32 protein-coding genes are annotated in these 43,970 nt (G+C 39.5%); 20 read left to right on the top strand and 12 right to left on the bottom strand.

Annotated elements, in window-relative coordinates:
* From VGA95_03670 to VGA95_03645, 6 genes are all read left to right on the top strand, one after another.
* Positions 1 to 1,100: HD domain-containing phosphohydrolase (locus tag VGA95_03670; protein HEX9665637.1), on the top strand; the 1,100-nt coding region annotated here is incomplete at its 5' end.
* 386 nt (positions 1,101 to 1,486) lie between these two features.
* A complete protein-coding gene (locus tag VGA95_03665; GenBank protein ID HEX9665636.1) occupies positions 1,487 to 3,355 on the top strand; it encodes a hypothetical protein in 1,869 nt (622 codons plus the stop codon).
* Between the two features lie 292 nt (positions 3,356 to 3,647).
* Positions 3,648 to 5,282, top strand: a complete 1,635-nt coding sequence (locus tag VGA95_03660; protein ID HEX9665635.1) for an aminotransferase class I/II-fold pyridoxal phosphate-dependent enzyme — start codon at positions 3,648 to 3,650, stop codon at positions 5,280 to 5,282.
* Between the two features lie 516 nt (positions 5,283 to 5,798).
* Positions 5,799 to 6,818: an NAD-dependent epimerase/dehydratase family protein gene (locus tag VGA95_03655; GenBank protein ID HEX9665634.1), complete on the top strand. Its 1,020-nt coding sequence runs from the start codon at positions 5,799 to 5,801 to the stop codon at positions 6,816 to 6,818.
* 194 nt (positions 6,819 to 7,012) lie between these two features.
* Entirely contained in the window at positions 7,013 to 9,349 is a 2,337-nt protein-coding gene (locus tag VGA95_03650; GenBank protein HEX9665633.1) for an ATP-binding protein, read from the top strand.
* The gene (locus VGA95_03645; GenBank protein HEX9665632.1) at positions 9,318 to 11,210 is read left to right on the top strand and encodes a response regulator; all 1,893 of its coding nucleotides are present in this window, start codon (positions 9,318 to 9,320) and stop codon (positions 11,208 to 11,210) included. The genes VGA95_03650 and VGA95_03645 overlap by 32 nt, the downstream gene beginning before the upstream one ends.
* 208 nt (positions 11,211 to 11,418) lie before the next feature.
* Here VGA95_03645 and VGA95_03640 read toward each other — a convergent pair whose 3' ends face one another.
* Entirely contained in the window at positions 11,419 to 14,352 is a 2,934-nt protein-coding gene (locus tag VGA95_03640) for an EAL domain-containing protein (protein ID HEX9665631.1), read from the bottom strand.
* 597 nt (positions 14,353 to 14,949) lie between these two features.
* On the opposite strand from VGA95_03640, the gene VGA95_03635 reads away from it, so the two are divergent.
* The 9 genes from VGA95_03635 to mepA all read left to right on the top strand — a co-directional run bounded on the left by VGA95_03635 (position 14,950) and on the right by mepA (position 24,657).
* The gene (locus VGA95_03635; protein ID HEX9665630.1) at positions 14,950 to 15,099 is read left to right on the top strand and encodes a hypothetical protein; all 150 of its coding nucleotides are present in this window, start codon (positions 14,950 to 14,952) and stop codon (positions 15,097 to 15,099) included.
* Between the two features lie 209 nt (positions 15,100 to 15,308).
* A complete protein-coding gene (locus tag VGA95_03630; GenBank protein ID HEX9665629.1) occupies positions 15,309 to 16,013 on the top strand; it encodes a response regulator transcription factor in 705 nt (234 codons plus the stop codon).
* Positions 16,014 to 16,330: 317 nt separating this feature from the next.
* Complete coding sequence (locus VGA95_03625; GenBank protein HEX9665628.1) at positions 16,331 to 16,870, top strand: UpxY family transcription antiterminator; 540 nt, start codon at positions 16,331 to 16,333, stop codon at positions 16,868 to 16,870.
* Positions 16,871 to 16,901: 31 nt separating this feature from the next.
* Positions 16,902 to 17,594 (top strand): response regulator transcription factor, encoded by a 693-nt coding sequence (locus tag VGA95_03620; protein ID HEX9665627.1) that lies wholly within the window; start codon positions 16,902 to 16,904, stop codon positions 17,592 to 17,594.
* A 722-nt stretch (positions 17,595 to 18,316) separates the two neighbouring features.
* Positions 18,317 to 18,979, top strand: a complete 663-nt coding sequence (locus VGA95_03615) for a response regulator transcription factor (GenBank protein ID HEX9665626.1) — start codon at positions 18,317 to 18,319, stop codon at positions 18,977 to 18,979.
* A 342-nt stretch (positions 18,980 to 19,321) separates the two neighbouring features.
* On the top strand, positions 19,322 to 19,783 hold the full coding sequence (locus VGA95_03610) for a response regulator transcription factor (GenBank protein ID HEX9665625.1): 462 nt from the start codon (positions 19,322 to 19,324) through the stop codon (positions 19,781 to 19,783).
* Positions 19,784 to 19,838: 55 nt separating this feature from the next.
* A complete protein-coding gene (gene glmS / locus VGA95_03605) occupies positions 19,839 to 21,677 on the top strand; it encodes a glutamine--fructose-6-phosphate transaminase (isomerizing) (GenBank protein ID HEX9665624.1) in 1,839 nt (612 codons plus the stop codon).
* A gap of 744 nt (positions 21,678 to 22,421) precedes the next feature.
* A complete protein-coding gene (locus VGA95_03600) occupies positions 22,422 to 23,114 on the top strand; it encodes a hypothetical protein (protein HEX9665623.1) in 693 nt (230 codons plus the stop codon).
* A 715-nt stretch (positions 23,115 to 23,829) separates the two neighbouring features.
* Positions 23,830 to 24,657: a penicillin-insensitive murein endopeptidase gene (mepA, locus tag VGA95_03595; protein HEX9665622.1), complete on the top strand. Its 828-nt coding sequence runs from the start codon at positions 23,830 to 23,832 to the stop codon at positions 24,655 to 24,657.
* Between the two features lie 57 nt (positions 24,658 to 24,714).
* Here mepA and VGA95_03590 read toward each other — a convergent pair whose 3' ends face one another.
* Positions 24,715 to 26,592, bottom strand: coding sequence for a glycosyltransferase (locus VGA95_03590; GenBank protein HEX9665621.1), 1,878 nt, complete (start codon positions 26,590 to 26,592; stop codon positions 24,715 to 24,717).
* A gap of 499 nt (positions 26,593 to 27,091) precedes the next feature.
* Here VGA95_03590 and ggt point away from each other — a divergent pair, with 499 nt between their 5' ends.
* Together ggt and VGA95_03580 are read left to right on the top strand one after the other, a co-directional pair.
* Positions 27,092 to 28,846: a gamma-glutamyltransferase gene (gene ggt, locus VGA95_03585; protein ID HEX9665620.1), complete on the top strand. Its 1,755-nt coding sequence runs from the start codon at positions 27,092 to 27,094 to the stop codon at positions 28,844 to 28,846.
* An 8-nt stretch (positions 28,847 to 28,854) separates the two neighbouring features.
* On the top strand, positions 28,855 to 29,472 hold the full coding sequence (locus VGA95_03580; protein HEX9665619.1) for a transposase: 618 nt from the start codon (positions 28,855 to 28,857) through the stop codon (positions 29,470 to 29,472).
* Here the strand turns inward: VGA95_03580 and nadA are convergent.
* The 8 genes from nadA to VGA95_03540 form a co-directional block, all read right to left on the bottom strand.
* Positions 29,469 to 30,419, bottom strand: coding sequence for a quinolinate synthase NadA (nadA, locus tag VGA95_03575; protein ID HEX9665618.1), 951 nt, complete (start codon positions 30,417 to 30,419; stop codon positions 29,469 to 29,471). The two genes, VGA95_03580 and nadA, sit on opposite strands and share 4 nt — an antisense overlap.
* 41 nt (positions 30,420 to 30,460) lie before the next feature.
* Complete coding sequence (gene nadC / locus VGA95_03570; protein HEX9665617.1) at positions 30,461 to 31,315, bottom strand: carboxylating nicotinate-nucleotide diphosphorylase; 855 nt, start codon at positions 31,313 to 31,315, stop codon at positions 30,461 to 30,463.
* A 99-nt stretch (positions 31,316 to 31,414) separates the two neighbouring features.
* Complete coding sequence (locus tag VGA95_03565; protein ID HEX9665616.1) at positions 31,415 to 32,437, bottom strand: 2-oxoacid:ferredoxin oxidoreductase subunit beta; 1,023 nt, start codon at positions 32,435 to 32,437, stop codon at positions 31,415 to 31,417.
* 35 nt (positions 32,438 to 32,472) lie between these two features.
* A complete protein-coding gene (locus VGA95_03560; protein ID HEX9665615.1) occupies positions 32,473 to 34,317 on the bottom strand; it encodes a 2-oxoacid:acceptor oxidoreductase subunit alpha in 1,845 nt (614 codons plus the stop codon).
* A gap of 120 nt (positions 34,318 to 34,437) precedes the next feature.
* Positions 34,438 to 36,048 carry an L-aspartate oxidase gene (gene nadB / locus VGA95_03555; protein ID HEX9665614.1) on the bottom strand — a complete coding sequence of 537 codons (1,611 nt, stop codon included), beginning with the start codon at positions 36,046 to 36,048 and terminating at the stop codon, positions 34,438 to 34,440.
* Between the two features lie 50 nt (positions 36,049 to 36,098).
* The gene (gene glnD, locus VGA95_03550; protein ID HEX9665613.1) at positions 36,099 to 38,711 is read right to left on the bottom strand and encodes a [protein-PII] uridylyltransferase; all 2,613 of its coding nucleotides are present in this window, start codon (positions 38,709 to 38,711) and stop codon (positions 36,099 to 36,101) included.
* 75 nt (positions 38,712 to 38,786) lie between these two features.
* Positions 38,787 to 39,437, bottom strand: coding sequence for an O-methyltransferase (locus VGA95_03545; GenBank protein ID HEX9665612.1), 651 nt, complete (start codon positions 39,435 to 39,437; stop codon positions 38,787 to 38,789).
* Positions 39,438 to 39,995 carry a cob(I)yrinic acid a,c-diamide adenosyltransferase gene (locus VGA95_03540; protein ID HEX9665611.1) on the bottom strand — a complete coding sequence of 186 codons (558 nt, stop codon included), beginning with the start codon at positions 39,993 to 39,995 and terminating at the stop codon, positions 39,438 to 39,440.
* Between the two features lie 488 nt (positions 39,996 to 40,483).
* Between VGA95_03540 and VGA95_03535 the strand changes: the two genes are divergently transcribed.
* The 3 genes from VGA95_03535 to VGA95_03525 all read left to right on the top strand — a co-directional run bounded on the left by VGA95_03535 (position 40,484) and on the right by VGA95_03525 (position 42,750).
* Entirely contained in the window at positions 40,484 to 40,756 is a 273-nt protein-coding gene (locus VGA95_03535; GenBank protein ID HEX9665610.1) for a transcriptional regulator, read from the top strand.
* A gap of 77 nt (positions 40,757 to 40,833) precedes the next feature.
* The gene (locus VGA95_03530; GenBank protein ID HEX9665609.1) at positions 40,834 to 41,559 is read left to right on the top strand and encodes a hypothetical protein; all 726 of its coding nucleotides are present in this window, start codon (positions 40,834 to 40,836) and stop codon (positions 41,557 to 41,559) included.
* A gap of 246 nt (positions 41,560 to 41,805) precedes the next feature.
* Positions 41,806 to 42,750: a hypothetical protein gene (locus tag VGA95_03525; GenBank protein HEX9665608.1), complete on the top strand. Its 945-nt coding sequence runs from the start codon at positions 41,806 to 41,808 to the stop codon at positions 42,748 to 42,750.
* A 411-nt stretch (positions 42,751 to 43,161) separates the two neighbouring features.
* Here the strand turns inward: VGA95_03525 and VGA95_03520 are convergent, their stop codons facing one another.
* Together VGA95_03520 and VGA95_03515 are read right to left on the bottom strand one after the other, a co-directional pair.
* Positions 43,162 to 43,692 carry a GNAT family N-acetyltransferase gene (locus tag VGA95_03520; protein HEX9665607.1) on the bottom strand — a complete coding sequence of 177 codons (531 nt, stop codon included), beginning with the start codon at positions 43,690 to 43,692 and terminating at the stop codon, positions 43,162 to 43,164.
* On the bottom strand, positions 43,689 to 43,970 hold a 282-nt coding region (locus tag VGA95_03515; GenBank protein ID HEX9665606.1), incomplete at its 5' end, for a DUF1778 domain-containing protein. The genes VGA95_03515 and VGA95_03520, both read right to left, overlap by 4 nt.

The following is a 43,970-nucleotide window of genomic DNA, read 5'->3' as shown; positions in this document are numbered from 1 at the left end:
ATCATACAAACGAAAAAAATAAGAATAGAGAGAAAATACTTATAGTTGATGATGAAAAGGTCTTAGCAGATTTGCTGAAGGAAATTGCAGCGGAGGAGGGTTTTGCAAGTGAAAGTGTGTCGAATGGAATTGAGTGTCTAGAAAAGTTTAGAGATGGAGACTTTTACGACATAGTTCTTTTGGACATTCATATGCCAAAACTCAGTGGAATTGAGACACTGAGGAGACTTAAAAAACTCTATCCCGATATTTCGATAATAATTGTAACAGCATCGAAAGAATTCGAATACGCAAGGTTGGCACTTAAGGAAGGGGCATATGATTATATTGTCAAGCCTTTTAATAGTAGTAGTGTAAAGTCGGTAATAAATCGTGCGGTTGAGAGATCGAGGCTGATTAACGATATCAAGGATTATCAGGAAAATCTTGAGAGAAAGGTGATAACACAGGCAAATCAGTTAATTAGTGTTTATGCGGATACACTTGAAGCAATGATTTCCGCTCTCGATATGAGAGAATGTGAAACCGGCCGCCATTCGTATCGAGTGACTGAATATACGATAATCCTCGCTAAGAATTTTGGCGTACCGTATTCGGATTTGGAAAGTATAGCCAAGGGCGCTCTCCTCCATGATATCGGTAAAATAGGAGTTCCAGACCATATTCTTTTAAAGCCCGAAAAGCTCACGGACGATGAAATGGAGATAATGAGGAAACATCCTGTTTACGGTTATAATCTTCTAAAAAGATTAAAGTTTTTGGAGCAAGCGGCTGAAATTGTCTTGAGTCATCATGAAAATTTTGATGGAACCGGTTATCCCGACAAAATATCCGGGAAGGGAATTTCATTAGGCGCTAGAATATTTTCAGTTGTTGATACATTTGATGCTATGACTACCAGTCGTTCTTATCGCCAGGCAATTTCGCACGAAGAGGCGATAGATTTGATAAAGCAATCTTCTGGCAGGCAATTTGATCCAGAGATAATCAATATTTTCATCAATATCCCCGATGAGGTATGGACAACGGCTCGAACTAATATTGAACGAGCCGGCTCGAATTATCTTAAAAATCTTTTGTTTAACCTTACCAATTCATAATTTAAACTTATTTCCGTGCACATTTAGGATCAACGGAAATCCTGACGGGAAAGAAGCCCGTTTTATAAAAACTTACTTTGCCGGCATTTAAAACTTTAGGCTTATAGTAACAATGGGAGCGAAGGAATCAATGTTAAAACTATTATTGATTTTGTACTAGGGTGTTTCTAACCTTTGCTTTCATGAATTATATAATATATAAAGACTATTACGATCAACGCGAGGCCAATACATAGGAGGCTTCTCAACGCATGATGTCCTTTGCACTTAAACAAAAATTGTTGTGTATTTAAGCTGATTTAAAACAGAAATTAAAGTATTACTTGAAATCATATAGCAAATATATTATATTGGCTCATATTTATACAAGATTAGAACACTTAAGAATGAAGGTAATTTTAATATTAGCCGTCGGTTTATTGTTAATAATCACGATATGTGACCGAAGCTCAGAGGCACAAACTCCGAAACAAGAAATAGAAGCTCTTAAAGAGCAGGTTCAAGAAATTCAGAAGCAGAATCAGAAGATGATCGAAGAAATACAGAAACGGAGTCAGACGCAGATTGAAGAGCTTCGTAGAAAGATTGAGGGACTCGAAGCCAGTAGAGAAGCCGACAAAGAAAAGATTAAAGATCTGGAAACCGAAAAGGGAGTTGATGAGAAAACACTCGAAGATTTTGTGACAAGAAAATTAGATTCATTGAGCCCATTGTTGAGAAAAATAAAATTTAACACTGATTTTCCCAGTTATTATCGAACTAGAGGATTTGTATTTAAAGATGCTACATTTGCGGGTGCCGTTCCCGGTCAAGACGATGACATTTTTTTTGTCGATTCGAGATTGCTTCTTTCTCCCATGATTGAAATTAGTGATAATTTGTCACTTCGTAGTCAGTTTGATATTGCAAAAAATATAATTTGGGGTGGTTTAGGCGACGCTAGCGTGTCCGGAAAATTCTTTGAAGCCCCGAGCCCGGGAGATTCATTCCGCGGTTCAATTCTTAGGGAGGTAACAGATACGTTCACGGGAGAGATACTTTCACCAGTCAATACAGATATAGATTTGGTTGATATCAGGTCGCTTTATATGGTGGCCGGAATTCCGATAGGGGGGATAAAAGTTGGTGAACTATGGGTGGGGAGACAGCCATTTGACTGGGGGCTGGGAATCTTAAACAATGCAGGGAGCATGCCTGATCAGGATTTTGGGAGTATTGTGGATAGGTTTGAGTTTGACACTACACCCTTTGCTCTTATGGATAAGCGCTGGGAAAATCTACTTTTTTCCGTCGTAATTGACAGACTCAGTCAAGGGAGAACAATAGCTAATGGAGCGGATGGAAAAGGATGGGAGGTAGGATTCGGTTCTTTATATCAAGGTGAAAGCCTGGAACTCGGAGGGTATGTATTTCTTGTAAATCAGAACGGCTTTGATGTTAGTAGTGGTCTTACCGGAGATCTTGATAACACTGTAAATTGGTCATTATATACAAAGTATAAGTTTGATCGCTTTTTTGCTACTTTCGAATTCCAGGACCTTTTTGGAAAAGTAAATAACTTAGAAGAACCCTTACCAGTCATCGTAGGAAGTGACGCTATCGATATATCGCCTGAAAATTTTCTTCTTGCCGCTAGGGTCGGTTATGAACCAACCCCAAGCTTTATAGATCTAATTCTCGCTGAATTTGGTTGGGCTAGTGGTGATGATGCAAAAACCCCTGATAGATTAGAAGGTAGCGCAATTTTTTTCAATAACGCTTATACAGTCGATAACCTTTTATTTAAACATATGATACCGAATATATATGCAGTTGAGGGTAGTGTAATAAACTCGGGCTATATCAGGACTTGGACTACAATGAAATTACTTGATCCCCTTTATTTTACGCCTCAAGTCTTATTCGCATGGGTGGATGAAAGTGATGCTTTAAGTCTCGATCCCGTAACACCCTTGCCTAAAGTTAATAGATTTCTTGGCACAGAGTTAGAGGGTACTCTTACCTGGAAGATATTAGATCACCTCTGGTTTGATCTAATCGGCAGCGTCGTGATAGCGGGTGATGGTCTGGATGATCTTCTTAGTCAAAGAGCCTTTATTGAAGGGGTAGTTCCATCAATAGGAGCGGCTGATCCTCCAAAAGCTCCATTTGCTATCCAAGGTAGATTTGTGTTTACATTGGATTCAATCATTAGGACATGGACTGGCTCTAGTAGCCTAAAGCAAAGAGCATGGTTCCACGAAGAGCAACTTTAGTCTTATATAATGTAAAATGTAACTTTTTGTCATTAATATAAATAATGTGTTTTTTTTATTTGTTTAATATCCCTACAAGTTTAAATTATTACTTTTCCGATAGTTAAAAGAAAGTTATAATTAAAACGGATTTTCTAAGCTTCTTAATTTAAAACCTTTGTCTTTTATGACAGAGTGTTGTAGGAAGGTGTAGCAGGCGAAATTATTTGGAGTTCTTAGATGCGATAGTAATGACTTTCAAAATCCATTTTTATTATGTTTGAGAATATAAAGGTAAGAGGGGATATCTAAAATGACATTGAGTTTAGAACGCAGGAGGTGCTCGAGAACCACATTTTCGGACATTAAAGTTGTGTCAAGAACCAATGGCCAATTAATTGGACATGCAAGGGATATTTCCCCCTATGGAATGTTTGTTGAATCCAAACAACTACTACAGCCTGGAACAAAAATACTTCTTGAATTTAGGTTTCCCAAAGATGTTACAGCCCTAAAAGCATATAGCGAGATTAAATGGATTAAAGAAGCCCAGAAAGTAAGATTAGGTGACCATTTGGGGATGGGAGTGGAATTTAAGACTATGTTTGAAGCAGATAAGAGGAGATTACAGGAATCCATAGAGGAATGTTCTACAAAAATAAATTCTGATAACCTCTCGTTAGCAGATTTTGTTGATAATTCAGACAAAGACTTATTTTACAAGACTAAACCATTCAGCCAATTTATGGAAGATATTATCCAGAAAGGCTTTGATAAATATAGAATACCTCTCATAACAGCTTGTAAAAATAGAGTTGAGGTCTTTGATAAAAACTTTGGTGAAGTAAGAGAAATGGTCATGATGGGAAGTTGCAACTATCTGGGTCTTTCAACACATCCAAAAGTAGTAAAAGCTGCTTTAGAATCAACCAGGGTATACGGAACAGGCTCGGAGGGTGCTGCACTTCTTTCAGGGACATATGATATACATAGAGAACTGGAAATTAGATTAGCCCGGATGAAAGGCTGTGAGGACGCGGCAGTCTTTCCCACAGGATATGCAACTAACGTAGGGTGCATATCTGCTTTAGTAAAGAAAGGAGACGCAGTAATTATAGATAGGCTTGCACATGCGAGCATTATAGATGGTTGTATGCTTAGTGGTGGTTTTTTCAGAAGTTTTAAACATTCCAATATTGATAGTCTGAAGGATGTCTTGGAAAGAACAGAGAAGAAATACAACGGTATATTAGTAGTAGTTGATGGTGTATACAGTATGGATGGTGATATTGCGCCTCTTGACCAAATAACTGAAGTTGCTCACCAGTACGGTGCAAAAGTCATGGTTGATGAGGCTCATGCAACCGGAGTCATAGGAGAGAGAGGTAAAGGTACCCCCAGTCATTTTAAAATAGAGGGTAAAGTAGATATAGTTATGGGCACTTTGAGTAAAGCTTTAGGCGCCTTAGGTGGCTTTGTTGCTTCTTCAAGTGAAGTTGTAAATTACTTGAGGTACTATGCAAGATCAGGATTTTTCTCCATTAACCTGCCGCCGGCTGTAGCAGCAGCGGCACTAGCAGCGATTGAAGTTATGGAGAATGAGACAGAAATGCATGATCACTTATGGAGAAATATAAAATATATGAAAGGAAATCTTCAATCCATCGGCTTTAATGTTGGAAACACCGAATCGGCTATAATTCCAATCATTATTGGAGATAGTTTGACGCTCAGAAAAATGAGTAAAAGGATATATGAGGAAGGGATTTTTTTAAACGCTGTTCCTTATCCCGCTGTGCCAAAAGGAGAAGAACGTTTCAGATTAAGCATTATGGCGACCCATACTAAACAAGATTTGGATAAGACTCTAGAGGTTTTAGAAAAAGTTGGAAGAGAATTCAATATTCTAGATTTGGATCATTGTCGTTTTTCATCATTTGCTGCATGAATAAGAATATTTTTTACCGTCTTTTTGAAGAAATATTTTAGGTTTATTCATAAGTTTATGGATGTTTCTGTAGAACAATTAATAGTTAAAAGGATTCTGTATAAGTCCAGCTTGTCTTATTTAATTCACAAAAAATTGAATTATTATTTAGTCTTTAAACAATAGTTTTTCAGGTACATGTTCTACTACCGAAACGGGTAGTCAGTCGAAAGGATGGGGGACCAATTCCCAACACCTCAGGGATCAAATAATCTAGGTTAATCGGGTTGCCGAAATAACAAGCATAATAATTCATTAGAAAACTAAGCCAATGGTAATAATGGAATTTCTTACGATGTTTCCGTATATGGCTGTTGGAATTTTCGCTATTTTCCTACCTTTGCTACGTTAAATATGGTTTAGATATGATACTAGGGGTTTTAAAAAAAAATTTAAAAGGGAGTTTGATCCTCAAAAAAAAAGGATGCGAATTTTCAGGATGTAAGGCCTAGCGCAAAGTTTTAAGACTATGCAGAAATGAAAGTAATGTTAACTGGGGGGACTGGGTTTGTAGGCGAAAATCTAGCAGGCAAGCTGGCAGCAAGGGGGGATTATGTTAAATGCTTGGTCAGGAAAACTAGCGACGTTGAAAGGCTCGAGAGTTTGGGAGTAGAACTTCATTACGGGGATTTATTGGATTTCGACTCTCTTTTAGAAATTAGTAAGGGAGTTGACTTAGCATTTCACTGTGCGGCTTTGGTCAGAGACTGGGGAAGCAAAGAAGAATTCTATAGAGTAAATGTTGAGGGAACGAGGAACGTGCTTAAGGCATGTGAAGAAAGCGGTGTACAACGAGTTGTCTTTATAAGTAGCAATGATGTTGTTTGGAAATTTGATAATCATATTGAGATAGATGAACGTTATCCTTATCCCAAAAAATATAAGCATCCCTACTGTGAGACAAAGGCCATTTCAGAACAATTAGCCTTGAAATATAATCATGAAGGAAGGCTAGAGACGGTCATCATACGTCCGTGCATAGTATGGGGACCCCGCGACAAAGTGATTCTTCCAAGAATTTTACGATTAGCGATCTGCGGAGATCTATTCTTAATAGGTGATGGAAATAATCTAATTTCTTTGTGTTATATCGAGAACTTAACCGATGCTATAATATTAGCGAGTGAGACCAAGGATGCTCGAGGAGAAGTTTTCTTTATAAATGATGATATCAAAATTACCTTTTCGGAATTTATTTCGCGCCTTCTTTCCTGTCTAGGTATAAAATGGTCACCTGTAAGATCCCTTCCCTATTTCTTTGCTTATGGACTAGCCTCCGTAATGGAAGTTTGGGCGATGTTATTAAAGTCGAGAAATCCACCTGCTTTGACGAGATATGCTGTTGCTCTGATGGGTCGAAATTTAAATTATAGCGTTGAAAAGGCAATCAGAGAATTAAATTACCGGCCTAAAGTTAGCATAGATGATGGACTCAGACAATTGAAACTTTGGGTCGATGATATCGGGGGGATTAATGCTCTTCTCGAATTAAAATGAGTTATTTATTTTATAAAGATAAATTTAAAGTTATAGCGTATATAATAATTGGCTTGTCCCTTGTTCTAAGTTTAAATAGCCTAATTCAGGGACTTAGATCGATGGGGAGACCTTTCCCCGGTTTTTTAATTTATAATAACTTATTGGTTAGTCAGGTTACCCTTCCTAGTTGGTCGGAGCGTGGAAAATCTGGATTGAAATCTTACGATCAAATTATTAAGGTAGATGGAAGAGAAGTATCAAGATCGTACGAGGTTTATGATATCGTCGCGGCGAAGCCCATAGGTACTCCTATAACTTATCTACTCTCAAGAGATAATAATTTTATCGAAGCCGCGTTTCCTTCCATGAAATTTACCGTTAGCGATTATTTGCAGGTATTTGGAATAGAATTTGTCACTGGTTTGATTTTTCTAACAATAGGAGCTTTAGTTTATCTTTTAAAACCGAATTTACTTTCTAGTAAGGTCTTCTTAATGCTTTGTTCTTCAATCGGGATTTGGTTTATAGAAGACTTTGATTATCAGACCAACTATTCACTCATATATTCAGTAAATGTGTCCTATCTAGCTCAGATTTTTAGCCCGTCTTTTTTGATTTATCTATCTTTAGTTTTTCCTAATGAGAAGATATTATTTAAAAAGTATCCACGTATAATATTGCTTCCTTTTTTATTTTCATCCGTATTATTCATTTTACAACTGATCTATCTTCATAACCCTGGTATGTGGAAAACGGTAGATACAGTGATGTGGTTTTACTTAATTTTCGCGGCGCTAACAATGCTGGCTTCTGTAACAGTAAGTTATTTAAGACCTGATTCTGAGTTAAATAAACAAAGGGCCCAAGTGGTGTTGATAGGTGCAGTATTAGGTTATTTTCTTCCTGCTGTAGCTGCTTTGACAGTTGTTTTTTATGGAGCTAGTAATATTAACTACATAGCTATACTCGTTTTATTTTTCCCTCTTTCAATAGGCTATGCTATCGCAAAGCATAAACTCTTCGATATAGATGTAATTATTCAAAAGACACTAGTCTATGGTTCCCTAACAGGGTTGGTGGTAGGAATTTTTGCTCTTATGGTTCTTGGTTTCAATATAGCTTTTGCTGAACATGGCGGTTGGAAAAATCCCGCTTTCTTTTTAATCTTAAGTGCCTTTCTTGTGTTAGCACTTAATCCGCTCAGAAATCGAATTCAGAGCATTTTAGATAATGCTTTCTTTAGAAAAAGGTATGACTACAATAAAACAATCTCTGATCTTAGCGACGCCATGACATCAATTCTTAATATTGACGAAATAGCCAATAAAATTATTAAAACTATTACAGAAACCATGTTCATCAACTCAGCCTCTCTTCTACTTTTTGATCGAAGCACAAATGGTTACAGGATTCATTCTACGACGATTGATGATTTGGAGAAAAATGGTTTAAGCATCGAGAGCGATAACAAGTTAATCCTCTTATTAAATAGCTCAAAGAAAGAAATGTTTAAAGAAGATTTGATTGCGGAAGAGAAATATTATATATATGGCGAAAAATTGAAAAAAACCTTCTCTGTTTTGAGAGCTTCACTGATTATTCCGCTTTTCTTCAAGGACGAGTTGGTAGGTGTTGTTTCATTGGGAGAGAAGAAATCTGGACTGATGTACACAAGCTATGATTTGAAGCTACTGAAGACACTGGCAAACCAGACTGCAATTGCTATTGAAAACGCATTTGCTTTTAAATTGGTTGAGGATTACGTAAACAAGTTAGAAGAAAAAAATAGAGAGCTTCGAGAAACGCAAGCGCAGCTTATCCAGGCGGAGAAGATGTCTGCTGTAGGACAACTTGCAGCAGGAATTGCGCATGAAATACGAAACCCTTTAAATATCATAGAAGGTGCAAGATATTATTTATCACAAAATTTGAACCGAGAAGAATCTCCGTTAATTCGACAGTACCTTGATTACATTAAGCACGAGGTTGATCGTACAAACAGATTGATAGATAGCTTGCTTGCGTTTTCAAAGCCCGGATCAACGAATTTTGGACTTGTTGATGTTAACAGCTTAATCGATGATGTTTTGACTTTAACCAGAAAACAGATTGTTGATAATAAGATCGAGGTCATTAAAAATCTAGATTACCGGATTCCCAAAATCATGGCTGATCTAAATAACATATGGCATGTATTCATTAATGTAATAATGAATTCTATTCAAGCAATGCCCTGTGGCGGTGAACTCAGGATTAATACAGGGTTTCAAAAAGAAAGCCCAAATAATGTATTTATAAGTTTCGAAGATAATGGGCCTGGCATCAAAAAAGAAGACCTCCCCAAGATTTTCGACCCCTTCTTTACGACAAAAGACACAGGGTCCGGGCTTGGTCTCTCAGTTAGCTATAAAATAATTGAAGCTCACAATGGGAACATTATAATATACAGTGATACCGAGAGGGGAACGAACTTCATAATAGAACTGCCAATAATTCAGGAGATTTCAGGAAAAGATAGTGAAGGGGAAAAGAAAACTTTTAGTGGTTGATGACGAACAATTAATTTTACAAATCATTTCTGATATCTTCTCAAACGAAGGTTATGAAGTAATTACCGCTTTGAACTGTGATAGAGCCCTCAATCTCCTGAAAGGAGATCTCTTTCATGTCGTTCTTACAGATATCCGCATGCCTGAGAAGAATGGCATAAATCTCCTTGATAGAATTCGTACCTTTAATCCAGACATACCTGTTATCATCATGACGGGGTATGCCTCCCTAGAAACGGCTGTAGAGGCTGTAAAGCATGGTGCATTTGATTATTTATCCAAGCCTTTGGACTTTAATAAACTGAAAAGCATCATAAAGCATGCTGTTGAAAAATATGAACTAATGCAGGAAAATAGGCGTCTAATGCAAGAACTCCAACACATTAATGCCAATCTTGAGCTTAAAATCAGGGATAGAACTCGAGAGCTCAACAATATTTTGTTCAGCACTCATGAGAGTGTAATGACAACCGATATGGACCTGGTAATAAAAAGCGCGAATACCCAGACTTTAAAGATTTTTGGGAAGGATTGTATTGGTTCGAGACTAGACAATCTCATCGAGGGAATCAATTTCAAGACTGTTATTCCTCAGATACTTCATTACGATTCATACAGCACAAATCATATTGTAAAGTTTGATGATAAATACTTAGAGATCGTTCTTTCACCTTTGGTTGATTCTGAGACGGGTGAGAAGTTTGGTCTGACAGTAGTGACCGAAGACATAACTGAAAAAAAGAAATTAGAGGCCCAAGTGATTCAATCTGCCAAGATGTCCGCAGTAGGTCAGTTTGCAACGGGTCTCGCCCATGAGTTTAATAATATTCTTTCTGGGATCATTGGTTACACAAGCTTTGCCTTTTCAAGGACAAGTATTGAGAGTATAAGAGAGGACTTAAAGGTTGTGGAAAAGGCTGCAGCGAGAGCGTCAGACCTTGTAACGACTTTGTTATCTTTTTCTAAAAATAGGGATAACAAAAAGCAGCTTGCATGTTTAGAGGAGGTGATCGAAGATGCAATCAAACTAATCGAACATACTTTTAAATCGGATGGTATACAAATAATACGTCATTATGGAAAGGTTCCTCCTATTGTTATGAACGTGGGGGAAGTACAACAGGTGATCATCAACATGGCGCTCAACTCGAGGGATGCAATGAGTGAAGGCGGGGCGATAGCGATAAAAACTGATATTGATGGTGACTATGTAAGGATAGAATTCTCAGATAATGGGATTGGCATTCCTCAGAAAAATCTACAGAAAATATTTGAGCCCTTTTTTACGACAAAGAAAAGCGATGATTCAAAGTCCGGGACAGGCCTTGGTCTTTCTGTGGTTTATTCGATAATCGGGAGGCATGTAGGAACAATCGAAGTAAGCAGTGAGATTGGAAAGGGGACAACATTTAGTATTAGGCTTCCGAATATTCAACGAATCTCTGATGAAATGAATCCGTCAGATCAAGCAAATTTCGATACCGGCGGAAAAACGAGGAGGAAAGGGAATATTCTTGTTGTGGATGATGAAGAATTTATTTGTAATCTTATAAAGGAAGCATTGGTAACCTCCGGTCATAGCGTTGATACCGCCAATAGCGCTGATGTTGTGATTGAACTAATCAGGAAGAATCACTATGATATTATTTTTTTAGACTTGACAATCAATGGAAAGAGTGCCATTGAACTCTTAAGAGAGATGAAGATCTTTGATCCCAGTTCTGTTATAGTAGTTATCAGTGGTACGCGAGAAGAAGAGAATATAGAAAAGTTAATAGCAGAAGGAGCATATTCGTTTATAAAGAAGCCCTTTAAGATCAATGAAATCACAAGTATTGTATCACAAGTTTTTGGGGGCTGAGTAAAAATGTAATCTTGATACAAACGCATCCCAAAATATTAGCATTGGACAAGGACGATGAATTATCATCGCTGAAGCGCATATCATTAATCTTGATCCTTTCAATTAGATAACTGCATTATCAATCTGTCGAAGCCATGTATAAATTGCACCAGTATTTATTGATTATGTTCGAACTTATTTTTAGTGACGATAAGCACAAAGGGTTTTATGAATTTAGAGAACGCAGATTCTCTGACTTCCAGAATTTTCCTTGCCCATATTCTATTTTAAACTCCCGTAGGCTTTTTATAATTTCTCGATTTTCTACCCCCTCGGCTATAACTTCTTTTCCAAGAGCATGTGCTACAGAAGCTATGCTGTCTACAATCGCATAGCATGATAGGTCATTTTTAATTTTGGAGATAAAGGAAGCATCAATTTTGACAAAATCAACTGGAAGAGTCTGCAAGTGCTTAAATGATGAGAATCCGCTGCCAAAGTCATCCAGGGCAAATCGGGAATTTAAGATCTGCAATTTATTGAGCCATTTTTGGACGCTATATAAGTCTCTAATTGCGGAAAGTTCGGTGATTTCGAAAACCAATTGATCAGCAGAAATTCGACCTTCCTGGATATATCTTTCGATTGAAGAAAGAAGAGACTTATCTCTTAGGCTTGATCCTGAAAGGTTTATGGAAAGCTTCGTGCTCGGGTGGCTAGCTAAAAAATGCGTTATTTTCTCCACCATCCACCGATCAATTTCTGATATTAAGCCAAAGCGTTCAGCAAAATGAATAAACGATTTTGCAAATACAATTTGACCGTTGTCAGCTTTCATCCTGATCAATGCCTCGAAAAACTCCGTCTTCTCAGTATCAAGCCGTACCACAGGTTGAAATTCTATTGTATATCGATCTAATTTAAGTGCTTCTTTGATACGGATTTTCCAATTGCTGGCCTGCTTAGTTTTGATGATAGTTTCACCTGTACCGTAACGGATTATCCGGTTTTTCCCCTCGGACTTGGCTTGGGAAAGAGCCGAATAAGCCTTTTGCAAAATTTCTTCGATGCTTGATTCGCCGTCTATGAGGGTAATGCCTATACTGCAGTTAAGATTCAAATTATAACCTTTAATATTAAATTGGAACTCGTTTATTGATTTGAATAACCTATCAACTATTTTCTTAGCCTCTTTCGGAGAAACATTTTGGAGTACTACAACAAACTCATCACCACCCATTCTTGCCAGCATATCTCTAGGGCGCATAATTTTTGCTAAAGCATTGGACAGATCTTTCAAAAGCTGGTCTCCAGCAAAATGACCTAGAGTATCGTTTATCAGTTTAAAGTTATCCAAGTCTATCATCAGCAATGCGCCCTTTTGTTTGGCGCTATTTTGGTTCGTTATTCTAGTTAGTTCCTCTTCAAGTGAACGGCGATTGGGAAGGTCGGTCATGTAATCATGCATGGCAAAATGGTGTATTTTCTTCTCCTGATTCCTGCGTTGAGTAACATCCTCCACTACTCCTAGATAACCTTTGAAAAATCCTTGACTGTCAAACATCGGTGTCCCACTAACTTCTAGAATAACTTCATGCCCGTCCTTATGCATCAGCTTTTTTTCAAGACGCTTAAATGGTCTTTTCTCTGAAAAATAGGGGCTTAATAAATCATAAAATCGTTTTGCCTCATCTGTAGACATAAAATCAAATGTCGTTTTACCAAGCAATTCTTCTGGTTCATAACCAATTATTTCACGCACTTTTGGATTTACGTATGTGAAGGAGCCGTTTATATCGACTTCCCATACCCAATCATTTGACTGCTCAATAAGTGCTCGATACTTTTCTTTACTTTCCTGAATTGCTTCTGCCTGCTTGGCATTATTAATTGCTATCTCTATTTGCCGTGCGACCATTTCCAGTAGCCTTAACTCTTCTTCGCCAAAGGAATTCTTCTGAAAGGAATTTATGCCCATAATCCCTGAGGTTTTGTCTTCGTGGCTGAAAGGCATGGCCAAATAACTCTTTATTCCCATTCGCCTTCCGGCTGGGCCGATAATTGCATCCTGGTCCACATCTGGACAATACCTAGGTTTGCGGTCAATTATAGTCTTCCAGGTAAAACCTTTAGGATAAGGAATTCTCCCTGCCAGCTTTATATATCGATCAGTTAGACCCCTATGGGATTTCAGAACTGCCTCCTCACCCTCAACTAGATAAATCGCGATTGCGTCTACTAGATCTATATTTTCGCGTATTGACTCTACAGCATGTTCCATAACTTCTTGAAGATCAATTGACTGGTGGACACTGCGAGTTGTTCTACTTATAATAGATTGATATTTACTTTTTTTGGATAATTCCTCTAGATTTTTCTTAATTTTCTTTTCGTTTTCTTTATTTCTTATTTCCGTATGTGCATGATTAATGGCAATACTCAAGTAATGGGCTACGTCTTTTATGGTTTTTTTCTCGTGATTGCTCCATTGGTGAGCTTCCCTAGAGTGAAGACATAGCAAACCTGTTATTTTTTTGGAATCTGCGACGGCCGCACCAAGTAATGCCCGACTGCCAAAAGCCGACAGTATTTTGGCGAATGGCGCTAACCTCTGGTCAACAGTACTATCTTCAATGATGACTGGTTCGCGCCTCCGCAAGGAGCCTAAATAATCTGGGGTCATTAAGAGGTCGCACTCTAAACCGTTCAAGATTGACATTCCTTGTGTCTCTCTAGAATAAATCACTTTCATATTGCCGTTCTCTCTAATCGTTGAATAAGATACGCGAAGATCTTTGAAATACTCACTAGTTTTATTAACTGTTAGTTTGACAACTTGATTAACTGACGTACCTGAGGTGATAGTTTTAATTATAGTGTTAAATAGTGTCAGACGACTTTGAGTTTGAGTTAGCTTTTCCTCTACCTTCTTTAGTCTGCTATTATCTTCTGAAATGCCTATTATGTTTTTAGGTTTACTTCCTTTATTGTGAAAAGCAATCTTCTTAGTATGTAATATCTGTTTTCTCTTATTTTTTTTAAGCATCTTTTCCTCAGGAATATCAACGAACTTGTCCGATTCTAAAACTTCCCTGTCTTTCATTAAATTACGTTTTTCCATTATAAACTTTTCTTTTCCTTTTAAGTTACACTTCTTCATATGAAGATTCTAACGCTTATGAAAATGGCATAATTTAAGGAACGAAAATCGAATCATGAATTAGTAGTACCCCAATAGTTGAGAATTAGAACATATATCTATAACTATATTAAACAAAGAAGTAAATGACGATACTATAGCAAATTACGCGTTTCAGGTACCAGAGTATAATGGTTTAGCGCAATGTCTAAAAGATTTTCAAGCACTTTGCCCGTGTCCACAATTTTGCGAATTTTTGGGCACGCAAAATTCCCTGAAAAAGAGACACTGTTTATGACGCAAATTTCGTGGGCTATCAAAACTATCAGATGGCAGGTTTTTCTTTTGTCCTTGTCATTATAAATTCTCCATTCTTACCGACATATACCTTAAGAGGAGCCTTCTCCCACTGGATCAATGGAATGAGCTACTTTGGTGTTTTACTTATGAATTCACAGCAAATAAGACTGCATAGGAAGTTAGACTTCCCCTGGCAAAGAATTCATATGTGTTTATCTACTATCAGGAAAGCTATCTATGAGTATGAGCAGGGATCGGTTCTTTGGACAGGCGGAGGTAGATGAGAGTTATATTGGTCCTAATTTTTAGAACAGAAGAATGAAGAGCAGGGATTACTGCAGGAAGATAAACGTAGTAAAACGGGGTAGAGATGCTAAAATACTGCACCAACCAGCCTTTGGTCTTTATCAAAGGGATGATCGAGTATCTGTAGAATTTAAAAAGGATGTGGAGAAGAAAACGGAATAAATCTCTTTGTACTAATTCCTAATTCACGGAAGTTGCAAGACTGTGAAATAATTGCACAGCTATTGGTGTGTAAAACCCCACTAATTAACACGTTGAAATAGTTGCAACATCACACCTTTTCGTACTAACTATTCTGAAATGCTAAGTAATTTGGATTAATGTCTGAGATGGCATGAATCTTGCATCGCGTTTAGTTTGGGTGATGTAATATGAATCAGGGGATTACAAATATTTCACCGTCAAAGATTCATTCAATAAATTTGATATTAGCCTTTAACAATAGATTATTGCGAGAGGGAATATCCAAGATATTAGATGAGGATGAAACCCTCCACATATTGGCTGAGGCTTCTAATTTATTAGAACTGATTCAATCCTGTGAAGAATTCGACTTTGACATATTGCTGCTTGATGTAGAGTTACAGGGTTTAAAACTTTCGAAGATCCTGCGGTTAGTTAAGAATAAGAATAGTGGGAAAGTAATATTAATCATTCCCGACAAATTTGATCAGTATGAACTCATAAATGCAATTCTTTCGGGTGTAAGGGGTTATATAGTAATGGATGCTAATTCAATACAACTTAAACAAGCAATCAGTGGTGTAAATGATGGACAACTTTGGGTAGAAAGGAAAATGATGTATAGGGTCTTAGACGCCTTGTTATCTACTCATAATCATAAAAGGAAGAAAGGTGATGGTCCTTTATATAATCTCACTGAAGCTGAGATAAAAATCGTTAAGAAGGTTTTAGATGGTTATTCGAATAAGCTTATCGCTAAAGAATTGTATTTAAGTGAAATGACAGTAAAGTTTCACTTGAGTAAGATTTTTAAGAAAGTTTCTGTAAAGAGTAGGTCTGAACTAATACTTTATTGTTTTCGCGAAGGAATCGTTAATAAACAAAATAGCTAATTGTCGCACAACCAATTTTACAAAAACTTATTCAGTGTTATTGATCTGATAAATGTGTAATAGTTCTAAAATGCCATTAGATTTTAGAGATAAATTTAAATTTGTTAAGTGAGTGTACCTTCTTAAGATATTGGTTTTTTGAGTGCATATCCATAATGAAAGTAAGATAGTGTGAAACTTACCTTCTTACCTATCTTACTTTCTATTTTGGTTACTTTTTTACATTGCACAACCAATACTCTTTCGGTTACATTTTACGTCCCAGAATACGGTGTATGACTTTGATAACGAAGTTATATTATAATGTATTGCCTAAGGTGGGGGGGGGGCTGGAAGATGATGGGGTGATTGATTTGAGTAAGGAAAATCCGAATTGGTATGCAGTTTATACTAAAAGTCGTCACGAGAAGTTAACGAGCAAATTTCTCGTGAGCAGGGGTGTTGTAACCTTTTTACCTTTAAGAAGCGTTTTATCCAGGTGGAAAGATCGTAAAAAGTTAATTACCGTACCTCTTTTCCCCTCTTACGTTTTCGTAAATATACTTCAAAAAGATATACATAATGTTATCTATTCAAAGGGCGTATTAAGAATGGTTGGCATAAATGGAGTGCCTTACCCAATTCCTAATGAGCAAATTGAATCCATTGAGAAGCTCGTTAAAAGCGATCTCAAATATGATCCTTACCCCTATGTTAATATCGGAGCAGAGGCCGAAATAAAGAATGGTCCTCTCGCAGGCGTCGTAGGGAAAATTATAGAAAAAAGGCCATCGAAACATATTGTAGTATTATCTGTTGATCTGATTAAAAGGTCTGTAAGCGTTGAAGTTCATGTACATGACATTGAGTTGCTTTAGAATTTTTCATGAGAATTATTGGTGATATATTATGATAGAACCAGATAAAACTCGTATTTCGGCAAAGAATAAAAAAACCAACATAATTTTAGCCTCAAATAATAGGTTATTTAGGGACGGAATAGCGAAGATACTGAAAGAGGATAAAGACATTGAAATTGTTTCCGAGCTTTCTAATGCTTTAGAAGTGATTCGAGGCTGTCAAGAATATTTATTTGACATATTGTTGATTTCTGTGAATCTAGAAGGCTTAAATCTTAAAAGGATTCTGAAGATGGTAAAGAAGAAAAATAGAGGAAAGGTACTATTGTTCATCGACAGACAGTACGATGAGGATGAACTGGTAGATGCTATATCTTTGGGGTTAAGAGGTTATTTATTAAGGGATTCAAATTCAAAACAACTCAAGGAAGCCATTGATGCCGTAAGTGAAGGACAATTTTGGATAGAAAGAAAGATCGCCGGTAAGGTGTTTGATGCTTTCTTATATCGTCGCAAAAACAGAAGGGGATCACGAACAGGCACATTATATGATCTAACTGATACCGAGCTAAATATCGTAAAAATGGTTGTGAGTGGTTATTCGAATAAAACGATTGCTAGCCATATGTATATCAGTGAAAAGACAGTAAAATTTCATTTGTATAAAGTTTTCAAGAAACTTTCGATAAAGAGCAGGTCTCAGCTAATACTTCATTGTTTTCGCAGTGGAATGTTGAATTAAAATCCGGAATATCCCCCCATTTTTAGTTATCCTCCGTGATCCAATAAATAAATCTCAAATGCTAAAAAGTTGAAACAATTTATGTGATTGGTGGGCATCCTTAAGTTGGCCGGATTTGTTTTTTCAAATCTAAGGAATTCTTCTATTCGACTGGTAAAGAATCTAGACCCCACAAGATCATTTTTTTTATGGTCTGAAACTTTACTTCACTCATAAATCGAATTACCCGATCCAATATAAACTCTTATCTAAAATCTAAACTAATATCTAGCTCTATCAAAACTTCTACCGAACTTACTGCACCCGTATATAAATCCTGATAAGAATTTGAGGATGTATTTTCCCCATTAACTCTTCAACTTTTTCCACTTATCTAAATTATTAAGCAAAGAAAAACTAAAAGACTAATAAGTGCTTGCTAACTTAAGTCTTAACTTACCCTAATACTAATACTGATGATTACCGAATAATTAAACTGTCGTCCAATTGATCTCAGGCTCGTAAAATGAGATAAATAAATAGTAGAACATCATACATTCAAATGGACATCACTTATGTAAGTGGATCGCGGTAGCCTTGATTCTTTAGATTATTAATCACTTCTGGCGATTTTCAAAAAACTTGGTTCTTTTGTTTGTGTCGATTCAATTTATTTATCATTTAATTTGGGATGAATCTCTAATCCAATTTGTAATTTTATCGCGTTAAAAATGAAGGATAAAATGTCTCGCCTAAATAGAACATTAGTAGCGTGTGAAAATACACTACTGAGAGAGGGAATATCTAAGATACTACATGAGGATGAAGGTATACAAGTTGTAGCTGAGGCGTGTAATTTATTAGAACTGATTCAATTCTGCGAAGAGTTTCAATTTGACATATTGCTGCTTGATGCAGACCTACAAGGATTGAAACTTTCAAAGATTCTGGAGTCGATTAGGAATAAAAGTGGTTGTAAAGTGATATTAATAATTGGCGACAAATTCGATGAGGATCAACTCATAGATGCGATTCTTTTAGGTGTAAGAGGTTATTTATCAAAGGATTCTAATTCAAATCAGCTTAAGTCAGCAATCAATTTTGTATCTGATGGACAACATTGGGTAAAAAGGGAAATAATGACTAAGGCTTTAGAAGCCTCCTCATATACTCCTAATGGTAGAGGGAAAAGGGCAAACGCCCCTATATACAATCTCACTAAAACTGAACTAAAAATATTTAAAATGGTTTTGGAAGGTCACTCCAATAAACAAATCGCTAGAGACGTATTTTTAAGTGAAAAAACAGTAAAGTTTCACTTATATAAAATTTTTAGAAAGCTAGCTGTCAAGAACAGATCTGAGCTCATACTTTATGGTTATCGAAAGGGTATTGTAGCAAATTAACTGAAAGGAATAATTTCGTATAACAATTATTATAGCGCAATATTGTTCTGGATTAAATTATTTTGAACTTGATAGTGCATCTCCTCAAGCAGAATATGGTAACCATTTGGATAATTATAATTTTTTATCATCTTTATATTATGAAGTTTTAAATCTCTTTAACCTCAATATCCTATAGGCGCTTCTTATAGTTTCATATAATCAGTGAGGGTAAAAAGAAGTTCTTGTGGATAAGTCAAAAATTTCTTTCCGCTCATCTTAGTGAATTATAACGAACCATATTTAATAGATTCAAATTACAAATCCAGAAATATCAATTAATGTCCGGTGAAGATCGGTCTGTTGCCAAGTTACTCCAAAATTATCGTAGCCAGTGAGTATGCGTTAGAGCGTGAAGCAATAATTAAACTTTTAACTTCTGAAAAAGAATTAGAAATAATAGCGCAGGTATCATCAGCCAATGATATTAAAGAAATCCTAAATAGTGCAATTTCGGGGGATATCCTTATCCTTGATGCCGATATGAGTAGCTTAGATATATTCGAAATCATGAAGTTGATAAAGGAAAAATCTCCTCGTCTGAAAGTACTATTACTAACAAGTAAATATGATCCGGAAAGAATCATGGGAGCCATCTTTGCAGGTTGCTTAGGATATATTAGTAAAAATGCATCCGCCACAGAATTAGCAAAATCAGTTCGGGCTTTAACGAGATCTGAAGTTTGGATCGAAAGAAAATTGATGTCAAAAGTTATTCTTCGAATGTCTGACTTCTACTTTAATACTTTGTCGAGTCGCCATTAGGTTTCTTCAGCTTATCTTGTTTAATTCATAAAATTTTTTTAAAAGGTAATTTATAATGTGCGGAATAGTCGGATATATCGGGAAAAGGAATGCGGTCCCCTTATTATTAGAGGGACTTAGAAGGCTTGAGTACCGTGGTTACGATTCAGCAGGCATTGCATTTATTGAGAATGGCAACGTTGTTTTGAGAAAGAGTCTTGGCAAGTTGAAAAACCTTGAATCCATGCTGGAAAACTCCTTCTACGATACTCATGTGGGAATAGGTCACACACGTTGGGCTACTCATGGAAAACCAAGTGATATAAACTCACATCCACATAGCGACTGCACGGGGAAAATAGCTGTAGTACATAATGGAATAATTGAAAATTTTTCTTTACTAAAAAAATCCCTAATAGCTGACGGTCATACCCTACTTTCGGAGACTGATACGGAAGTAATTGCACATCTTATAGAAAGAAAGCTCGAAGATGGAAATTTATTGAAAGCTATTACATCAGCGTTATCAGAAATTAAGGGAACTTATGCACTTGCAATAGTGAGTAGTACCGATCCTGATAAAATCATAGCAGCGCGACGGGGTAGCCCACTGGTCATCGGCAAGGGAAATGGAGAATATATTCTTGCATCGGATTTGCCGGCGATACTAATATGTACGAAGGATGCTATTTTTGTAAAGGAGAATGAATTGGTAATTCTAGATAAAAAAAATGGCATAAAAATAATCAATCTTGAAAATGGTTACAATAGGGAAGAAAACATATACAAAATCCCTTGGGATTCCGAGCTAGCAGAGAAGAGCGGTTACCCGCATTTTATGCTAAAGGAAATTCATGAGCAATCCCAAGCCGCAAGAAACACCTATTCTGGAAAAATAAATCTAGATAATGGTAGGATTCAATGGGATGAGATAAATCTTACAATCGAGGAGATTAATAATATATCAAAGATTCATTTGGTTTCTTGTGGAACGTCCTGGCACGCCTCACTTGTCGGCAAATTTATTATTGAAAAAATTGCTAGGATTCCTGTAGAGGTTGATCTAGCATCAGAATTTAGGTACCGGGATGTTATCTTGGACAAAAATGTTTTAACGATCGGAATAACTCAGTCTGGTGAAACCGCTGATACTTTGGAAGCTATGAGAAAAGCCAAAAAGGTTTGCTTTAAAGTGCTATCTATATGTAATGTTGTAGGGAGTACGGCCACTAGGGAATCAGGCGGCGTGATATATACCCATGCAGGGCCGGAAATAGGCGTGGCTTCTACTAAAGCATTCACCTCGCAGGTCGTAGCTCTTTATTTACTCGCACTATATCTTGGGAAGATTAGAGGTCTTATGAGTATGATTCAATTCCGTGAGATGATGGATGAATTGGCTGCGATTCCTGAAAAAATTAATCTAGTGCTTGCAAAGGAAAGAGAAATTGAGCATCTAGCAAATCTATATTGGAAGAAAAAGAGTTTTTTCTTTTTGGGAAGAGGAATTATGTATCCAATCGCATTAGAGGGTGCCCTGAAGTTAAAGGAATTATCCTATCTTCATGCTGAAGGTTACGCCGGAGGAGAAATGAAGCACGGTCCGATTGCACTTGTTGACAGGAAAATGGTCGTCGTTTCCCTAATCCCTCTCAACTCAATTTATGAAAAAATGTTGAGCAATATAGAGGAAGTAAAAGCGAGAGATGGCAAGGTGATTGCTATTTCGTCTCAAGGTGATAACGAAATAAAAGATAAGGTTGACAATGTATTTTACATTCCTAAAACTAATGACCAGCTATCACCGCTGTTATTTAACATTCCATTACAACTATTTGCCTATCATATTGCCAAAAAGAGAGGTTGTGACATTGATCAGCCAAGAAATCTGGCTAAGAGTGTTACGGTAGAGTAATTCAGTAGCCTGCGTTCGGGCCAGTTTAAATCGATTTACGTTTAAATTCCAGAATTAAAAATCATATTAATAAGTTAGCCGTTCCGTGCGAATAGCGAATAGATTAAGAATACAATAGCACTCATTTAGTTCTGCTTTTCTATCGTAACCCTATTCCCATTTCAGTGTAAGCGAAACCGTCGATTTACTCAGTGCACCCTCCGTGATGCGATCCGATGCGAAGTGTCATTCCGAGCGCAGCGACGAATCTAATTGAGATTGCTTCGTTCCCTGCGAAATTTATTCCGAGTTGTCGCCAAACTCAGGGCTCCTCGCAATTCTAGACGTTGCACAATTCGGGGACAGTCTCTTAGATCTTAATTGGGCATCCAAAAAATTGCCAAAATCAATTGCGGAAGCGTTAATAAAAATTTGCGAATTGCGATTGGATTAAATTTTTTAGCCGTTATGTCATCCCCGATTAAGCTTGTCCCCGCATGTAGCTGGCGGGGAACATTCGAGGATGACGGATGAGTAAATTTCGAGAAAATTTATTATTTTTTGGATTCTGTCCTCGAATTACGAGACAATTACAGCAATGACTGATTATCTGTTAATCTCCTGCAGCTTCTCGCACGGTTATTCGATTAATTGAAGGGCTGAGAACCCGAGTAAAGAAAAGAATAGTGAGATACATACTGCAGCTAACAATAAATTTCTTTATTTTATTTTTTTAGATACTTAATGGATTAAGGGAGGTTTATCATGAACATATCCGTAATTGGCACAGACTTTGTCGGTATTGTTGTAGGAACATGCTTTGCAGAAACTGGCAATAACGTAAAATTGGTCGATATTGGTCATGAAAAGTACAAAGGACTTAGGGACAGAAGGTCACCATTACATGAACCTGGTCTTGTTGACCTGATAATTAAAAACTTCAAAGAGGGGCGTCTGGTTTTTACTAATGATATTCATCAAGCTGTTAAAGATTCTTTTGTAGTTTTTATGACCACAGGGCTACCGGTTGATGGCGATGGTAGTCTGGATACAACTCCAATTTTCAGAGTTTCAAGATCGATAGGGAAAAGTTTGGATGATTACAAGATTATTATTACGTCGAGTACATCTGCTTTGGGGACTACCGAATTGGTTCGTGACATCATGAAAGCCTTTACTGATGTTGAGTTTGATGTTGTCTCTAACCCAGTGTTTCTCAAAGATGGATCTGCAATCGAGGATTTTATGAATCAAGACACGTTAGTGATTGGGACGGATAACCCTTCCGCTGAGAAATTAATAAAAGATCTTTATGCACCGTTTGTCAGGTCTAGTGATGGATTTATTTCTGTTCCTATACGAGTAGCCGAACTAACGAAACAATCGGATATTAAATACTTGAAAAGAGGTGTCGTTAATGAGTCTAACCGCAAATCTGCGTCGGCTTCGGGGGGCTGAACTTCAAAATAAAGAAAATTTTTTGGAGTCGTTTCGGTTATCGATTCGCTCATTAATTAGTGGTTGATTATGTAGGACTATGTTTTTCGAGGAAGCTTCATGCACCTTGGTTCGTCGAAGGATCTTAGATATTTCGTTGACAAAATCCTAAATCGTATTAGCTTCACTTATCTTAATGCTCCAGGGGATGCACGGCTCTCCCGTCCTTCTTCATTACAAAATTTGTGAGGCAAATTGAAGCAATCGCATACCCTGTCATTCCCAAGCGCAGTTATTGGGAATCCATAAAAATACTTCTGGATCCCCGACAGAGCTTGTCCTCGAAATCCTTGATCGGGGAGTCCTCGGGGATGACATTACAACTAAAAAATTTAATTCGACCACAACCCGCAAATTTTTCTGTACGTCTTCGTTCCTGATTTTCTTAACGCAATTTTTGGAAGGCCGTTCAAGTCCTTTTGATTCTGAATAGGATTAATGAAAATAAATCTATTCGAGAAACGGTAACGATTTTGTCCACGAAATATATGACATCTACAGCAATGACGTGAGCATTGCTTTAGGTCTTTTCAATCTATCTTATAATTTGATAAGCTCGTTGGTAAGAATTGATTTCGTAAATTTTGCTATAGATAGTGATTTCGTAGAATTTTTAGTTTAGAATAGAAAAAACTATTAATCATTTTCTTCGACCTTTGTATCTTGTGGATGGAGAATGAAACAGGTTAAGTACCTTTATCTGACTATTTGTCTTATAATATCTTTACAATCATTACATGAATTAAGAGCCTCTGAACTTGCAACGGCACAGACAATTGGTTTTTATACTGCAGGTTGTATTAAGCACTCTTCTGCGTTACCGAGAGATGGGGCAGGTTATCAGGTGATAAGGTTAAGCAGGGATAGGTTTTATGGACACCCTGAGCTTATTAAATTTATTCAGTCCCTAGCTAGAGAAGCGCACGGTTTATACGGAGCAGCTTTGTTGATTGGCGATCTTTCACAGAAAAACGGCGGGCCTATGCCTGATGGGCATAGCAGTCATCAGATTGGGCTTGATGCCGATATTTTGTTCTGGCAGAATCCGATTGCTACGATAAGAACACTAACGCTTGCCGAGAGAGAAATGATTGAGCCCCTGTCTTTACTCAACCCCAGCCTTACGGTTATTGATCCGACCAGATGGAGTCCTGTGCATGCCAAAATTTTAAGATTGGCTGCGTCATTTAGTGATGTTGAAAGAATTTTCGTTAACCCTGTTATAAAGAAAAGACTGTGTGAGATGTTTCCGGGTCAGCAGTGGCTGAATAAGATTCGTCCGTGGTGGGGACATGACGGACACTTTCATGTGCGCCTTCAATGCCCGAATGACAATCCTTTATGCAGACCCCAGGAACCAGTTTCGGAAGGTGACGGATGCGATGGTGAATTAGCATGGTGGTTATCGGCAAAGGTAAGACGGCAAGAGTTAGAAAATAAGGACAAGCCCAGTACGAGAATCGTAAGGAAATTGCCCTATGAATGCCTATCGATCGTATATTAGAATTGTCTTCATGTAGCAATAATTATCACAGGATAGTTTATATATTCCCTCAATTTTCTATTTAATTGCCGTACTGCTTGCAATCTGTTTAGCAAATTTGGTTGGTTTTTGGCGTGATCTCACATCGTGTTCTGCTAGGAGCGCCATAAGAGGTGCAACGAGATAATCGATGCTGCGTAATAAAACGCCGATCATTAACAACATGTGGAGCCCGAAATTGGAATAGTTTGATATAACCACTACTGCAAAAGTCAACATACCAATACCGAGAGCAAGTTCTGTCTGCGCAGAACCGAGGGCTCCCAATCCCAAGGGAAGCGACTTGAACTTATTTGTCCTGTTCCACGGAATTTGTTTGGTGATTAAGGCCCAGAAACTTGCCGTTATGTAAGTATGGCTTAAGGATCTATTTGCAAAGAATGCCCCTATTGTGTCCGGAATCGAGCACTTTAAAAGGACGCGGTACGAAAACAAAAATAGAGTGGCTCCGGAACTTAGCATTATAATGGAAGAAATCCATACTATATTTGGAATTTCGATAAATTCTTCACGCGTGACCATAGAGATTGCTGTAATTATTCCAATCGGTAGAAGTAAGAAACCAATTGCTATATTCAGGTAGCCCAGGCCATGGTTTAGATGGTGTATCTTTTGAAGGCTAGTAAGGGCTGATGGCTTCCGTAATTTCCACGGTAAGTATAGGCGCATGTGACGTCTTAACTCCTGAACCGGACCATATGTCCAGCGGAACCGCTGCTTCTTATAGCCTGAAAAGGTTTCGGGAATAAGACCCCGGCCAAATGTTTCATTTGTATAGACTGATGAATAGCCCAACGCATGTATCCTGATCGAAAGCTCAGAGTCTTCAGTAGCGCACCATTCGGCCCAGCCGCCCGCTTCCTCCAGGGCTTTGCGGCGAATCAAACACATCGTACCAACAGTCAATGCCGAATCCCTTTCATTGAGGCTCGGCATGGTTGTTTCGAAAAAGTATTTATACTCCCAATAACACATTCTTTGATAGATGCTATTCTTCCAATCTCGATAATCATGTGGGGTTTGCACAAACCCAATTTTCGGGTCATCGAAGTATCCGACGAGCCGGTCTAAGAAATCTGGTTCGGCCAGATAATCACTATCAATCACACCAATGATTTCTACAACTGGCGGGGTATGACGAAGCGCATAGTTTAGCGCTCCTGCCTTTGCGCCTTTAATACCGTCAACGTGGATAAAATGGAAACGTTCACCTAAATTACTGCAGTGCTTCTCAACGGGTTTCCAGAGGTTGGGGTCTTTGGTGTTGTTATCGATAACCATTACTTCGAAGTTTGGATATCTAAGGTTAGCAAGGGCATCGATGGTAGAAATTACAATTTCAGGCGGTTCTGAGTGCGCAGGTACCTGGAGTAAAACCTTCGGATAGTGCTTTAGATTTCCTCCGGGCAGTGGAGAACGGGGCCTATTCCAAATTTTCCTGCAGAGTACCTCCCATTGTTCAAATGTCGAGACCAATCCTACAAATAATGAGCATAAAAGTAATGGATATCCAGAAAGCATCAAGATCTTGGTGAGTGTGCTTACATGAATGGTCGTTATAAACCACATACCCCATAAGAGAGAGAATATCGTTAAAAGGAGATTGGATGTAAGCAGAAATCGTCCAGAAACTGAAAAGTCCTTTAGTGCTCGATCTGAGATTATGCTTACCACGAACCCTATTGAGAATGGAAGTAGCACCCCATATAGATTTTGGGTGAAAACCCAAGAACCCAAAGCAGCCAGGAGATAGACATTCAGATAAATAGCAGCAGAATCGCCGGATTTATCTCGATCTATAAGCTTCTTAAAAATTAGCAAAAATGTTGATGCTGCGAAACAGAGTGTGTAGAACAAAAAACCCGCTGTCGCCAGCTCCCCAAAATTAAAATCCATTAACGTATATCAAATATAAATATAGCAATGCGAAAGGATTTGTCAAGATATTTATACGCATATGCGTGGTTTATTTCTGTTTTATATACAGTAAGTTAGACGATATATTACTTAACTGATTAGCAATAGCGAAGATAGGTGGATCTGGACTCCTGGGCGGTTGATTTTACGGATTCTATTACGATACAATAAATACGGACCCTTCAGAGGTTATTATCACGAACATCACCTTGCTGCCTTAACCGAGTCGAAGGATGAATCGTGTTAGTGAATCAATTTTAATAAATTCTTCGATTAGCGCACGATAATCGGATTGGCAATGGCTTTGAATTAAACTAGGAAGACCTGAACAATCATCGCCTTCAAACTTTAGATTACTAAATTGATATTCCACAATAGGGTATCGTTAGGACCCGAACGCGATAGATAAAGACTAGTTTGTTTAACGAAAATATTTTATAGATTATATATGATTCATAGTTTGGATGACGTTATTTTCATGAAACATAATACTAAATCATATCCTGTGCCCGCGAAGAGAATTTCGGTAATCATATTTCTTTTTCTGTTATTCGGTTCCAATGCGTTAACTACCCAAGAACCACCCATCTACAATCCAAAGGATATATTTCAACCCGTCGTAGCTAAACATGGCATGGTCTCATCTGCGAATATGTACGCAACAGAGGCTGGTCTTCAGGTCTTAAAAGAGGGAGGAAACGCAATTGATGCCGCTGTGACTGTTGGATTTACACTTGCAGCTACCTTTCCCCGCGCAGGTAATTTGGGTGGCGGTGGCTTTATGTTGATCTATCTGGCTGATCCAAAAAAAATGGTGGCTATCGATTATCGAGAAAAGGCTCCAAAAGCCGCATCGAGGGATATGTTTCTGGACGAGAGTGGAAATGTCGATAGTGAAAAATCACTGCACAGCTTGTTGGCAGTAGGAGTTCCCGGTACTGTGGCAGGCCTCGCAATGGCGCTTGAAAAATACGGGACTATGACATTAGAACGAGCACTTGAACCTGCTATTGATTTGGCTGAAAAAGGATTTCCGATCGATTCGGAGCTCAGAAGATCTCTTTTATCTGTTAAGGCTAGGATGATGGCTTCACCCCCGAGCATGAAAATCTTTTACAAGGAGGGGGGAGTTTCGTATGATCAGGGTGAAATCTTTAAACAAGAGGATTTGGCATGGAGCCTCAAGCAGATAGCAAGGCATGGCCCCATTGCATTTTATAAAGGGAAGATAGCTGAGAAAATTGTTTGTTATATGAAGGGAGGAGGTGGATTGATCACCTCTGAAGATTTGGCTTCGTATAACCCTGTGATTCGTGAACCGGTTCACGGGACCTACAGGGGGTATGATATATATTCAACGCCTCCGCCAAGCTCAGGTGGCGTGCATCTGATTCAAATGCTAAATATGCTTGAGAGATTTCCCAGAGGATTATATGGGCATAATACAGCTAAGACTATTCATATCCTTGTCGAGACGATGAAACTGGCCTTTGCAGACAGGTCTAAATATCTTGGAGACCCAGATTTCGTTCCCGTTCCTGTTACAGGATTGATATCAAAGGATTATGCAAACGAGCTGCAAAGGAAATTGAATACTGAAAGGGCGACACCAAGCGAAAAAATATCTCCGGGAACCCCCGGCAGGAATAAGGAGGGTGTAGATACCACTCATTTTTCAGTAATTGATAGATACGGCAATGCTGTTTCAAATACCTATACCCTCAATTTCAGTTATGGGACAAAGCTTACAGTTCCCGGGACAGGGATTTTATTGAATAATGAGATGGACGACTTTTCTTCAAAGCCCGGGGTGCCAAACGCCTATGGCCTTATAGGGGGTGAGTACAATTCTATTGAGCCTGAGAAAAGAATGTTGAGTTCAATGACTCCGACGATTGTATTAAAAAATGGTAAGCCCTATCTCCTCACCGGAAGTCCGGGAGGGAGCAGGATTATATCCGCTGTGCTCCAAATTATTCTCAATGTCATTGATTTCAATATGAATATAGCTTCTGCTACAAATGCGGTTAGGGTTCATCATCAATGGCTACCGGATGAAGTGGTTGTTGAGGAGGGGTTAAATGGAGATACTGTGAGAATTATAAGGGAAATGGGACACAGGGTTGTGATTGGGGACACGATAGGGAGTACACAGAGTGTCATGAAAATCGGGTATTTTCTTTACGGAGCATCCGATCCGAGGACGCCTGGCAGTTTGACTTTAGGATATTGAGAATAAAAATGTCTCATGGTTCTGGAAAAGGTCGACGATCTATTCGCTTAAAGGATTATGATTATTCACAGCCTGGGGCGTATTTTATCACGATTTGTACAAAGGATAGGATGTGTTTATTCGGTAAAGATCTTGATGGGGAGTTGAGGATTAATAATTATGGAAAGATTGTATTAGGTTTTTGGAATGACCTAGATCATTTATATTCAAATGTAAGGACAGATGCCTTCGTTGTGATGCCTAATCATGTGCATGGAATTATTATGATTGAAGAAAGCGTAGGGGCAATTCATGAATTGCCCCTACAAAACAGAAATGACAAAATGAAACGACGTCAAATGTTAATTCCTAAAATGGTTGGAAGGTTTAAAATGAAATCCTCGAAACGAATAAATGCGGTACGAGATACACCAAATATGTCAGTTTGGCAACGGAATTATCATGAACACATCATCAGGGATGAAGGGTCATTAAAGCGAATACGTGAATACATTAAAAACAACCCACTTACCTGGAATTTGGACCGGGAAAACATTGATAGAGAAGGTGAAGACGAGTTCGATGCGTGGTTTGAAAACAATTTTAAAAAAATAAACCCCAGATTTCTTATAAATGCAGACTCTTAATGGGAAATCTCGAGCATCCTGTCAATTGCTTTTCGTGCCCTTTTAGCAATTTCTTCTGGTACCTTTACCTCATATTTATCGTCTTGAAGTGAGCTAAGAACCTTTTCTAACGTAATCATTTTCATGTACCTGCAGATGGCATTCTCGTTTGCTGGATAGAAGGCCTTTTCGGGGTTATCTTTTCTCAACCTATGGAGCATCCCCGTTTCCGTAGCCACTATAAATTCATTTGATTCAGAGCTCTTCGCATACTCAATCATACCCCCGGTTGAGAGGATATGAACGTTTTTATCTCCGTCGAAACCGTTACAGGTATGGTAGATGAATGAGGTTGTGCAGCCACATTCAGGATGAATGAGCATTTCCGCTTCAGGGTGAGCATCTCTCATTTGTTCGATGTCCTTAGGTCTTATTCCGGCATGTACGTGGCACTCTCCCAGCCATAGGTGGATCTTTCTACCAGTGACCTTTCCAACATAGGCTCCAAGGAACATATCTGGAAGAAAAAGTATTTCTTTTTCTTCAGGAATAGAATTTACAATTTTTACTGCGTTGGATGAGGTACAACAATAATCGCTTTCTGCTTTTACCTCAGCCGTTGTGTTAACGTAAGAAACTACAACTGCTTCTGGATGTTCGGTTTTCCATTTTCTGAGTTGTTGAGCATTTATGGTATCTGAAAGAGAACATCCGGCTTCCAGATCGGGTATTAACACCGTTTTATTTGGAGATATGATTGAGGCTGTCTCAGCCATAAAATGAACGCCGCAAAAAACTATCACATCAGCATTTGTCTTTCCTGCGAGCTGAGACAGGGCGAGAGAATCACCCGTGAAATCGGCAATTTCCTGCACTTCTGGAACTTGATAGTTGTGAGCAATGATAATGGCATTCTTTTCATTTCTCAGCCTGTTGATTTCTTCCACTACCAAAGTACGGTCTTCCATTTTATTGAAACCTTCCTGTCCCCATTCAATCATAGATATAACTATACCAGATACAGACTGATGTCTAAAGCCTTAGGAGAATGAGTTAATGAGCCTATGGAAATTATATTGACCCCGGTTTCCGCCACTCTTCTTACATTTCTTAGGGTAATTCCGCCTGAGGCCTCGATGAGTGCTCTACCGTTTATGATCTCAACCGATTTTTTCATCGTGTTTAAGGGCATGTTATCCAGCATTATTATATCAGCGCCGGCTGCCAGGGCATCTCGAACCTCTTCTAGCCTGGATGTTTCAACCTCTATTTGAAATCGGACCCCTGACTTTTTTCTAATTTTGTTTATTGCGTCAGTAATGCTCCCAATGAGCTTCAGATGGTTATCTTTAATTAAGACTCCATCAAATAATCCCATGCGATGATTGCGACCACCGCCAGTGCGGACTGCGTATCTATCGAGGATTCTGAGGCCTGGAACTGTCTTTCGTGTGTCGGTTATTTTTACGGATAGCCCCTCGACCGCTTTTACAAATTTTGATGTTAGTGTCGCAATACCTGAGAGCCTTTGGATGAAGTTCAGAGCGACTCGCTCTCCAGCGAGAACTGCTTTTTCGGATCCATTGATTTTGACGAGTATATCGCCTTTGGCGATGCTTTCACCATCTCTCGTATTTTCAACCCATCGAATATCATGTTTTAGCTTTCTAAAAACCCTTTTAGCTATCGGGAGCCCGGCTATAATTCCTTCTTCTTTAGCCTGAATAATGGCATTACATCTACTATCCTCGGTATCCTCGGGAAAAAGCAGCTCAGTGGTTAAGTCCCTGGGTCCAATATCTTCCTCCAGGGCATTCTCGATAATCAAATCTACTTGGTTCCAGTCTAACTTTGCGATCTTCATTTTTATTTTCTATAGTAATTAGGCTGGGCAACCGCTTGGATGAGTGGTTGCGAGAGAAAAGTATTCGAAAGCTTTGGAACTGCGCGAGTATGATCCTTCTTATTTAACTTCCCAAGTATCGCTAGAATAAATTAGCTTCTTAAGATCCGGTTGAAATTTCTTTTTTGCTCTTTCTACTTGCTCGTATATTTGCTCTTCAAAGGACGGTTTTTCAACTCTTCTGATGACACCCATAGGGACTGGGTATTTTGGCCAAGACACTTTCGAAAGAGTGTAGGCAAGAGAGAGGTCTGTCTCGTCATGTGCGATAATATCATCAGGTGGGTTCCCGGACTCGAATTCGGCAATCTCGATACTTCCACTCTTGAACCTTATTCCTTTGTCGCTATTTTTCCCATAAATCATCGGCTTTCCATGTTCGAGAAAGATGTTTCTGTCATCCCTGACGGATTTTGCGGTGAAATAATCAAAAGCCTCATCGTTATATACATAGCAGTTCTGATAGATGTGAATAAATGAAGTGCCCTTATGTTTGTGTGCTTCAATTATCATTTTTGTCAGATGCTGGACATAGGAAGCGGACGTTCTGGCGACAAAGGTCGCACCAGATGCGAGCGCAAGAGTAACAGGTTGCACAGGTTCCTCTATGGAACCCATCGGTACCGATTTATTTATGGTTCCCTTGTCGCTCGTCGGGGAGTACTGTCCCTTCGTGAGGCCATATACCTTGTTGTCAAAGAGCAAGATGGTAATATCAACATTTCTTCTCATGACATGTATAAGATGATTACCACCAATAGAAATTCCGTCACCGTCTCCTGTAATGACCCATACAGAGAGGCCAGGATTTGCCACTTTAACACCGGTGGCAACCGGGATCGCCCTGCCGTGGATCGTATGGAAGCCATACGTATCCATGTAGTATGGGAGACGTGCTGAACATCCAATACCAGATATCACAGCGTGTTTTTCTTTTGGGATCCCAATTTCTGCAAGAGCTGTCTGAAACGCTTTTAATATGGCGTAGTCCTCGCATCCAGGACACCATCTTATTTCCTGATCAGACTTGAAATCAGTCGATTTGTATTTTGTTTCCCCAATATGTTCCGTTGTAGTACTCATAACAATTTTGTCTCCTCTTTATTCGATCTTTCCTATTAATGCTTTTTAAGTCCTTTATACTCTTCTCTGAAGAATTCTAATAGTTCACTAACGTCAAAAGGTTTTCCTGTGATTCTATCGTAACCCTTTGTGTCAACAAGATACTTGCCACGAAGGACAAAGTTGAGCTGTCCGAGGTTTAATTCGGGAACTAGCACCTTTTTGTAACTTCTAAGTACGTCTCCAAGATTTTTTGGCAATGGATTGAGGTGTCTGAGCTGGGTCATCGATATTTTCATACCGTCCTGCATTGCCAATTCAACGGCTGCCTTAATATGTCCGTATGTGCTTCCCCAACCTACCACAATCATTTCAGCTTCAGGGTGCCCTGTAACCTCTACGTCGGGAATATCTTGCAGGACCTTTTGTATCTTTTGCGCCCGTGTCTTGGTCATGAAATCGTGATTTTCGGGGTCGTAAGAGACGTTTCCGGATATATTGCTTTTTTCAAGACCACCAATCCTATGCTCAAGTCCCGGGGTGCCTAATTTTACCCATGGCCTAGCAAATGTCTTATCATCCCTCATATACGGATAAAAACCATCTGGATCAGTTCGGAAGTTTACCTCTATTGGAGGTATCTTATCTATATCCGGTAATTTCCATGGCTCTGAAGAATGAAGGAGAAACTGCTCAGAAAGAACAACTACAGGCGTCATATACTTGGTGGCTAGCTTTATGGCTTCAATGGATGTCCAGAAGCAGTCTGAGGGTGAGCATGGTGCCAGTACAATTACATGAGAGTCAGAAGGTCTTCCAAACAGAGCGAAAAGCAGATCCCCTTGTTCGGTTTTTGTAGGCAGCCCTGTTGAAATGCCTGAACGCTGGAAATCAAAGACCACCAGTGGCAATTCCGTCATAACAGCGAGGTTGAGTGCCTCTATTTTCAAAGCAAGCCCCGGTCCGCTAGTCCCAGTTACGCCAAGCACCCCAGTATAGCAAGACCCTATAGCCATAGCTATTGCTGCTATCTCGTCTTCCGTTTGTATTGAAACAGCACCGTGGTGCTTTAAAGCGGAAAGCAGTTGTAATATATCACTTGCCGGCGTGATAGGATAACCTGAATAAATGAGCGGCAGTTTAGACTTTTCTGAGGCTACAATCAATCCATATACAGTGGCAAGTGAACCGTTAACATTCCTGTATTTCCCTGGTTGTAGCTTTGCCGGTGGAATCTGATAGTGCACTGGGAAAATTTCCATCGTGTCGCAAATGTTATAACCCGCTTTTAATGCTTTGATATTGGCTTCCATAATTTCTTTCTTGGACGAGAAACGCTTATTTAGGAAATTTATTACTGGATCTAGTGGCCGGGAGAATAGCCAGGAAATCACCCCGAGTGCCAGAAAATTCTTGCATCTAAGCTTGTCCCTGTGTCCAACAGTCTCATCCATGAGTGCTTCAAGTGTAAGCTTTGTTATTGGCACCTTATACACCCTAAAGGAATGCAGTGAATCATCTTCAAGGGGATTGGAGTCGAAACCAGCTTTTTTAAGGTTTTGTTCGGTAAATTCGTCTTCATTTACCACAATTATTCCACCCGGTTTTACGAATTGCATGTTTACCTTGAGAGCAGCCGGATTGAATGCGACCAGCACATCGGGCTTATCGCCAGGTGTGTGGATATCGTATGATGCAAATTGAATTTGGTAGGAGGATACCCCAAATGTTGTACCTTGAGGTGCTCTAATTTCTGCGGGGAAGTCGGGCAACGTGGCAAAATCATTACCGACGACTGCGGTAACATTTCCAAACTGGTCTCCCAATACCTGAATACCGTCTCCGGAATCCCCTGCAAATTTTACAGTGACTTTATCGAGTCTTTCTTCTGGCCTTTCCATCAGCTATCTCCGTAAAAAACAATTAAATCAATGTTTATATAAAAATCTATTTTCATTAAAAAAACCCAACTGATAATTCTATCATTAATTTTTAGATTGTAAATAAAGAAGCGTTAGAGATTAGTTACACTTGATTATTGACGGTTCGAATCCTCTTTTCCACACGATATGAGCCCTAAATTGTGGATCTTCGTCCGGAAAATCCTCCCTGATGTGTACTCCCCTTGATTCCTTCCTCAGGAGGGCTGCATTTGCGGTGAGTTTACAGAGTTCAAGGATATCTTGTATCCTGTGCTTATAATAACCGCGTAGTTCATTCGTTGACATCGATATTTTTTCTAGTTCTGTGATTGAATTTCTTAATCCCTCGTCACTACGAATGATTCCAACGTTTTGGTTCATTAAATCTGAGATAATCTTTTTGATTTTAGAAAATACCTCATTTTGAGAACCTTGTTGACCAAGAAAGGATTGATTGTATTTTTTGATAGACTCGGGATAGATGTTTTTAATAGATGCGCCATTATTTCTTGCAGCGTCAACCGCTCGTTTGGCGAACACGATGCACTCAAGAAGTGAGTTACTTGCCAATCTGTTGGCGCCGTGAACGCCTGTGCACGCAACCTCTCCAGATGCAAAGAGACATTCGATATTGGTTTCTCCCATAAGACCTGTTTTAACACCTCCAATGGTATAGTGGGCAGCCGGGGCTACCGGAATTAAATCATTGCTGATATCGATCCCCGATTTAGAGCACATATTATGTATATTTGCAAAACGTTTTCTTACAAACACTTTGTCTAGGTGTTTTAGAGATAGGAATACGTAGTTTTGGCCTGATGTTTTCATTTCATTAAATATCGCCTTTGACACTATATCCCTCGGGGCTAGCTCTCCGAGCTCGTGGTAACGAAGCATGAATCTTTCACCATCCTTATTCAGGAGATAGGCACCTTCACCCCTTACGGCTTCGCTGATCAGGAAGCTACCGCCGTTCTTTGCGTAGAGTGTTGTTGGGTGAAACTGCACAAATTCAATATCGGTGACTTCAGCACCCGATCTATAGGCCAGCGAAATACCTTCTCCTGTTGCGCCTGGGGGGTTTGTGGTTCTTGAATATAGTGCGCCGGCACCACCAGTTGCGAGTATGGTCGCACCTGAGAGGATGGGCATCCTATTCAAGGGTGTTTCTCTGAAGGCTAATGCCCCGAAACATCTTTTCCCATCGGATATCAGTTTCTCTACGGCTGTATTTTCCAGTATCTTAATTCCTTTTAACTTTTTTACGGAAGATATCAAAAATTCAACAATTTCTTTTCCGGTTGAATTCCCACCCGAGTGGAGAACTCGTCTTTTTGTGTGTCCGCCTTCTAACCCGAGCTCAAAGCCCTTATCAGTAGAGTCAAACTTCATTCCGAGATTTATTAGATCAAAGACTCTTTCCCTACCCTCTCGGACAAGTATCTCGACGGCTTTTTTATTGCATATACCCCGTCCGGCGTTGATTGTGTCTTCAAGGTGATATAGTGGTGAGTCTTCTGGGTCAATTGCGGCGGCTATGCCACCCTGTGCCCAATAGCTATTGCTCTCTTCAAGCGTAGATTTTGTAAGCAGAATTACATCGCCAAAATTTGAAGCGTAGAGGGCGGCATAAAGTCCTGCTAACCCACTGCCTACAATGAGAAAAGGCGCTTCAAGCTTTTTATCTGCTAATTTTTCGGACTGGAGCATATCTATTTAGTGTATTAGAATCAAAAACCTGCTGACTGAAAGAATATTTCTCATTGATTTTCGGAATCTATCGTATTGAATATCGATTTAATTTGATTCAGTTTCTTTGGATCGTGGACCTTCCCACCATTTATTTCGTTCACATAAAAAACATCTGCTACCTGGTCGACCTTAGTGGAGATTTTTGCGTATGTAATTGAAAGTCCCAGATTGGTTATGGCTCTTGTTATGTCGTACAGGAGTCCTACACGGTCATATGTATAAACATCTATGATTGTTGAGGATTCGGAGGATTCATTATCTATTTCTACACGTGCTGGATGTTTGGGGATCGTCTTTACATAGATAGGTCCGTATTTTTTTCTCCTGGAGACAATCTGTCCTACCTCTGCCTTACCCTTCAATACATCGTTGAGGTCCTCGTTTACCTTAGACCATAGATCTTTCTCCGTATGGGTGGATTTTCCAAGCCGGTTTACATAAAACACGTCTAGGATTCTTCCGTCATCACGGGTTACGATTCTGGCGCCCAAAATATTAATCCCGTTTCCGGCGAGCACTCCACACAGATGGGAGAAGATACCAGGCTTATCGAATCCCCAGAATGTAAACTCATCATACTCTTCACTGGGATGAAAAACCACATCCATTGCTACCGTTTTGGCAAATTTTTTAATCAATTTCAAATGATAGGCAATCTTTTGTGGGGAATAACCTGCAAAATATGAGTGGGGCATGCCTCTTAGAATTTTTTTTACCCAGTTCTCTAAGATTTCCTCTTTTACAAGGTTAATGACATCTCTTGTAAACCTCTTCGCTCTTTCCTCTAGACTTTCCTTCTCAAATTCCTCCTCATCCAATATCGCTGCGGTCCTGAGATAAAGCTCTTCAAGGAGCATCCCTTTCCAGTTTGTCCATACGTCGGGACCTACCGATCTAACGTCTGCAAATGAGAGTAGATACAGTAACGAGAGGGTTTCCACAGTTTTTACCGATTTGGCGAATCGAATTATTAGGCTTTCGTCATGAAGATCTCGCCTCTGGGAGAAATGGGGCATTATAAGATGATGTTTAACTATAAATTGAAGTTTCTCGTTTTCTTCAATTGTAAGACCTATTCGTTCGGCGATTTTCGGAATCATCTGTGCGCCTTTTTGAGAATGATCCCTACCCTCTCCCTTTCCTATATCATGCAGAAGGCAGGCCAGATAAAGTATATGTCGTTTTGAAATATTTCTAGAGATTTTTGTGAGAAAAAGGAACTCCTTTTCGTATTTTCCAGCAATGAGATTTTCAATTTCTCTAATCATGAAAATTGAGTGTATATCCACAGTATAAACATGGTATGCGTCATGCTGGACCATGCATACTATTTTCTCAAATTCGGGAATATAATGACCAAGAAGACGAAGACGATTCATTTCAAAAAGCGTATTGGATACGGCTTTACCATTTGATAGTAGACTTAGGAACGAAGAATTAAGCCCTGGGTCATTTCTTACATTTTCGTCTATGAGCTTCACGTTTTCACGGATTAAATCCGACAGGTATTTACTCATTTTAATGTTGTATTTATCGGCGTATTCAAAGCATTTAATGAAGTTTTGAGGATGGTCGTGGAAGATTCTACGGCTAGAAGCAGAGAGCATTCCTCCCTGAATGATAAGGCCTTTATCCAGGAGCACTGTCTTCTGAGAGCCGAAGCTAAGTTTTGGTCTAAAAACGCATCTGTCGATCAGTTTCTTGGATTGTTCTTTAATTAGATTTCCCCTGAGATAATAAATTCTCATAAAACGTTCTACTGCGGGTAGCTCTGTATCTTTATAGCCAAGAAACCTTGCAATTTTCTCCTGATAATCAAACCTGAGTATATTTTCTGCTCTTCCGGCTAAATAATGGAGTTGCGTTCTAATTTGAAGTAGGAAATCCAATCCCTTTTTGAATACATTGAGCTCCCTTTCAGTCAGAATACCTTTATAGAGGAGCTCTCTAAATTCCTTAAGCTTGAATTTTGCTTGTGCAATCCACAGTGCTGCGTGGATGTCTCGCAGGCCGCCTTCTCCTTCTTTTATATTTGGTTCGAGGAGATAAATTGATCTACCAAATTTGTCGATCCTCTGTTCATTTTCTTCTAATTTCTTTTCAATAAACCTCGACGAGATCGTTGGAAGAAATTCAAGAAAGAGCCTTCTATCATATTTATTATATACTTTCCTATCGCCAGTAATGAATCTACCGTCGAGAAGTGACGTGAGAATTGTTGTGTCTTCGTTAAGGGAGATTTCGAAACACTCGTCAATTGTCCTAATGGAATGACCGAGTTGAAGATTTAGATCCCAAAGAGAATACAGTAGTTTTTGTGCTGTCCCTTCTACTAATGATTTTTTCGTTGGTGAATATAGGAACAACAGGTCTATATCGGAGTATGGACAAAGCTCTTTTCTTCCATAGCCTCCAGTTGCAATTATCGAGATGCCGTTGAGATGAGGGAGGCCAAGATGTTTTAGAGATTCTTTGATTAGTTCATCTGTGATAAGAGACAATCTTTGTGAGAACGCTATGCCTGAAAGGGTTCGTTTATCGTGAAGCTTCTTTAACTCATATTGTTTTTCCTTGTAGCGTAGTTTGACGCCTTGATACCCATCTTCTTTTTTTGAAGGCATTCTTAATTTTTCCATGACGTGACGGTTTCAGTAAATGAGAAAATAATCTTAATATATGATACCTATAAAATTTGATCAGAGCTTTAGACTGATTGAAATTCCGTCTCTTATTGGGATGATAGTGGTGAGGAACCCTTTTTCAGAAAGAAGAAGCCTTGTAAATTCCTTTACCCCTTTTGTGCTTGAAGAATCGTCGTTTCTTAATACCCTTCCGAACCAAAGGAGATTGTCAGCGATGAGAAGACCCCCTTTTCTCAGCCTGTTGTAGGCCTTTTCAACTACTAATGGGTAGCGTTCTTTGTCTATGTCATTGAATATTATATCAAAATGCCCCGGTATTGTATCCAGGATTGATAGTGAGTCCCCAACGTGGATCTTTATTCTGTTGTTAATCTCGGCACGCTTAAAAAAACTTAGGGCAAGTTTACCATTATCATTAGAAAAGTCTGTGAAGAATAATGTACCGCCATCACTAAGTGCTTTAGCGAACCAATATGCGGAGTATCCAAAGCCTGAGCCCATCTCAAAGATCCTTTCTGCGCCTATGGCCAAGGCTAACTGATGAAGTAGCCTTCCGACGAGCGGTCCCACGATTGGGAAACCCCTTTCTCTGCCGAGCTCTTCCATCTCCTTCAGTATAATGTCATCTGTCGGTTCCAGGCTCCTTAGATATTCCTCGATTTGTGGATTTACGATATAATCTGCGAAATTATTCAAAGCGGCCATTTAATTTCCAAAATCTGCGAATGCTTCTTCAAAACCAGAGCGCTTGTTCTCAATTCTAGCCATTACGAATAACAAATCAGATAACCTATTTATGTACTTCAACACGTTTTCATTGATTTCTTCTTCTCTCTTAAGCTTCACGATACTTCTTTCGGCCCTTCTCGCAACCGTTCTTGCGAGGTGAAGATAATGTCCTCCGCCCCTACCGGTTGGAAGAATGAACTCCTTCAGTGGTTCGAGCTCCTTAAGAAATTTATCGATTGTTCGCTCAAGCTTTTCTACACTATCGGGTTTTATCCTTGGTGCCAGGATATCCATTGGACTGGCAAGATCTGCACCAATAATGAAAAGATCATTCTGAATAACTGAAATAATTGTCTTTATTTCATCGTCCTTGGCTTGAGATCGTACTATTCCCAGCACTGCATTAAGCTCATCTATCTCCCCGTAAGCATCCACCCTTGTAGAGTCCTTACTTACCCTCTTCCCGCCGATAAGTGAGGTTAAACCTTTGTCCCCGGTTCGAGTATAGACCTTTGTTATTCTTTTCTTGGCCATCCTAGAATTCTAACAGAAGGGGAAAACCTGTTCAAACAAACGGGTTTCATGCGGATTCGTAAGAATCGATTGCCGGTGGTCACGATCTTTGGACGGCTTACAGAGAACTTTTGCAACGGGTTTTGCGGTGATATTACCGCTACGGTGGCAACGGGCTCAAACTAGAATGGTCTGTTCCCTCGATCAGGGAGTGACAACATACCTTGTGAAAAACTAGTTTTAACTAGTGAATTCCCTGTAGCTACAGGGTTTCCTGCTGTCTGTCATTGCGAAATTTGCGAAGCAAATTGAAGCAATCTCATCCTTTTCCCCAGTTTTCGATTGCTTCGTCCCCTTCGACTGGGCTCAGGGTTCCTCGCGTCATCTGAGACTTTCAGTTTCTATGGTGATAGCCTGCAGGTTACTGCGGGAAGTTTCATTTCAGCCTTAATGGTTATAATTAATATCCTGTATGTAATCGTTCACGATATTAAGAAGGAGATGAAACCATGAGCAAGGCAGGAAAGGAAATTATTACAGGTGCGAAGCAGGCTCTGGCTTATCTCAAAGGAGATAAAACCAAAGAGCGCGCCTACAAGGTACGCAACAGAGATATAGATGTCAAAGCAATCCGTGAAAAACTTCAGATGACACAGGAAGTTTTTTCCGAGACTTTTGCGATCCCTGTATCGACATTAAAAAAATGGGAAACCAATAATCGTGTGCCCGAAGGCCCGACCAAGGCTTCTGTGACAGTCATTGAGAAAACCCGCATGAGGTAAAAAAAGCCCTGGACAGCGCTGTGTGATAAATGTATTGTATGGAAATCCACGGCATTTAGGGTCCAGCAAGGATAATCATGAAGCTTCCGAACTGGTTCAAAGTTCTCTGGTGGGTATTACTCTTGGGCGGGCTGACGTATTTTCTGTATCGTAGGTACCCTGACTTGGTTGTCGGGCACTCATCCTACGCGGACGTCTTTGTGTTTCTGATATGGGTCGCCTTGTTCTTACTTCCCCTTTTTCAGGAGATCAGCTTCTTTGGTCTGACCTTCAAAAAGGAAATCGAAGCATTGAAGGCAGATGTCAAGGGAGAGATAGCTGAATTGCGCTCTGATATTCGCAACACCGTCGACATAAGGACTCAGTTTAACCCCAGCTTTACATTTGCGCCGCTCCCACCGTCAGATTCACAGCTTCCTCTTATAGAAGAACGCGTGCGGAATATTCTCGACGAGTTTGTTCGAGCTCATAATCTACGAATGCCCGCGGTGCCCAGCGATGACTTGAAAGTCGAAGATGACGTATCGTTCTTGTTTGGCGTGCGCTACAACATCGAAAAAGAATTGCGTCGTATCTGGAAGGAAAGGTATGGGGAAGAGGATCGGCGTCGCCCATTGTCCATACATCAGGTAAGTCGTATGCTCGCCGAGGAACAGTTAATTGACCCCGCTTTAATTAGTGTTATAAGAGAAGTGTATTCTGTGACTTCACCCGCTATTCACGGGGAAGAAGTATCGAAAGCACAAATGGCCTTCGTTAAAGATGTAGCTCCAAATTTGATAGCTGCATTGAGGTCTGTTTAAGCGGAATTGTCCCCTAATAGCGCCTAAGCATTCCGAATAGAAGTGGAATGAAACACTATTGCCAATTTTGTGTAAACGACAGCCTTTGGTAATAATTTATTGGATGCGATAACAGACGGCATGGAAATTTAGACTTATGGATAAGATAGCTCTAAATTTTGGTTTCCAGATACCTGATTATATAATAACTTTCCGTATAAATAATAAGTATAGGCAGCCAAGCCAGTCGTTTAGGAGAGGCGGACTATGTGGTGGCTTGATCGAATATTTGACGTTTTCTCAAGGAGACCCAGGCCAACTGAAGAACCTTTAGTGGAGGTTTCGCGTACTTTCCGAAACCGAGTTTTAATGTGGTGTGCTGAAGTTTTTGGCAACAAAAGAGTCACCGAGTTCGGGATTGGGGGCGATTACACTATCGAATTTTGGAATCAGATTCATAGAATTCTTCGATATCGGCATGGTGAAGCTCAATTATCTCATACTTCTTTTAGTTCACCAGCGGAAGATGCGTTCCAATTTGTCACGGCGTGTCCGACCGAGCAGTTTCTCGACCTCGTGGAAGATGTTTTTAGCGTGGACTGTTTATCCCATGTTCACTTGCCAAGAGAAGAAATGGTTAGGGAGTTAAATGCGTTTCTTGTGATAGATGGACTTCCCTATTTCTTAACGGACTATGTGACGGAGCGTGTCAAATCACGGCTTTATGGACGGGAACACGAAGCAATACAAGTGGTTTCCTACCCACGCGTTGTTTGTCGAGGGAATGAGCTTATCCATACTCAGGTGATTGTCCCAACGCTTGAATTCCTTCAGCGTGGCCATTTCCGACTGGCTAATGACGAATTCTTAGATGCTTTGCAGGACTATCGAAAAGGGGACTATGGAGATTGCTTGACAAAGTGTGGGAGCGCCTTTGAAAGTGTTCTTAAAATTTTGTGTGATAGGAAAGGCTGGCTGTACAAACAAACGGATAACGTATCTACACTCGTTAAAATATTCCTCGACAACACCCAGCTTGAAAGTTATTTCGAACAACTTCTCATGATTGTCCCCACCCTTAGAAATCGACTTAGTAAGTCACACGGCGCGGGCACAGTTTCCAAGAAAGTGCCTCAGCATATTGCTCAGTTTGCAATTAATTCTACTGCCTCAGCGATCTTATTAATGGTATATGAGGCGGGGGAAAAATAGTCGCGGCTTCTTAATGAAATTTTGCCTTGAGCTTGTCAGTAGAAGGGGCCAAGTCTACAATTGGCAATACTACCCATGTAGATTCGAATTGGTTTAAAGGAAATACTAAAATGCCAAGGCTCCTTCGTATTCAATATCCCAGTGCCCGGTGTCACGACACGAATGGAGTTTCAAGGCAACAAAAGATCTTCCTCTATAATGATTACTGGACTGTTTTCTTAACATTATCATGACGTTTAGAAGGATTGAAGAAAAGATAAGTAAGGATAGTTGATTTCTGGACCCATTGAAAAAAAATCAATAAAATAGGATTTAAGTATTGTCAATTGAAGGCTTGACCCCTTCGCTTTTATCTTTATATTGTCTCCAGAATCCTTCATGATTTAAAAAAAGTATTTTTCGGCCAAAAATTCATACTTTATTTTTAAGCAGAGCTTGAATCGTCTTCATCGGCAAAAACAGCCGGTTTTCTTGTTCGGAGAACCGCAGAAAACCGTACTTCAAATAAAAGCTTTCCGCGCCGTGCTTGGCATCGACAATCACGGCAATAGCTGCAATCTCCGTCCTGGTTTCATAACTGCGTTTCAGCGCATCGAATAAAAGCGCTTCCCCCAAGCCCCTGCGTTGGTATTTAACGTCAACGCCCATGCGGCCGAGCAGAACCACGGGCACATCAGGATATCGGGGAAGCTTCTTTCGAACGCCTGCCGGCAACTCCGCCAGCAGAACACTGCGCATGGACAGCGTATAAAAACCCGCCACTATTCCCGTTGCGCCATCGATCAGCACGAAGGGCGCAGCAACCTTGCGGCGCGCATCCTGCCCCGCCTGATTTTTGAAATATCTGTCCAGCTCCTCAATGCCGCACGAAAACTCTGCGCGGTCATGCGAGTCTTTCAGGGGTTCAATGAAAAACCCTTCTTTCCGCTTCTTTCCGCTCACTTATCTTTTATCAGTTCTTTATGGCGGCGCGCCGCTCTTTTCAGCCTTTCATGTGGCGCCGGCGGATTCAGCAGCGCTTCCACAAACGATGCGCTGTCCTTGGCCAACAATCTGATGTGGCTATGCTTTTCAATGACGTCCTCGGCCGCCTCCCGCGCATGCTCAATGACAAAATCGCTCACGCTGCGCCCTTCCAGATCCGCTGCGTGCTGTATCAGCTCCTTGACGCGGGACGTTGTCCGCGCCTCAAGCCGCGCTTCTTTTGTAAGATCTTCCTT

Source organism: Thermodesulfobacteriota bacterium, from assembly GCA_036397855.1.
Classification (GTDB): Bacteria; Desulfobacterota_D; UBA1144; order Nemesobacterales; family CSP1-2; genus DASWID01.
The sequence above is the reverse complement of the archived record's forward strand: the minus strand, read 5'-3'. Positions and strand labels throughout refer to the sequence as shown.

Bases quoted from the DNA above. Each gene is read 5' to 3' on its own strand.
- VGA95_03665 (HEX9665636.1), top strand. From the start codon at position 1,487: ATGAAGGTAATTTTAATATTAGCCGTCGGTTTATTGTTAATAATCACG.
- VGA95_03660 (HEX9665635.1), top strand. From the start codon at position 3,648: ATGACATTGAGTTTAGAACGCAGGAGGTGCTCGAGAACCACATTTTCG.
- VGA95_03655 (HEX9665634.1), top strand. From the start codon at position 5,799: ATGAAAGTAATGTTAACTGGGGGGACTGGGTTTGTAGGCGAAAATCTA.
- VGA95_03640 (HEX9665631.1), bottom strand. From the start codon at position 14,352: ATGAAGAAGTGTAACTTAAAAGGAAAAGAAAAGTTTATAATGGAAAAA.
- VGA95_03635 (HEX9665630.1), top strand. From the start codon at position 14,950: ATGAAGAGCAGGGATTACTGCAGGAAGATAAACGTAGTAAAACGGGGT.
- VGA95_03630 (HEX9665629.1), top strand. From the start codon at position 15,309: ATGAATCAGGGGATTACAAATATTTCACCGTCAAAGATTCATTCAATA.
- VGA95_03620 (HEX9665627.1), top strand. From the start codon at position 16,902: ATGATAGAACCAGATAAAACTCGTATTTCGGCAAAGAATAAAAAAACC.
- VGA95_03615 (HEX9665626.1), top strand. From the start codon at position 18,317: ATGTCTCGCCTAAATAGAACATTAGTAGCGTGTGAAAATACACTACTG.
- glmS (HEX9665624.1), top strand. From the start codon at position 19,839: ATGTGCGGAATAGTCGGATATATCGGGAAAAGGAATGCGGTCCCCTTA.
- VGA95_03600 (HEX9665623.1), top strand. From the start codon at position 22,422: ATGAACATATCCGTAATTGGCACAGACTTTGTCGGTATTGTTGTAGGA.
- mepA (HEX9665622.1), top strand. From the start codon at position 23,830: ATGAAACAGGTTAAGTACCTTTATCTGACTATTTGTCTTATAATATCT.
- VGA95_03590 (HEX9665621.1), bottom strand. From the start codon at position 26,592: ATGGATTTTAATTTTGGGGAGCTGGCGACAGCGGGTTTTTTGTTCTAC.
- ggt (HEX9665620.1), top strand. From the start codon at position 27,092: ATGAAACATAATACTAAATCATATCCTGTGCCCGCGAAGAGAATTTCG.
- VGA95_03580 (HEX9665619.1), top strand. From the start codon at position 28,855: ATGTCTCATGGTTCTGGAAAAGGTCGACGATCTATTCGCTTAAAGGAT.
- nadA (HEX9665618.1), bottom strand. From the start codon at position 30,419: ATGGAAGACCGTACTTTGGTAGTGGAAGAAATCAACAGGCTGAGAAAT.
- nadC (HEX9665617.1), bottom strand. From the start codon at position 31,315: ATGAAGATCGCAAAGTTAGACTGGAACCAAGTAGATTTGATTATCGAG.
- VGA95_03565 (HEX9665616.1), bottom strand. From the start codon at position 32,437: ATGAGTACTACAACGGAACATATTGGGGAAACAAAATACAAATCGACT.
- VGA95_03560 (HEX9665615.1), bottom strand. From the start codon at position 34,317: ATGGAAAGGCCAGAAGAAAGACTCGATAAAGTCACTGTAAAATTTGCA.
- nadB (HEX9665614.1), bottom strand. From the start codon at position 36,048: ATGCTCCAGTCCGAAAAATTAGCAGATAAAAAGCTTGAAGCGCCTTTT.
- glnD (HEX9665613.1), bottom strand. From the start codon at position 38,711: ATGCCTTCAAAAAAAGAAGATGGGTATCAAGGCGTCAAACTACGCTAC.
- VGA95_03545 (HEX9665612.1), bottom strand. From the start codon at position 39,437: ATGGCCGCTTTGAATAATTTCGCAGATTATATCGTAAATCCACAAATC.
- VGA95_03540 (HEX9665611.1), bottom strand. From the start codon at position 39,995: ATGGCCAAGAAAAGAATAACAAAGGTCTATACTCGAACCGGGGACAAA.
- VGA95_03535 (HEX9665610.1), top strand. From the start codon at position 40,484: ATGAGCAAGGCAGGAAAGGAAATTATTACAGGTGCGAAGCAGGCTCTG.
- VGA95_03530 (HEX9665609.1), top strand. From the start codon at position 40,834: ATGAAGCTTCCGAACTGGTTCAAAGTTCTCTGGTGGGTATTACTCTTG.
- VGA95_03525 (HEX9665608.1), top strand. From the start codon at position 41,806: ATGTGGTGGCTTGATCGAATATTTGACGTTTTCTCAAGGAGACCCAGG.